The 57,242-nt window shown below is 65.1% G+C and carries 46 protein-coding genes and 2 tRNA genes (2 of these 48 running past the window's edge); 32 read left to right on the top strand and 16 right to left on the bottom strand.

Going from position 1 to position 57,242, the window contains the following annotated elements; all coding sequences use genetic code 11:
* The 3 genes from infB to truB all read left to right on the top strand — a co-directional run.
* Window positions 1-1,683 carry the 3' portion of a translation initiation factor IF-2 gene (gene infB, locus AQ611_RS11440; protein WP_059518521.1) on the top strand. Its footprint begins 1,233 nt before the window's first position, so 1,683 of the gene's 2,916 nt are visible here — the last part of the coding sequence; the start codon falls outside the window, past its left edge; the stop codon is at window positions 1,681-1,683.
* 107 nt (window positions 1,684-1,790) lie between these two features.
* Window positions 1,791-2,159: a 30S ribosome-binding factor RbfA gene (gene rbfA / locus AQ611_RS11435; RefSeq protein WP_059518519.1), complete on the top strand. Its 369-nt coding sequence runs from the start codon at window positions 1,791-1,793 to the stop codon at window positions 2,157-2,159.
* Between the two features lie 24 nt (window positions 2,160-2,183).
* On the top strand, window positions 2,184-3,119 hold the full coding sequence (gene truB, locus AQ611_RS11430; RefSeq protein WP_069234588.1) for a tRNA pseudouridine(55) synthase TruB: 936 nt from the start codon (window positions 2,184-2,186) through the stop codon (window positions 3,117-3,119).
* Between the two features lie 121 nt (window positions 3,120-3,240).
* Here truB and AQ611_RS11425 read toward each other — a convergent pair whose 3' ends face one another.
* The 4 genes from AQ611_RS11425 to AQ611_RS11410 form a co-directional block, all read right to left on the bottom strand.
* Window positions 3,241-4,800 carry a DHA2 family efflux MFS transporter permease subunit gene (locus AQ611_RS11425; RefSeq protein WP_059518515.1) on the bottom strand — a complete coding sequence of 520 codons (1,560 nt, stop codon included), beginning with the start codon at window positions 4,798-4,800 and terminating at the stop codon, window positions 3,241-3,243.
* A 34-nt stretch (window positions 4,801-4,834) separates the two neighbouring features.
* Complete coding sequence (locus AQ611_RS11420) at window positions 4,835-6,076, bottom strand: HlyD/EmrA/EmrK family protein (protein ID WP_069234587.1); 1,242 nt, start codon at window positions 6,074-6,076, stop codon at window positions 4,835-4,837.
* A gap of 68 nt (window positions 6,077-6,144) precedes the next feature.
* On the bottom strand, window positions 6,145-7,656 hold the full coding sequence (locus AQ611_RS11415; RefSeq protein WP_069234586.1) for an efflux transporter outer membrane subunit: 1,512 nt from the start codon (window positions 7,654-7,656) through the stop codon (window positions 6,145-6,147).
* Between the two features lie 87 nt (window positions 7,657-7,743).
* The gene (locus AQ611_RS11410) at window positions 7,744-8,250 is read right to left on the bottom strand and encodes a MarR family winged helix-turn-helix transcriptional regulator (RefSeq protein ID WP_059518508.1); all 507 of its coding nucleotides are present in this window, start codon (window positions 8,248-8,250) and stop codon (window positions 7,744-7,746) included.
* A gap of 279 nt (window positions 8,251-8,529) precedes the next feature.
* Here AQ611_RS11410 and typA point away from each other — a divergent pair, with 279 nt between their 5' ends.
* From typA to AQ611_RS11375, 7 genes are all read left to right on the top strand, one after another.
* On the top strand, window positions 8,530-10,356 hold the full coding sequence (typA, locus tag AQ611_RS11405; protein ID WP_059518506.1) for a translational GTPase TypA: 1,827 nt from the start codon (window positions 8,530-8,532) through the stop codon (window positions 10,354-10,356).
* 388 nt (window positions 10,357-10,744) lie between these two features.
* Window positions 10,745-13,609: a 2-oxoglutarate dehydrogenase E1 component gene (locus AQ611_RS11400; RefSeq protein WP_059518504.1), complete on the top strand. Its 2,865-nt coding sequence runs from the start codon at window positions 10,745-10,747 to the stop codon at window positions 13,607-13,609.
* Window positions 13,610-13,761: 152 nt separating this feature from the next.
* Complete coding sequence (gene odhB / locus AQ611_RS11395; RefSeq protein WP_069234585.1) at window positions 13,762-15,030, top strand: 2-oxoglutarate dehydrogenase complex dihydrolipoyllysine-residue succinyltransferase; 1,269 nt, start codon at window positions 13,762-13,764, stop codon at window positions 15,028-15,030.
* A gap of 93 nt (window positions 15,031-15,123) precedes the next feature.
* Window positions 15,124-16,554, top strand: a complete 1,431-nt coding sequence (lpdA, locus tag AQ611_RS11390) for a dihydrolipoyl dehydrogenase (protein ID WP_059518500.1) — start codon at window positions 15,124-15,126, stop codon at window positions 16,552-16,554.
* A gap of 105 nt (window positions 16,555-16,659) precedes the next feature.
* Window positions 16,660-17,757, top strand: coding sequence for a cell division protein ZapE (gene zapE / locus AQ611_RS11385; protein WP_059518658.1), 1,098 nt, complete (start codon window positions 16,660-16,662; stop codon window positions 17,755-17,757).
* 247 nt (window positions 17,758-18,004) lie between these two features.
* On the top strand, window positions 18,005-18,415 hold the full coding sequence (locus tag AQ611_RS11380) for a transposase (protein ID WP_059518497.1): 411 nt from the start codon (window positions 18,005-18,007) through the stop codon (window positions 18,413-18,415).
* A 423-nt stretch (window positions 18,416-18,838) separates the two neighbouring features.
* Window positions 18,839-19,174, top strand: a complete 336-nt coding sequence (locus AQ611_RS11375; protein WP_102720156.1) for a transposase — start codon at window positions 18,839-18,841, stop codon at window positions 19,172-19,174.
* A 188-nt stretch (window positions 19,175-19,362) separates the two neighbouring features.
* Here AQ611_RS11375 and AQ611_RS11370 read toward each other — a convergent pair whose 3' ends face one another.
* The 4 genes from AQ611_RS11370 to AQ611_RS11355 form a co-directional block, all read right to left on the bottom strand.
* On the bottom strand, window positions 19,363-19,824 hold the full coding sequence (locus tag AQ611_RS11370) for a DUF2147 domain-containing protein (protein ID WP_059518495.1): 462 nt from the start codon (window positions 19,822-19,824) through the stop codon (window positions 19,363-19,365).
* Between the two features lie 187 nt (window positions 19,825-20,011).
* Window positions 20,012-21,667 (bottom strand): ShlB/FhaC/HecB family hemolysin secretion/activation protein, encoded by a 1,656-nt coding sequence (locus tag AQ611_RS11365; protein ID WP_180978153.1) that lies wholly within the window; start codon window positions 21,665-21,667, stop codon window positions 20,012-20,014.
* 174 nt (window positions 21,668-21,841) lie between these two features.
* A complete protein-coding gene (locus AQ611_RS11360; protein WP_069234583.1) occupies window positions 21,842-23,074 on the bottom strand; it encodes a collagen-like triple helix repeat-containing protein in 1,233 nt (410 codons plus the stop codon).
* 56 nt (window positions 23,075-23,130) lie between these two features.
* On the bottom strand, window positions 23,131-24,624 hold the full coding sequence (locus AQ611_RS11355; RefSeq protein ID WP_069234582.1) for a collagen-like triple helix repeat-containing protein: 1,494 nt from the start codon (window positions 24,622-24,624) through the stop codon (window positions 23,131-23,133).
* Window positions 24,625-25,275: 651 nt separating this feature from the next.
* Here AQ611_RS11355 and AQ611_RS11350 point away from each other — a divergent pair.
* The 13 genes from AQ611_RS11350 to AQ611_RS11290 all read left to right on the top strand — a co-directional run bounded on the left by AQ611_RS11350 (window position 25,276) and on the right by AQ611_RS11290 (window position 38,236).
* A complete protein-coding gene (locus tag AQ611_RS11350) occupies window positions 25,276-25,467 on the top strand; it encodes a Flp family type IVb pilin (protein WP_069234581.1) in 192 nt (63 codons plus the stop codon).
* 86 nt (window positions 25,468-25,553) lie between these two features.
* Window positions 25,554-26,036, top strand: coding sequence for an A24 family peptidase (locus AQ611_RS11345; RefSeq protein ID WP_069234580.1), 483 nt, complete (start codon window positions 25,554-25,556; stop codon window positions 26,034-26,036).
* A complete protein-coding gene (locus AQ611_RS11340; RefSeq protein WP_059518483.1) occupies window positions 26,033-26,518 on the top strand; it encodes a TadE/TadG family type IV pilus assembly protein in 486 nt (161 codons plus the stop codon). Before AQ611_RS11345 ends, AQ611_RS11340 begins: the two co-directional genes overlap by 4 nt.
* 100 nt (window positions 26,519-26,618) lie before the next feature.
* Window positions 26,619-27,530 (top strand): Flp pilus assembly protein CpaB, encoded by a 912-nt coding sequence (gene cpaB, locus AQ611_RS11335; RefSeq protein ID WP_069234579.1) that lies wholly within the window; start codon window positions 26,619-26,621, stop codon window positions 27,528-27,530.
* A gap of 61 nt (window positions 27,531-27,591) precedes the next feature.
* On the top strand, window positions 27,592-28,959 hold the full coding sequence (locus tag AQ611_RS11330) for a type II and III secretion system protein family protein (RefSeq protein WP_069234578.1): 1,368 nt from the start codon (window positions 27,592-27,594) through the stop codon (window positions 28,957-28,959).
* 60 nt (window positions 28,960-29,019) lie between these two features.
* A complete protein-coding gene (locus AQ611_RS11325) occupies window positions 29,020-30,258 on the top strand; it encodes a fimbrial protein (protein ID WP_059518477.1) in 1,239 nt (412 codons plus the stop codon).
* 3 nt (window positions 30,259-30,261) lie between these two features.
* Window positions 30,262-31,602: a TadA family conjugal transfer-associated ATPase gene (locus AQ611_RS11320; RefSeq protein ID WP_059518475.1), complete on the top strand. Its 1,341-nt coding sequence runs from the start codon at window positions 30,262-30,264 to the stop codon at window positions 31,600-31,602.
* Window positions 31,595-32,590, top strand: coding sequence for a type II secretion system F family protein (locus tag AQ611_RS11315; protein WP_069234577.1), 996 nt, complete (start codon window positions 31,595-31,597; stop codon window positions 32,588-32,590). Before AQ611_RS11320 ends, AQ611_RS11315 begins: the two co-directional genes overlap by 8 nt.
* 5 nt (window positions 32,591-32,595) lie before the next feature.
* The gene (locus AQ611_RS11310) at window positions 32,596-33,606 is read left to right on the top strand and encodes a type II secretion system F family protein (protein WP_069234576.1); all 1,011 of its coding nucleotides are present in this window, start codon (window positions 32,596-32,598) and stop codon (window positions 33,604-33,606) included.
* Between the two features lie 23 nt (window positions 33,607-33,629).
* Window positions 33,630-34,535, top strand: a complete 906-nt coding sequence (locus AQ611_RS11305; RefSeq protein ID WP_069234575.1) for a tetratricopeptide repeat protein — start codon at window positions 33,630-33,632, stop codon at window positions 34,533-34,535.
* Window positions 34,536-34,556: 21 nt separating this feature from the next.
* Window positions 34,557-34,955 carry a DUF3613 domain-containing protein gene (locus tag AQ611_RS11300; RefSeq protein WP_069234574.1) on the top strand — a complete coding sequence of 133 codons (399 nt, stop codon included), beginning with the start codon at window positions 34,557-34,559 and terminating at the stop codon, window positions 34,953-34,955.
* Window positions 34,956-34,987: 32 nt separating this feature from the next.
* Window positions 34,988-36,829, top strand: coding sequence for a TadG family pilus assembly protein (locus tag AQ611_RS11295; RefSeq protein WP_069234573.1), 1,842 nt, complete (start codon window positions 34,988-34,990; stop codon window positions 36,827-36,829).
* Between the two features lie 18 nt (window positions 36,830-36,847).
* Entirely contained in the window at window positions 36,848-38,236 is a 1,389-nt protein-coding gene (locus AQ611_RS11290; RefSeq protein ID WP_069234572.1) for a sigma 54-interacting transcriptional regulator, read from the top strand.
* Between the two features lie 211 nt (window positions 38,237-38,447).
* Here AQ611_RS11290 and hfq read toward each other — a convergent pair whose 3' ends face one another.
* Window positions 38,448-38,975 (bottom strand): RNA chaperone Hfq, encoded by a 528-nt coding sequence (gene hfq, locus AQ611_RS11285; protein WP_069234571.1) that lies wholly within the window; start codon window positions 38,973-38,975, stop codon window positions 38,448-38,450.
* A 315-nt stretch (window positions 38,976-39,290) separates the two neighbouring features.
* On the opposite strand from hfq, the gene AQ611_RS11280 reads away from it, so the two are divergent.
* Entirely contained in the window at window positions 39,291-39,569 is a 279-nt protein-coding gene (locus AQ611_RS11280) for a PXPV repeat protein (RefSeq protein ID WP_069234570.1), read from the top strand.
* 186 nt (window positions 39,570-39,755) lie between these two features.
* Here AQ611_RS11280 and AQ611_RS11275 read toward each other — a convergent pair whose 3' ends face one another.
* The 4 genes from AQ611_RS11275 to AQ611_RS11260 all read right to left on the bottom strand — a co-directional run bounded on the left by AQ611_RS11275 (window position 39,756) and on the right by AQ611_RS11260 (window position 45,149).
* On the bottom strand, window positions 39,756-40,772 hold the full coding sequence (locus tag AQ611_RS11275) for a DUF1571 domain-containing protein (RefSeq protein WP_231935829.1): 1,017 nt from the start codon (window positions 40,770-40,772) through the stop codon (window positions 39,756-39,758).
* Window positions 40,773-40,910: 138 nt separating this feature from the next.
* Window positions 40,911-42,671 carry an AMP-binding protein gene (locus AQ611_RS11270; protein WP_069235268.1) on the bottom strand — a complete coding sequence of 587 codons (1,761 nt, stop codon included), beginning with the start codon at window positions 42,669-42,671 and terminating at the stop codon, window positions 40,911-40,913.
* A gap of 124 nt (window positions 42,672-42,795) precedes the next feature.
* Window positions 42,796-43,713 carry a TetR/AcrR family transcriptional regulator gene (locus AQ611_RS11265; RefSeq protein ID WP_069234569.1) on the bottom strand — a complete coding sequence of 306 codons (918 nt, stop codon included), beginning with the start codon at window positions 43,711-43,713 and terminating at the stop codon, window positions 42,796-42,798.
* 215 nt (window positions 43,714-43,928) lie between these two features.
* A complete protein-coding gene (locus AQ611_RS11260; RefSeq protein ID WP_069234568.1) occupies window positions 43,929-45,149 on the bottom strand; it encodes an MFS transporter in 1,221 nt (406 codons plus the stop codon).
* Between the two features lie 269 nt (window positions 45,150-45,418).
* Here AQ611_RS11260 and AQ611_RS11255 point away from each other — a divergent pair, with 269 nt between their 5' ends.
* The 3 genes from AQ611_RS11255 to AQ611_RS11245 all read left to right on the top strand — a co-directional run bounded on the left by AQ611_RS11255 (window position 45,419) and on the right by AQ611_RS11245 (window position 48,584).
* Window positions 45,419-46,012, top strand: a complete 594-nt coding sequence (locus AQ611_RS11255) for a GNAT family N-acetyltransferase (RefSeq protein ID WP_083237300.1) — start codon at window positions 45,419-45,421, stop codon at window positions 46,010-46,012.
* A gap of 202 nt (window positions 46,013-46,214) precedes the next feature.
* A complete protein-coding gene (locus tag AQ611_RS11250) occupies window positions 46,215-46,841 on the top strand; it encodes a ParB-like protein (protein ID WP_069234567.1) in 627 nt (208 codons plus the stop codon).
* Window positions 46,842-46,874: 33 nt separating this feature from the next.
* Window positions 46,875-48,584 (top strand): SulP family inorganic anion transporter, encoded by a 1,710-nt coding sequence (locus AQ611_RS11245; RefSeq protein WP_069234566.1) that lies wholly within the window; start codon window positions 46,875-46,877, stop codon window positions 48,582-48,584.
* Between the two features lie 382 nt (window positions 48,585-48,966).
* Here the strand turns inward: AQ611_RS11245 and AQ611_RS11240 are convergent, their stop codons facing one another.
* Entirely contained in the window at window positions 48,967-50,451 is a 1,485-nt protein-coding gene (locus AQ611_RS11240; protein WP_069234565.1) for an alkaline phosphatase family protein, read from the bottom strand.
* A gap of 553 nt (window positions 50,452-51,004) precedes the next feature.
* Window positions 51,005-51,091: transfer RNA gene (locus tag AQ611_RS11230), tRNA-Leu, on the bottom strand.
* Between the two features lie 478 nt (window positions 51,092-51,569).
* Here AQ611_RS11230 and AQ611_RS11225 point away from each other — a divergent pair.
* The gene (locus AQ611_RS11225) at window positions 51,570-52,133 is read left to right on the top strand and encodes a flavodoxin family protein (protein WP_059518446.1); all 564 of its coding nucleotides are present in this window, start codon (window positions 51,570-51,572) and stop codon (window positions 52,131-52,133) included.
* 185 nt (window positions 52,134-52,318) lie between these two features.
* On the opposite strand, the gene AQ611_RS11220 is transcribed toward AQ611_RS11225, so the two are convergent.
* Window positions 52,319-52,405: transfer RNA gene (locus AQ611_RS11220), tRNA-Leu, on the bottom strand.
* A 230-nt stretch (window positions 52,406-52,635) separates the two neighbouring features.
* Between AQ611_RS11220 and rnr the strand changes: the two genes are divergently transcribed.
* The 4 genes from rnr to AQ611_RS11200 form a co-directional block, all read left to right on the top strand.
* Window positions 52,636-55,071: a ribonuclease R gene (gene rnr, locus AQ611_RS11215; RefSeq protein ID WP_069234563.1), complete on the top strand. Its 2,436-nt coding sequence runs from the start codon at window positions 52,636-52,638 to the stop codon at window positions 55,069-55,071.
* 140 nt (window positions 55,072-55,211) lie between these two features.
* Complete coding sequence (rlmB, locus tag AQ611_RS11210; RefSeq protein WP_059518442.1) at window positions 55,212-55,955, top strand: 23S rRNA (guanosine(2251)-2'-O)-methyltransferase RlmB; 744 nt, start codon at window positions 55,212-55,214, stop codon at window positions 55,953-55,955.
* Between the two features lie 166 nt (window positions 55,956-56,121).
* Entirely contained in the window at window positions 56,122-56,817 is a 696-nt protein-coding gene (gene rpiA, locus AQ611_RS11205) for a ribose-5-phosphate isomerase RpiA (RefSeq protein WP_069234562.1), read from the top strand.
* Between the two features lie 334 nt (window positions 56,818-57,151).
* Window positions 57,152-57,242 carry the 5' end (the start) of a FadR/GntR family transcriptional regulator gene (locus AQ611_RS11200; protein ID WP_059518439.1) on the top strand. The gene runs 623 nt beyond the window's last position, so only the first 91 of its 714 coding nucleotides appear in the window; the start codon lies at window positions 57,152-57,154; its stop codon lies beyond the right edge, outside the window.

Here is a 57,242-nt window from a genome sequence, read left to right as displayed (position 1 = left end):
GAAGTCATCAAGGTGATGATGAAGATGGGCCAGATGGTCACGATCAATCAGGTGCTCGACCAGGAAACGGCGATGATCGTCGTCGAGGAGCTGGGCCATCGTGCGGTCGCGGCGAAGCTCGACGACCCGGAAGCGCTTCTCGTCGAAGGCGAGGCCGGCAGCGACGCGGAGCAACTGACGCGTCCGCCGGTGGTGACCGTGATGGGTCACGTCGACCACGGCAAAACGTCGCTGCTCGACTACATCCGCCGCGCGAAAGTCGCAGCGGGCGAAGCGGGCGGCATCACGCAGCACATCGGCGCGTATCACGTCGAAACGCCGCGCGGCGTCGTCACGTTCCTCGACACGCCGGGTCACGAGGCGTTTACGGCGATGCGCGCGCGTGGCGCGAAGGCAACCGACATCGTGGTTCTGGTGGTGGCAGCCGATGACGGCGTGATGCCGCAGACGAAGGAAGCGATCGCGCACGCGAAAGCGGGCGGGGTGCCGATCGTCGTTGCGATCAACAAGATCGACAAGCCGGAGGCGAATCCGGACCGCGTGAAGCAGGAACTCGTCGCGGAAGGTGTCGTGCCGGAAGAGTACGGCGGCGATTCGCCGTTCGTGCCGGTGTCGGCGAAGACGGGCTCGGGTATCGACGATCTGCTCGAAAACGTGCTGCTGCAAGCGGAAGTGCTCGAATTGAAGGCGCCTGTCGAGGCGCCGGCAAAGGGCCTCGTGATCGAAGCGAAGCTCGACAAGGGCAAGGGTCCGGTCGCGACGGTGCTTGTGCAGTCCGGCACGCTGAACCGCGGCGACATCGTGCTTGCGGGCACGGCCTACGGCCGCGTGCGCGCGATGCTCGACGAGAACGGCAAGCCGACGAAGGAAGCCGGCCCGTCGATTCCGGTCGAAATCCAGGGCCTGTCCGAAGTGCCGGGCGCGGGCGAGGAAGTGATCGTGCTGCCGGACGAGCGCAAGGCGCGCGAAATCGCGCTGTTCCGTCAGGGCAAGTTCCGCGACGTGAAGCTCGCGAAGCAGCAGGCAGCGAAGCTTGAAAGCATGCTCGAGCAGATGGGCGAAGGCGAAGTGCAAAACCTGCCGCTCATCATCAAGGCGGACGTGCAGGGCTCGCAGGAAGCGCTGGTGCAATCGCTGCTCAAGCTGTCGACCAACGAAGTGCGCGTGCAGATCGTGCACAGCGCGGTGGGCGGCATCAGCGAAAGCGACGTCAACCTGGCGACCGCATCGAAGGCCGTCATCATCGGCTTCAATACGCGCGCCGATGCGCAGGCACGCAAGCTTGCCGAAGCGAATGGCATCGATATCCGCTACTACAACATCATCTACGACGCCGTGGATGAGGTGAAGGCGGCGATGTCGGGCATGCTCGCGCCGGAGAAGCGCGAGGTCGTGACGGGCATGGTCGAGGTGCGCCAGGTGTTCAAGGTGCCGAAGGTCGGCACGGTCGCCGGCTGTATGGTGACGGACGGCATCGTCAAGCGCTCGTCGTCGGTGCGCGTGCTGCGCAACAACGTCGTGATCTTCACGGGCGAACTCGAATCGCTCAAACGCTTCAAGGATGACGTGAAGGAAGTGAAGCAAGGCTTCGAGTGCGGTATGTCGGTCAAGAACTTCAACGATATCGTCGAAGGCGATCAGTTCGAAGTGTTCGAAGTCACCGAAGTCGCGCGGACGCTGTAAGACGGCGCGCAGGCTCATGGGCGGGGCAGGCGCGGGCCTGTCCCGCCCATTTTCATGGCGGCGTGAGCCGCGCATGGCCGGCTGCCCCAAGCAATGACGGATTCATCATGACGAAAAAACGTACTTCTCCCAATCGCAACGTGCAGATCGCCGATCAGATCCAGCGCGATTTGTCCGAGCTGATCATGCGCGAGGTGAAGGATCCGCGGATCGGGATCGTGACGATTCAGAGCGTCGAACTCACGCCCGATTACGCGCATGCGAAAGTGTTCTTCACGACGCTGACGGGCGACCCCGCCGGCACGCAGGAAGCGCTCAATCACGCGGCGGGCCATCTGCACAATCTGCTTTTCAAGCGCCTGCACATTCATACGGTGCCGACGCTGCATTTCCATTACGACCAGACGATCGAGAAGGCCGTCGCGATGTCGCGCCTGATCGACGAGGCGAACGCGACGCGCGCGAAGGACGATTGAGCGACGATTTCTTGCGCGTTGACCATGACGACTGTTTCACCTCGCCCCCGAATCGCGCGCCGTGCGCTCGACGGCGTGCTGCTGCTCGACAAACCGGTCGGGCTGTCCAGCAACGATGCGCTGATGCGCGCCAAGCGCCTCTATCTGGCCAAGAAGGCAGGCCACACGGGCACGCTCGATCCGCTCGCATCAGGGTTGCTGCCGCTGTGTTTCGGCGAAGCGACGAAGTTCTCGCAGGATTTGCTCGACGCCGACAAGACTTATGAGGCGACGATGCGTCTCGGCGTGCGCACGGCGACGGGCGACGCCGAAGGCGAGGTGCTCGAGACGCGCGACGTGCGTTGTGCGCCGGCCGATGTCGAGGCGGTGCTCGCGCGGTTCGTCGGCGATATCGTGCAGGTTCCGCCGATGTATTCGGCGCTCAAGCGCGACGGCAAGCCGCTTTACGAATATGCGCGGGCCGGCCAGACGGTCGAGCGGGAGGGGCGCGCGGTGTCGATCCGCGCGCTCGACATGCTGTCGTGCACGCTGCCCGACGTGACGTTTCGCGTGACGTGCAGCAAGGGCACCTATGTGCGCACGCTGGCCGAGGATCTCGGCGGCGCGCTCGGCTGCGGCGGGCATCTGACGATGCTGCGCCGCACGGCTGTCGGCGCGTTGACGCTCGAGCATGCGGTGACGCTCGATGCGTTGGCGAACGCGACGCAGCACGAGCGCGATGCGTGGCTGCGGCCGGTCGACGCGCTGCTGTCGACTTTTCCGCGCGTGAAGCTCGATGCGGCGCTCGCCGAGCGCTTTGTGCACGGTCAGCGTTTGCCGCTTGCCGAACTGGCCGCGCGGCCGGACATCGGTGACGGCGCGCGCGTGCGCGTCTACGACGGCGACGATCGCTTGCTCGGCGTCGCGCGCGCGGCTCACGGCGTGCTTGCGCCGCAGCGGCTTGTCGTGACGGGCGAATAGCCGCGCCGCCGGGGCTTTTCGGCCATCCGGCGATTGAATATCGCGATGTGTGCGTGAAACGAAACGCCCGGCTCGAAGGCCGGGCGTTTTCACAAGCAATACACGGCGCGCGCCGCGTCTTTCAGTGCGCCGCCGACGCCGCGGCGCTCGAATCGCCGCCGCCCGCCCGCTCGGGCTTCGTGATCCAGATGAGCCCGATCAGCAGCACGAAAATCGCCGCCGAGATGTAGAAGAGATCGTTGACGCCCAGCTGCGCGGCCTGCTGCGTCGCGAGATTGTTGATGAGCCCGTGCGCCTGCGACGGCGTGAGGCCGAGCCGCCCCATCTGATCGACCGCCTGGTTGAATGCCGGATTGTACGGATTGGCCTGCTCGACGAGCTGCGCGTGGTGGAAATTGTTCCGGTGATCCCACGCGGTCTGGAAGATCGACGTGCCGATGCCGCCGCACATGATCCGCACGAAGTTCGACAGCCCCGATGCGGCCGGAATCCGGTGGCCGGGCAGGCCCGACAGCGTGATCGATACGAGCGGAATGAAGAAGCCCGCCATCGCGATGCCCTGAATGAAGGTCGGCACCATCAGCGACCATTCGTCGACGCCCGTCGTATAGCGCGAGCGCATCCAGAAGCAGAGCGCGAAGAACAGGAACGCCGCCGTCGCGATATAGCGCGGATCGGTGCGCGGCAGGATCTTGCCCGTCAGCGGCGACAGCAGGATCGCGAAGAAGCCGACCGGCGCCATCACGAGGCCGGCGTCGGTCGCGGTGTAGCCGATCTGCGTTTGCAGCCACAGCGGCAGCAGCACCAGATTGCCGAAGTAGAGCCCATAGCCGACCGATAGCGAAATCGTGCCACCCGTGAAATTGCGCATCCGGAACAGCGACAGGTCGACGACCGGGTGCTCGGCCGTCAGCTCCCAGATCACGAAGAACGCGAACGCGATCACGGCGGTCAGCGCGAGCACGATGATCGTCGTCGATGCGAACCAGTCGAGATCCTTGCCTTTGTCGAGCATGATTTGCAGCGAGCCGACCCAGAGAACGAGCAACGCGAGCCCGACGCCGTCGATCGGCGCATGGCGCACCGGCGACTCGCGCTTGCTGTAGATCATCCACGTCACGCCCGCGGCCGCGATACCGACCGGGATGTTCACGTAGAAAATCCACGGCCACGTGTAGTTGTCGGAGATCCAGCCGCCGAGAATCGGCCCGGCCACCGGCGCGACGAGCGTCGTCATCGACCACAGCGCGAGCGCCATCGGCGCTTTCGCGCGCGGGTAGCTCGACAGCAGCAGCGATTGCGACAGCGGAATCATCGGCCCGGCGACCGCGCCTTGCAGCACGCGCGACGCGAGCAGGAACGGCAGCGTCGGCGCGAGCCCGCACATCCACGACGAGATCACGAACAGGATGATCGACGCGAGAAACAGCCGCACCTGGCCGATGCGCTCGGTGAGCCAGCCGGTGAGCGGCACGGAGATCGCGTTCGCGACCGCGAACGACGTGATGACCCACGTGCCTTGGTCAGACGATACGCCGAGATCGCCCGAGATCGTCGGGATCGCGACGTTCGCGATCGACGTGTCGAGCACGTTCATGAACACGGCGAGCGACACCGCGATCGTGCCGAGCACGAGTTGCCCGCCTTTGAGCGGGGGATACGGAGCTTGTGGCTGTGCCATGCTGGGTTATCGGATCAATGTGCGGATCATGCGTTTACATCAGATTCGGCATACGGTTGCCGGCCGTCTTCGCCGCCGCGGCCGGCGCGGGAGCCGCGCTCGCCGCCGCGCCGCCGGCGTTCGCGGCGATGATGCGCGCGATCTCGGCATCCGCCTCGTCGCCATACTTCGCGAACACGTCGGTCTCGTAGACGGTGTTCTGCACGTTGCCGAGCTGGCCGCCGCTTTCGTCCTTGATGTCGACGTCGACTTGCATCGACAGGCCGATGCGCAGCGGATGGTCCTTCAACTGCTTGGGATCGAGCTCGATGCGCACCGGCAGGCGTTGCACGACCTTGATCCAGTTACCCGTCGCGTTCTGCGCGGGCAGCAGCGAGAACGCCGCGCCCGTGCCCGCCGAGAAGCCGACCACCTTGCCTTGGTACTTGACCGACGAGCCGTAGATATCGGCCGTCAGCTCGACCGGTTGGCCGATCCGCATATGCTTCAATTGCACTTCCTTGAAATTCGCGTCCACCCACACCGCATTGAGCGGCACCACCGACATCAGCGGCGTGCCCGGCGACACGCGCTGGCCGACCTGCACCGAGCGCTTCGCGACATAGCCGGTGACGGGCGCGGGCAGCGTGTTGCGCGCGTTGTTCAAATACGCGTCGCGGACCTTCGCGGCGGCGGCGAGCACGTTCGGATGATTGGCGATCGTCGTGTTCGCGGTCAGCGCGCGGTTCGACGCGAGCTGCTGCTGCGCGGCGTCGAGCGACGCTTGAGCGGCTTTCACCGCATCGCGCGCATGCGAAATTTCTTCTTGCGACACGGCACCCGTCTGCGCGATCGCGAGCCGGCGGCGCAGGTCGTCCTGCGCCTTCGACAGATCGGACTGGCGCAGCGCGACTTGCGCGCGATATTGATCGTCGTTGACGAACAGGCCGCGCACCTGGCGCACGGTTTGCGCGAGATTCGCCTCGGCCTGCTGCAGCGCGACTTGCGAATCGGCCGGATCGAGCACGACGAGCGGGGTGCCGGCATTGACTGTCTGCGTGTCGTCCGCCTTCACCGCGATCACGGTGCCGGTCACCTGCGGGGTGATCTGCACCACGTTGCCGTTCACGTATGCGTCGTCGGTCGTTTCGTGGAAGCGCGCGACGAGGAAATAGTAAAGCCCATAGGCAATCGCGGCGATCACGATCACGGCAATGAGCAGCGTCATCATCCGCTTGCGCTTGCCGTTGTTCTGCGGCTGTGTGCTCGCTGCCGCGTTTTGTTGTGGGTCGCTCATGGCGAGTTCTCCGTCCTTGATTTAAAGCGGGTGGTTTTCGAGAGTCGTCGATCTGGAGTCGGCCGGCTTTAGTTCGATGCCTGCTGCGCATCGGCCGGTTTCGCGGCCGGCGCGGGCGCGGCAGACGGCGCGGGCGCGGCGAGCCGCGAACCGGCCGCGTCAAAGCCGCCGCCAAGCGCCTTCACGAGGCCGATTTGCAGATCGCGGCGGCGCATCTTCAGGTTCGTCACCGTCTGTTCGGCGGCGAGCCGGCTGCTGTCCGCGTTCAGCACCTGCAACTGCGGCGACAGGCCCGCCTTGTAGCGGATCACCGCGAGTTCGTATGCACGTGTCGACGCATCGAGCGCGCGCTGCGCGTCGCCCATTTGCGCGTCGATCGCGCGGATCGACGAGACGTGGGTCGCGACGTCGGACAGCGCGTTGACGATCGCCTGGTTGTAGTTGGCGACGCTCAAATCGAAGTCCGCGTAGCGGCCTTTCAACTGCGCGCGCAACGCGCCCGCGTCGAACAGCGGCAGATGGATCGCCGGGCCGATTTGCGCCTGACGGCTCGCGAAATTCAGGAATTTGCCCCAGCCGAACGCATCGAAGCCGAAGCCCGCGGCGAGGTTGATGTCCGGGTAGAACTCGGCCTTCGCTTCCTTGACGTCGTGCAGCGCCGCTTCGACCTGCCAGCGCGCGGCGACGATATCCGGCCGGCGCGACACGAGATCGGCGGGCAGGTTGTCCGGCAGCGCGACCACGTCGCCCGGACTCAGCACGGGCGCCGCGATCTGCAGCCCGCGATCGGGGCCTTTGCCGAGCAGCGCGGCGAGCTGATAGCGCGTGGCGGTGATCTGGCCGTCGAGATCGGACAGCGTTGCCTGGCTCGTCGCGACATTGCCGCGCGCGGTTTGGCGCTCGACATTCGTATCGAGGCCGGCGCCGACGCGATCGTCAGTGATCTTGCCGACCGACTGGCGGTTGCCGATCTCGCGCGAGGCGATGTCGCGCTGCGCATAGAGTTGCGCGAGCTGGTTGTAGGTGCGCGCGACCGAGGTCGCGAGGGTGACGCGCGCCTGCTGCATGTCGGCTTGCGCGGCCTTTTCCTGCGACACGGCTGCATTCAGGCGCGCGCGATTCTTGCCCCACAGATCAAGCTCCCAGGACGCGCTCGCGAGCACGTTGTTTTCGCTGTACCACTGGCCCCCGTAGGGCGGCGGAAACAGGCCGTTGCCGGAGTACAGCTCGCGGGTCCACGAATACTTGAGGTCCGCGCGCGGCAGCAGCGCCGAGCGCGACGATTCGATATACGACGACGCCTGCGCGATGCGCGCCTGCGCTTGCGCGATCGTCGGATTGCCTTCTAGGGCCTCGTCGATCAGCTTCGGCAACTGAGGATCGCCGAACTGGCTCGCCCAGTCGAGCGTCGGCCAGCGGCCGCCCTGCGCGGGTAGGCTTTGCGCGCTTTCGAATTGGGTGGCCGGCGCGATCGTCTTATCGCTCTTGATGCCGAAATAGTTCGCGCACCCCGACAGTACGAGCACGGCAGCCGCGACGGCAATGGCGCTGCGACTGGCGGACAACGGAAGGGTTTTCATCGCGGATTTTCCTGACTCGGAATCGGATTCTGAAGAGATCATGGACACTGCAAGGATTTCCTTACATTTATTTGTCGAAAATGCCTGTTATGACAATGGTTGCATAGTGGTACTGGTGGCGGCCGGACACTCGCCGAAATTCGATAGGATGCGTCGCAGCATACTCTTCAGAAAGCCGACTTCCTCAGGCGTGAAGCCTTCGAGTACCTGATCGAGCACGCTGCGGAAGATGGCCGGCATGCGGCTCGCGAGCGCATGCCCTTCGTCGGTCAGCTCGAGCCGCACGACCCGCCGGTCGTTGCTGCAGCGCACGCGCCGCAGCAGCCCGCGTTTTTCGACGCGATCGAGCAGGCGCGTGACAGCGCTCGCATCGATGCCGAATTCGCGCGCAAGTTCGGCGGCCGTCGAGCAATGGCCAATGGCAAGCTTGAACAGCATGCTCGCCTGGGTGCCGGTGATGCCAAGCTCGGTTTGCGTGCGCTGCGTGATCAGGCTGCTCATCAGTGATTTCACGCGGGACATCAGGTAACCGACGCTATCGTTCATCTGATACTCGAACAGCTCGCGGTCGAACGAAGGAGAAGGGTCCGCCATAAGTTCCCTGAGACTACAATAATTGACTAGGCAGCATTATAGGCCCAGATAATTGCTGCGGCAAATATTAATCGAAGCCGAATTCATCCGCTGACGCGCAAAAATAGCCCTGCTGCAAGTGGGTTCATCGGGCGGCGCGCGGCCGCCGTGCCGCGGCGCGGCCCCGGTGGGGTGGGCGACATGCCGGCGTGCTATAATTTGAGGCTTTCCAAAGATGCAAACGCGCGCGCATCGCCCGATGCGCGCGCGTTTGCGCGTTTCCTTCGTATCCAGGTTTCTATGACCCGCGCCCTTCGCAACATCGCCATCATCGCTCACGTCGACCACGGCAAGACGACGCTCGTCGATCAACTGCTTCGCCAGTCCGGCACCTTCCGCGAGAATCAGCAGATCGCCGAACGGGTGATGGATTCGAACGACATCGAAAAGGAGCGCGGAATCACGATTCTCGCGAAGAACTGCGCGGTCGAATATGAGGGCACGCACATCAATATCGTCGACACGCCGGGGCACGCGGATTTCGGCGGCGAGGTCGAGCGCGTGCTGTCGATGGTCGATTCGGTGTTGCTGCTCGTCGATGCGGTGGAGGGACCGATGCCGCAGACGCGCTTCGTCACGAAAAAGGCGCTGGCGCTCGGCCTGAAGCCGATCGTCGTCATCAACAAGATCGACCGCCCGGGCGCGCGGATCGACTGGGTGATCAACCAGACGTTCGACCTGTTCGACAAGCTCGGCGCGACCGAGGAGCAGCTCGACTTCCCGATCGTTTATGCATCGGGCCTGAACGGTTACGCGTCGCTCGATGCGGCCGCGCGCGATGGCGACATGCGCCCGCTGTTCGAGGCAATCCTCAAGCACGTGCCGGTGCGTCCGGCCGACCCGGATGCGCCGCTGCAACTGCAGATCACGTCGCTCGACTACTCGACATACGTCGGCCGGATCGGCGTCGGCCGCATCACCCGCGGACGCATCAAGCCGGGCCAGCCGGTCGCGATGCGCTTCGGGCCGCAAGGCGAGGTGCTGAACCGCAAGATCAACCAGGTGCTGTCGTTCAAGGGCCTCGAGCGGGTGCAGGTGGAATCGGCCGAGGCGGGCGATATCGTGCTCATCAACGGCATCGAGGACGTCGGCATCGGTGCGACGATCTGCGCGGTGGACGCGCCCGAAGCGCTGCCGATGATCACGGTCGACGAGCCGACGCTGACGATGAACTTTCTCGTCAACTCGTCGCCGCTCGCGGGCCGCGAAGGCAAGTTCGTCACGAGCCGTCAGATCCGCGATCGCCTGATGAAGGAGTTGAATCACAACGTCGCGCTGCGCGTGAAAGATACGGGCGACGAGACGGTGTTCGAAGTGTCGGGCCGCGGCGAGCTGCATCTGACGATCCTGGTCGAGAACATGCGTCGCGAGGGCTATGAGCTTGCGGTGTCGCGTCCGCGCGTCGTGATGCAGGAGATCGACGGCGTCAAGCACGAGCCATACGAACTGCTGACGGTCGATCTCGAGGACGAGCATCAGGGCGGCGTGATGGAGGAACTGGGCCGCCGCAAGGGCGAGATGCTCGATATGGTGTCGGACGGGCGCGGCCGCACGCGCCTTGAGTACCGGATTCCGGCGCGCGGGCTGATCGGTTTTCAGAGCGAATTCTTGACGCTTACGCGCGGCACCGGCCTGATGAGCCACATCTTCGATTCGTATGCGCCCGTCAAGGAAGGCTCGGTCGGCGAGCGCCGCAACGGCGTGCTGATTTCGCAGGACGACGGCGCGGCGGTGGCGTATGCGCTGTGGAAGCTGCAGGATCGCGGCCGCATGTTCGTGAAGCCGGGCGACGCGCTGTACGAAGGCATGATCATCGGCATTCACAGCCGCGACAACGATCTCGTCGTCAATCCGATCAAGGGCAAGCAATTGACGAACGTGCGCGCATCGGGCACCGATGAGGCGGTGCGTCTCGTGCCGCCGATTCAGATGTCGCTCGAATACGCGGTCGAATTCATCGACGACGACGAACTCGTCGAGGTGACGCCGCAGTCGATCCGTCTGCGCAAGCGCCACTTGAAGGAGCACGAGCGCCGCCGCGCGAGCCGCGAAAACGCGGTCGAGTAAGCCGCGCCCGTCGTGGCGGCGCGTGCGTCGCGCGCGCACGCTGCGCGTGACGCCGCATCGCCGCCCGCATGCCGCCAAGCCGCCCGAGGCCGTTGTCTCGGGCGGCTTTTTTGCGCGCTCGGCAAGATCCGTCCGTTCCCCGGAAAAACTCTGTTGCGCACAGCCGACGCAATCTGTGCGAAACCGTGCGAAAGCCCGTCACGACGGGCTTTCGGCCTCTTTGTCTCCCCGCTTGACACAAGGGTTTTGTGATATGCTGCGCGCACGCAAGTTTTAGGTCCTTCCAAGCAAGACTTGATTCGCGCAATCCGCTAAACGGTCAGGCCGTGTCGCGGAAGGTTGAGTAACCCGCTATTTCTCGAGAAGCTCGAAGAAAGGTGAGCGTCAAATGTCAGATGTAATGAAGCAGTTCCAGCTGAACTCGTATTTGTTCGGCGGCAACGCTTCGTATGTTGAAGAACTGTACGAAGCCTATCTGGATAATCCGGCGTCGGTCCCCGACAATTGGCGCGAATATTTCGACGCACTGCAAAACGTCCCCGCGACAGATGGTTCCAACGCGAGCGACGTGGCCCATAACCCGATCGTCGAATCATTCGCGCAGCGCGCGAAGGCCAATGCCTTCATTCCGCGCGAAAGCGGCAGCAATTTGGCTACCGCCCGCAAGCAAGTCCACGTTCAGACGCTCATCAGCGCCTATCGCTTCCTCGGCTCGCAATGGGCCAACCTCGATCCCCTGAAGCGCCGCGAGCGTCCCGCGATTCCCGAGCTGGAACCCGCGTTCTACGATTTCTCCGAAGCCGATCTCGACCAGACGTTCAGCGCGAGCAACCTGTATTTCGGGTTCGAGCAGGCTTCGCTGCGCGATATCGTGAAGGGCCTGCGCGACACGTATTGCGGCACGATCGGCGCTGAGTACATGTATCTCAGCGATCCGGAGCAGAAGCGCTGGTGGCAGGAGCGCCTCGAATCGATCCGCGCGACGCCGAATTTCTCGGCCGACAAGAAGAAACACATCCTGAACCGCTTGACGGCCGCCGAAGGCCTCGAGCGCTATTTGCACACGAAGTACGTCGGCCAGAAGCGCTTCTCGCTCGAAGGCGGCGAGAGCTTCATCGCGTCGATGGACGAGGTGGTGCAGCACGCGGGCTCGAAGGGCGTGCAGGAGATCGTGATCGGGATGGCGCACCGCGGCCGTCTGAACGTGCTCGTGAACACGCTCGGCAAGATGCCGGCTGATCTGTTCGCCGAATTCGAAGGCAAGCACGTCGACGATCTGCCGGCGGGCGACGTGAAGTATCACAAGGGCTTCTCGTCGGACATCGCGACGGAAGGCGGCCCGGTTCACTTGTCGCTCGCGTTCAACCCGTCGCACCTGGAAATCGTCAACCCGGTCGTCGAGGGCTCGGCGAAGGCGCGGATGGACCGTCGCGGCGACGCGGACGGCCTGCAGGTGCTGCCGGTGCAGATTCACGGCGACGCGGCGTTCGCGGGTCAGGGCGTCGTGATGGAGACGCTGAATCTCGCGCAGACGCGCGGCTACGGCACGCACGGCACGCTGCACATCGTCATCAACAATCAGATCGGCTTCACGACGTCGGACCCGCGCGACGCGCGCTCGACGCTGTATTGCACCGACGTCGTCAAGATGATCGAAGCGCCGGTGCTGCACGTGAATGGCGACGATCCGGAGGCCGTCGTGCTCGCGACGCAGATCGCGATCGACTACCGGATGCAGTTCCACAAGGATGTCGTGATCGACATCGTCTGCTTCCGCAAGCTCGGCCACAACGAGCAGGACACGCCGGCCGTCACGCAGCCGCTGATGTACAAGAAGATCGCGCAGCATCCGGGCACGCGCGCGCTGTACGCGGAGAAACTGGTCCAGCAAGGCGTGATCACCGCCGAAGAAGCGGATGGCTATGTGAAGGCGTACCGCAAGGCGATGGACGACGGCCATCACACGGTCGATCCGGTGCTGTCGAACTACAAGAGCAAGTACGCGGTCGACTGGATGCCGTTCCTGAACCGCAAATGGACGGATGCGGCGGACACCGCGGTGCCGCTCGCCGAACTCAAGCGCCTGGGCGAGCGCATTACGACGGTGCCGGAGAATTTCAAGGTTCACCCGCTCGTCGAGCGCGTGATCAACGATCGCCGCAACATGGCGCGCGGCGAGCAGCCGCTCGACTGGGGCATGGGCGAGCATCTCGCGTATGCATCGCTGGTCGCATCGGGCTATGCGGTGCGTCTGACCGGCCAGGATTCCGGCCGCGGCACGTTCACGCACCGTCATGCGGTGCTGCACGACCAAAACCGCGAACGCTGGAACGACGGAACATACGTGCCGCTGCAGAACATCGCCGAAGGCCAGGCGAAGTTCACGGTGATCGACTCGGTGCTGTCCGAGGAAGCTGTGCTCGGCTTCGAATACGGCTACTCGACCGCGGAGCCGAATACGCTCGTCGCATGGGAAGCGCAGTTCGGCGATTTCGCAAACGGCGCGCAGGTGGTGATCGACCAGTTCATCTCGTCGGGCGAAGTGAAGTGGGGCCGCGTGTCGGGGCTCACGATGCTGCTGCCGCACGGCTATGAAGGCCAGGGGCCGGAGCATTCGTCGGCGCGCATCGAGCGCTATCTGCAGCTTTGCGCGGAGCACAACATGCAAGTCGTTCAGCCGACGACGCCCGCGCAGATCTTCCACCTGCTGCGCCGCCAGATGATCCGCCTGTTCCGCAAGCCGCTCATCGTGTTCACGCCGAAGTCGCTGCTGCGTCACAAGGAGGCGGTGTCGGATCTGTCGGAACTCGCGAAGGGTTCGTTCCAGCCGGTGCTGGGCGAAGTCGACGACAGCATCGACGCGAAGAAGGTCAAGCGCGTGATCGTCTGCTCGGGCCGCGTGTATTACGACCTCGTCGCGCATCGTCGCGAAGCGAAAGCGAACGACGTCGCGATCGTGCGTATCGAGCAGCTTTATCCGTTCGCGCACAAGCAGTTCGAGGCTGAACTGAAGAAGTACGAGAACGTGACGGAAGTGGTCTGGGTGCAGGACGAGCCGCAAAATCAGGGCCCGTGGTTCTACATCGAACACCACCTGAAGGAAGGCTTGAAGGAAGGGCAGAAGCTCGCGTACAGCGGCCGCCCGGCTTCCGCCTCTCCGGCTGTCGGCTATTACGCGAAGCACTACGAGCAGCAGAAGGCCCTCGTCGAGGGCGCATTCGGCCGCTTGAAGAGCGCATCGATCGTGAAATAACAGACGTTGCGGCACGCAGGGGCGCGTCGCGCACCCTGCGTGCGCGGCCGGCCGCGTGCGCTCGAACAAACGAACGCGTTCGAGCGCGCCGCCGCCGGGCGGCGTTCGCAAGCGTCTCGTCGTTACCCAGATTAAGCATCCAGGAAAATCACATGGCTATCGTAGAAGTCAAAGTCCCCCAGCTTTCGGAGTCGGTTTCGGAAGCCACCATGCTGCAGTGGAAGAAGAAGCCCGGCGAAGCCGTCGCGCAAGACGAAATTCTGATCGAACTCGAAACCGACAAGGTCGTGCTCGAGGTGCCCGCACCCGCGGCGGGCGTGCTGTCGCAAGTGCTGCAGAACGACGGTGACACGGTTGTCGCCGATCAGGTGATCGCGACGATCGATACCGAGGCGAAGGCCGGCACCGCTGCCGCCGCGGCAGGCACCGCCGACGTTCAGCCCGCCGCGGCGGCGGCTGCGCAGCCGGCTGCCGTTGCGTCGAGCTCGGCGGCCGCATCGCCTGCCGCTGCAAAACTGCTCGCGGAGAAGGGGCTCGACGCGGCCCAGGTCGCGGGCTCGGGCCGCGACGGCCGCATCACGAAGGGCGACGCGCTCGCCGCCGGCGCCGCGCCGGCGAAGGCCGCGCCTGCTGCCGCCGCGCCCGCCGCGCCGGCTGCCGCACGCAAGCCGGCGTTGCCGGACGTGAAGGTGCCGGCGTCGGCGACGACGTGGCTCAACGACCGTCCGGAGCAACGCGTGCCGATGTCGCGCCTGCGCGCGCGGATCGCCGAGCGTCTGCTCGAATCGCAGCAGACCAACGCGATCCTGACGACGTTCAACGAAGTCAACATGCAGCCGGTGATGGATCTGCGCGCGAAGTACAAGGACAAGTTCGAGAAGGAACACGGCGTGAAGCTCGGCTTCATGTCGTTCTTCGTGAAGGCGGCCGTGCATGCGCTGAAGAAGTTCCCGCTCGTGAACGCGTCGATCGACGGCAACGATATCGTCTATCACGGCTACTTCGACATCGGCATCGCCGTCGGCTCGCCGCGCGGCCTCGTCGTGCCGATCCTGCGCAACGCGGATCAACTGAGCCTCGCGGAGATCGAGAAGAAGATCGCCGAGTTCGGCCAGAAGGCGAAGGACGGCAAGCTGTCGATCGAGGAAATGACGGGCGGCACGTTCTCGATCTCGAACGGCGGCGTGTTCGGCTCGATGCTGTCGACGCCGATCATCAACCCGCCGCAGTCGGCAATCCTCGGCGTGCATGCGACGAAGGAGCGTCCGGTCGTCGAGAACGGCCAGATCGTGATCCGTCCGATCAACTACCTCGCGCTGTCGTATGACCACCGGATCATCGACGGCCGCGAAGCGGTGCTGTCGCTGGTCGCGATGAAGGATGCGCTCGAGGACCCGGCGCGCCTGCTGCTCGACCTGTAACGCGCTTTTTCGCATTGAACCGCTGCGGCTGCCCGCGGGCTCCGGACAACGGGAGCGCCGTTCGGCGCGCCGCAGCCAGAACAAAGGATTGTCATGTCGAAGGAATTTGACGTCGTCGTGATCGGCGCCGGCCCTGGCGGCTATATCGCCGCGATCCGCGCCGCTCAATTGGGCAAAACGGTTGCCTGTATCGAAAAATGGAAGAACCCGGCGGGCGCGCTGAAATTGGGCGGCACCTGCCTGAACGTCGGCTGCATTCCGTCGAAGGCGCTGCTCGCGTCGTCGGAGGAGTTCGAGAAAACGTCGCATCATCTTGCCGATCACGGCATTACGGTCGGCGACGTGAAGATCGATGTCGCGAAGATGCTCGCGCGCAAGAATGCGATCGTCGAAAAGATGACGGGCGGCATCGAGTTCCTGTTCAAGAAGAACAAGATCACGTGGCTCAAGGGCCACGGCAAGTTCACGGGCAAGACCGACGCGGGCGTCACGATCGAGGTGAGCGGCGAGGGCGAAACCGAAGCCGTCACCGCAAAGCATGTGATCATCGCGACGGGCTCGAAGGCGCGCCATCTGCCGGGCATCCCGGTCGACAACCGGATCGTCTCGGACAACGAGGGCGCGCTGTCGTTCGAATCGGTGCCGAAGAAGCTCGCGGTGATCGGCGCGGGCGTGATCGGCCTCGAACTCGGCTCGGTGTGGCGGCGCCTGGGCGCCGAGGTGACGGTGCTCGAAGCGCTGCCGGCATTTCTCGGCGCGGCCGACGAGGCGCTCGCGAAGGAGGCGGCGAAGCTCTTCAAGAAGCAGGGCCTCGACATTCATCTCGGCGTGAAAATCGGCGACGTGAAGACGAGCGCGGACGGCGTATCGATCGCGTACACCGATAAGGACGGCAACGCGCAGACGCTCGATGCGGACCGCCTGATCGTGTCGGTCGGTCGCGTGCCAAACACCGACGGGCTCGGCCTCGAGGCGATCGGCCTCACGGCGAACGAGCGCGGCTTCATCGACGTCGACGACCACTGCCGTACCGCGGTGCCGAACGTCTACGCGATCGGCGACGTGGTGCGCGGTCCGATGCTTGCGCACAAGGCGGAAGACGAGGGCGTGCTGGTGGCGGAGGTGATCGACGGCCAGAAGCCGCATATCGACTACAACTGCATTCCGTGGGTGATCTACACGCAGCCGGAAATCGCGTGGGTCGGCAAGACCGAACAGCAATTGAAGGCCGAAGGCCGCGAGATCAAGACGGGCAAGTTCCCGTTCTCGATCAACGGCCGCGCGCTCGGCATGAACGAGCCGGACGGCTTCGTGAAGATGATCGCCGACGCGAAGACCGACGAGTTGCTCGGCGTGCATGTGATTTCGGCGAATGCGTCCGATTTGATTGCCGAGGCGGTGGTCGCGATGGAATTCAAGGCGGCCTCCGAAGACATCGCGCGGATCTGCCATCCGCATCCGTCGTTGTCTGAAGTGATGCGCGAGGCGGCGCTCGCCGTCGACAAGCGCTCGCTGAACAGCTAAGCGCGATACCGCGCGCGGGCGCTCGCGCCCGCGCGGCGGCCTTGTTTCGACGAAGGCGGGCGGGTTTTTCCGCTCGCCTTTGTTTTTGTCTTGCCGGTTTGCATGATGAACGTCACCGAATACTACGAGCACGAGCTGGGAACGCGCGGCTACCAGTCCGATGCCGCGCAGCGCGCAGCGGTCGAACGGCTGCAACAATGCTATGACGAATGGGTCGCATACAAGGCGCGGCGCTCGAATGCATTCAAGAAGCTCATCATTCGCCCCGATCTGCCGCGCGGCGTGTACATGTGGGGCGGCGTCGGGCGCGGTAAGAGTTTTCTGATGGACAGCTTCTATGCGGTCGTGCCGGTGCAGCGCAAGACGCGGCTGCATTTCCACGAGTTCATGCGCGAAGTGCATCGCGAGCTGGAGGAACTGAAAGGGCAGGCCGATCCGCTCGACGAGCTCGCGCGCCGGATCGCGAAGCGCTATCGCCTGATTTGCTTCGATGAGTTCCATGTATCGGACATCGCCGATGCGATGATTCTGTATCGCCTGCTCGACAGGCTGTTCACCAATGGCGTGCAGTTCGTGATGACGTCCAATTATCAGCCCGACGATCTGTATCCGGACGGGCTGCATCGCGACCGGATGCTGCCCGCGATCGCGCTGCTCAAGGACAAGCTCGACGTGCTGAACGTCGACGCGGGCGTCGATTACCGGCAGCGCACGCTCGCGCAGGTGCAGGTGTATCACACCCCGCTCGGCGCCGAGGCGGATCGCGCGCTGCGGCATGCGTATGCGCAGCTTGCAGCCGTGCCCGACGAGAGCCCGATCCTGCATATCGAGAAGCGCGAGCTGAAGGCGCTGCGCCGCGCCGATGGCGTGGTCTGGTTCGATTTCGCGACGCTTTGCGGCGGCCCGCGCTCGCAGAACGACTATTTGGAGCTGGCGAGCCGTTTTCATGCGATCGTATTGTCCGACGTGCCGCAGATGTCGCCGCGGATGGCGTCGGAGGCGCGCCGCTTCACGTGGCTCGTCGACGTGCTGTATGACCACAAGGTCAAGCTGCTGATATCGGCGGCGGTGCCTGCGCAGGCGTTATATGTCGAAGGGCCGATGGTCAACGAATTCAGCCGGACGATTTCACGCATTGTCGAGATGCAATCGAAGGAATATCTCGAAACACCACGTCGTTTGGTTAATACTTCACTAACCTGATTCGATTGTTCTGGTGCGATTAATTGTGGTGCGATGCGGCATTTACATTAAAATGATTGAGCCCAATTAAATTTGATTTATGTAATCTGCCCAACATAAGTGCCTGCGAGGCCGTTCAGGCAAGGATGCGAAACAGTTAATTTCGGTTAATTCGGTATTAACTATTCTTAAATCTTCGGTCGCCTTATATTCAACGCCAACTCGACTCGATATCGTTGTGTCATGTTCTTCCAGAACGGAGAGACTCATGACGCCGTATCACGACATCACCGATGAGGAGTGGCAACGCGTTGCCGCTCTACTGCCCGAGCTGCGTCCGCGCAAGGAGTTGCGTGGACGGCCGCTCGCCGATACGCGCGCGGTGCTCAACGGTGTGCTGTGGGTAATTTACAGCGGCGCGAATTGGTCCGCGATGCCCCGCCGTTTCCCTGCTTATCAGACTTGTCACCGTCGTTTCAAGGCATGGCACGAGTCGGGAGCGCTTAAACGCGTGCTGGCCGAACTGTTCGGCACCGAAAGCGAGGATTTGTGCGAGCAAATGGCGCAGCGTATGCGCACGCATTTGCGCACGAAAACGGCCGATGCAGGTAATGCCGCGCCGTCGTCGCCCAGCGTGCCGCGTCACGAACCCGTACCTGCGCTCGAACAGGCTGCATAAAAAACCGGCGTCGATTTCGGCGCCTTCATTAGGCGGCTTCGGCCACGGTGTGGTCAATCGTGGCTTGGCCGCCGCCGACGACGGCCGATCGGATAACGACGCTTGTCTTGCGCGCAGGCGCAAGGCAGCATTTTCAGCGTTTTCCGACCACGCGAGCGGCGCGACGCGCAGTCTTGCGCTCACTGCCGGCGGACCCAGATCCGCGAACATGCCGTGCCGCGACACGCTGATGCGTGGCATGTCTCCATCCTCCGTCTTCAAGCGATATCCGGGCGGTCCTTAGACCTCGCCGCTTTGCGGGGGAGACGATGTTGTCGCCATCCCGATAGCCGCTTTTTTCCTTCGCCGCTTTGATGATCGTCAAATTTCCGACGATTGGATCTCGATATCGTTGCGTCATATTCGTCCCGAGCGGAGACAGCCATGACGCCGTATCACGACATCTCCGATGAACAGTGGCAGCGCGTCGCCGCCTTGCTGACCGAGTGGCATTCGCGCAAGGAATTGCGCGGCCGGCCGCCCGCCGATACACGCGCGGTCCTCAACGGCGTGCTGTGGGTGATCTACAGCGGCGCGAACTGGTCGGCGATGCCGAGCCGCTTTCCTGCTTATCAGACCTGCCATCGCCGTTTCAAGGCGTGGTACGAGTCCGGCGCGCTCGAGCGCGTGCTGACTGAGCTGTTCGGCGTCGACAGCAAGGACTGGTGCGAGCAAATGGCCCTGCGCATGCGGCATGCGTCCGAGCACGAAGGGCGTTGAAGCGCCCGGCATCGTGGCGCCGGACGTACTGCGTCATCATGCTCGCCGGCTTGATCCGGAGGCTCGAATCGGCTCGGGCTCGATTGGGCGCAGCGAAGCGTTTGACCGCATCGACGGAAAAGCCGGCCTCGCGGCCTCGCGGGCCGGCTGTCTTCTGGCCGCGTGCGGCACGCGGGTTTGGCGCTTGCTTACTGCTGGCGGATCCAGGTCTGCGAGCGGCCGAGCAGCGACACGCCGATATAGCCGCGCACGACGAGCTTCTGGCCGCCGTCTTCGAGCGACATCTTGCACTTGTAGACCTTGCCGTTTTCCGGGTCGAGGATGTTGCCGCCGTCCCAGTGATCGCCTTCCTTCTTCATCGCCTTGATGATCGTCATGCCTTTGATGAGCTGGTCCTTGCGCTCGTCGGTGCACGCAGTACAGCGGCGATCCGGCGTATCGTTCTCGCCGAGCCCCTTGATGACCTTGCCGGACAGCTCGCCGCTCGCGTCCTCGCTGATCTGCACGAGCGCTTTCGGTTTGCCGGTGTGATCGTCGATCGTCTGCCAGACGCCGACGGGATTGCTTGCCTGAGCGAGCGCGCCGCCCGCGCAGAGGGCGAGCGCGCCGGCGATCGTGATCGAGCGCAGGGAGCGGGTCAGTTGGAACATGTCTTCCTCCTTGGGTTACACAATGTCGTTGTCGTCGATTGCCGGTTTGCGGCTAGCACGCCGTGTTGCGTGGCGATGCGCGCGAGCCCTGGTGAGAATACGTGAAACCGGATGTCTCGTTTGATACAAGTGCTTCTAATCGAAGCGGGCCGCGGTTTGTCGGCACGCGCGTGTGCTGCTTTTCACTTCAATAAAGTTGATACGAGAACGATGCGTTCACGCGCGGGCCGCGCGACGCGCTTTCGATCGGCGCATCGCCGACGGGCTTCGCGACAGACAGATCGAGGTTGTAGAAATGGCTGTCGGTCAGCCGCACGCCGAGTCCGACCGACGACAGCTTGCGCGGCACCGGCGTGCCTGAATGCAGGTACACGCGCGCCATGTCGCACGACACATACGGCGTGATGGTCTTCAAATACGCGAAGCCCGGCGAGAACGCGCGATTGATTTCGAACGACGCGCCCCAGCCTGAATCGCCCGACGTTTCGCCCGGCTCGTAGCCGAGCGCGAAGCGCTGCGCGCCGAACGAGATCTGCTCGCTCGTCGGCAGCGAATCGGGGCTGTACTGGCCCGTGAGCTGCACGGTGGTGCCGATCTTGAGCGGCCATTCGTTCGTTTGCACGAAGCTCGCGCCGGTGCGCCAGAACGTCGTCGAAACCGGATTCAGCGCCGAGATGCCCGGCACGTTCGTGATGCCCGATTTCGACGCGCCCAGGATATCGAACGCCTTGGCGACATTGAAGCTGATGCGTTGGACCTGCTTGGGCTGCACGTTGGCGTAATCGAGCTGCATTTGCAGCACGCGCACTTGCGAGCGCGTGCCGATGTAGCGGCCGGACTGCTGGTTCTGATAACGGTCTTCGTTGTGCGATGCGTAGCCGGACAGCGTGCCCAGCAGGCTGCGCTGATTGCTGAGCATCAGCGGATAGGACGCCGATAGACCGAGCTTATCGTTGATGACGGTGCGCTGCACGTCCGGCAGCGCCGTCTGATCGACCGACGGATTGCCGTGATAATGGCTCGCGTCGACGCGCGTGACGAGCCCGTTGCTGCCGATCGGCACGGCGCCGCTGAACGCCACGTAGGTTTGATCGTTCGGGCCTTTCGGGAACAGGGCGGAAAGGCTCAGCTGCTCGCCGAGCGACGTGAGCCCGTTCTCGGTTACCGTGAAGAGCCCTTGCAGACCGGGATTGCTCGTGTTGAGTCCGGCGCTCACGTTGAACGGCTTGCGATCGACGTTCAACTCGAGCGTCGTTGCGCCGTCGGTGTTCTGCGGCGGCGCGACGTTCGCCTTCACGCTCAGGCCCGGCAGCAGCCCGAACGTGTTGACGTAACGCTCGAACGTCGCGCGGTGCAGCGGCCGGTCGTCGGTGATGTGCGCGGCGATCGCGCGAATCTTCGGCTCCATTGCGCCGGGCCTGCCGGTGATTTTCACATTCGACACGTAGCCTTCGACCACCGTCACGCGCACCACGCCGCCTTCGAACGTCTGCGCGGGAATGAACGCGAACGACAGCGCATAGCCGCGATCCTGATACAGCTTCGTCACGCCGTTGGCCGTTTCGATCAATTGGCCGATCGTGATGTCGCGGCCCACGAGCGGTGTGAAGCGTTGCGAGATTTCGGCAAACGGAATCGACTTCACGCCTTCGACCTGGAACGAAGTCGGCGTCAAATGGCGGGCGAGCAACGTTTGTATCTGTTGCTCCTGCGGCGTGACTTGCACGGTGACGCTGGGCCGTTGCGGGGTGTTGATCTGCGGCAAGGCTTCAAGCGGATTGCCGCCCGAGCGCGTTTGCGCGTGCGCGATGCCGGCCGTCGCGGCGAGCGCGAGCGCGAGCATCCAAGATTCTTGTCTGGATTTCATGGTGACTCCTCGTAGGCCGTCCTGCTTCTGATCTTCTAGTGTCGATACGCGGCGCGTCGTGCCCCGTGCGCCGCGTATCGCGGCATGCCGTCGTTCCGGTGGCGCCGGAACGACGCCGCGCGCGTTTGCACCCGCGCGCGGTATTTCGGATTACTTATTGCCGATGCCGCCGATACTTCCGAGCGAACCGAGCTGGCCTGTGACGGGCGCGAGCAGGCCGGTGGAACTGCCGGGTGATGCCGCCGCGCCCGTCAGCGTGCTCGTGACGGTATTGAGCAGGCCGGAGACGGGCGCAAGCGGGTTGCCGCCGCCGCTTGCGCCGCCAATGGCGCCCGTGATGGGCGCGAGCGGGTTGCTCGAGCCGCCGGGCGCCGCGCCGCCGAGCGTGGACAGCGCGCCGTTCAGCGGATTGCTGAGTGGCGCGCTGGCGCTCGAGCCGGTGCCGCTCGCGACGCTCGCCGTGGTGCCGCCGACGATGCTCGTGATGAGGCCGGGAATCGGCGCCGCGCCGTTCGGCGCAGCCGGATTGACGAGGCCGCCCGCATTCGTCACGGTGTTGCCGAGCGCCGATACGAGCTGGCCGGCGTCGCCGGCGAGCGGTTGTGATGACGAGCCGGAAACCTGCTGACCCGCCGAGCTGATCGCGCCGCCGACTTGCTGCAACAGACCCGATACCGGTTGGCCCGCGCCCGTCGTCGTGCCGATCGTCTGCGTGGCTTGGCCGGCCGTGATCAACAGCGGCGTGATGGCCGCGCTGAGCGGCTGCGTGGCTTGCTGGACGGGCCCGGTCGACAGGGCGTTGCCGAGGGTCGTGCCGCCCGCGGTCACGGCGTTGGCTGCCGTCGACAGCGCGCCCGCGATGGGCGCCGTGACGGGCGCGAGCGGCGCGAGCGGGCCCGTGCCGAGCGCTTGCACCGTCTGGCTCGCGCCTTGCAGCGTGCCGCCTGCCGCGCTCACGACGCCGCCGAGCCCGGCTACCGTCGTGCCGACCGGATTCGGCGTGGAGCCGGTCTGCCCCAGGCCGTTGCTGACGGCATCGGCCGCGGCCGTCAGAATGCCGCCAGTGCTGCCGAGCGTCGCGCCGACGCCTTGCGAGACGCCGCCGCCGAGGCCCGGCACGCTGGTCGAGCCGATCGTGTTGCCGAGATCCGTCGTGGTTTTGCCAAGCGTGCTCACCACGCCCGGGGTGCCGGTTGCGGTTTGCGTCGAGCCGGAGCCCGAGCCTGAGGTCGTGGTCGACGGCGTGCCGCCGTTGCTGGCCGACGGCGGCGCGCTCACGCCGCTGCCGCCGCACGCCGCGAGCGCGCACGCGGCGGCCAACGCGGTGAGCGGAGCGCGCCAGACTCGGAGCGCGAACGACGGGGCCAAACGTTGCTGATTCATGATGCTGCTCCTCGTTGTCTTCTTCGATTCCTCGATGCCGGATGGGGGCTTGCTCTTCAATTGCGGTGGCCGCCGCCGAGCAGCCCGCCGATGAGGGACGTGACGGGCGCGAGCGGGTTGCCGGCCGCGCCGGCCGTGCTTGCCGCGCCGCCGCTCGAGCCGGTCAGCGGCGCCGTGAGGCCGGCCACCGGATTCGTCGACGCCGCGCCGGTCGCGCTGGACAGCGCGCCGGTGACGGGCGCGAGCGGATTGCTTGCGCCGGAGCCGCCGGCCGCGCCGCCGATCGCGCCGGTGACGCTCGACACGATCCCCGTGACGGGCGCGAGCGGATTGCCTGCGGCCGCGCCGGTCAACGCGCTGGTGACGGGGGCAAGCGGATTGCCGCCAGCCGCGCCGCCGGCGGCATTCGTCAGCGCGCCCGTGGCGGTCGATACGATGCCGCCGACCGGCGCGAGCGGCGTACCTGCCGTCGCGTTGCCAAGCGCATTGGTCAGGCCGCCCACGGCCGTTGCGACCGGCGCGAGGGGGTTGGTCGGCGCAGAGCCGCCCGTTACCAGGCCGCCCAGCGAGCTGATCGTGGCGCCCGTCGACGACACCGTCGAGCCGAGGCCCGTTGCGACCGGATTGCCGCCGCCCGTTTTGGTGATCAGCGCGCCGGCCTGATTCACTCCGCCGCCGATCACGCCAAGCAGCGTATTGGCGGGCGCGCCGAGGCCCGTCGCGTTGCCGACCGTCTGCGTGGTGCTCGCGACGGCCGTGGTGATCGGCGTGATCGCCGAGCTGACGGCTTGCGTGACTTGCTGAACGGGGCCGGTCGACAGTGCGTTGCCGAGCGTCGCGCCGCCGTTGGTGACCGCGTTGCCGGCCGTGGTCACCAGGCCGCCGACCGGCGACGTGATCGGCGCGAGCGGCGACAGGGGGCCATTGCCGAGACTGGTGACGAGATTGCCGGTTTGCGTGAGCGCGCCGCCCAGTTGACTGACGACGTTGCCGGTGCTCGCGACCGTCGTGCCGATCGGATTGGCGTTCGGCGAACCGAGCTGGCCGAGGCCGCTCGATACGCCGTTGCCCAGCGCGCTGAGCGCGCCGCCCGCGCTTTGGACGACCCCGCCAAGCGATTGCGTCGATTGCGGATTCGCGCCGGGCAGCGGCGTGCCGCCGATGACCGAGCCGACGCCGGAGACGGTCGAGCCCGCATTGCTGATGACGCCGCCCGCGTTGCCGGCGACCGTGCCGATTGCATTGGCGCTTGAAGCCGAGGTGCCGCCCGAGGTCGAGCCGCTGCCGGAGGTCGAGCCGCCGCCCGCGGTGGTCGTCGAACCCGAACCGCCGCTCGCACCGGAGCCGCCGTTCGCGCCGCCCGCGCCGTCCGTGCCCGCACCGCCGCCCGTCGTGGAGATTGCGCCGCCGCCGCTGCCGGCGCCCGAATCGCTGAGGCCTTTGCTAATCGAGCCGGAGCCGCCGCACGCGGTGAGGGAGAGCATGGCTGCGACGGTGGCCGCGATCAAAGTCGTCCGGAGCGTGCCATGAGCAATCGTTTGGGTGTTCATCGTGTCCTCGCATGGGGTTTGTCTGTTGATTGCGTTGCTGCTGCGGTCACATCTCTGCAACAGTCGTGCCATTGCGTCGGACGATGCAACGAACCGGTGCGAGGGCCTACCGGAAAGCCTTACTGGATGAGGAGGGCGGGCAGGGCGGTAAGGGTTTCCGATAGGGGGCCGGATGGCATGCGGTGCTCGCGTTTCGCGGCGTCTCGTAACGTAACGTCGCGCGCTCGGCGTTACGCGCACGGCGTAACAGACAGTAAAGGCGTGGACTAGTGAATCGTCTGTTTTACTGATGATTAGGTATGTATATCTAACCTATCGTAAATCCTGATAGGTAAGGACTACCGATCGGTCGTAAAAATACACATCAGACGGCTATATATATGGCCGGGTAAAGTTGAATAAAAAAGTGGAAGAAATAAAGGTTCGGATATATGATGTTGCGCTCGTGCGTAGATTGAAAGATTTGTACATCGGGGAACGCGAAGCGACGTAAGCCGCCGGATCGTCAACTTGTATCAAATTGTTAACGACTCATGAAAAAAGAGTTATAACAAAACTGTCTGGTCCGGCCGGTTAAAATCGGCCGGCAGGCGAGGCGGGCCGATAGCGTCAAGTGAAGGCCAACGAGAACTCAAGGCACGAGGATCGATTATGAAAGCACTGATCAAGCGCTTCCTGAAGGACGAGGCAGGGGTAACCGCGATCGAATACGGGCTGATCGCGGGGCTGCTGGCGGTGGCTATCGTAGCGGCCGTTGGAGGAGACACTGGGCTGACCGGCAGTCTGAAGGACGCGTTTGCCGGTATCGCCAGGCAGGTCCAAACCAACGCGCCGGCAAGATGAACTGATTCCGTTTCCTTTCGCATTATTACAGCCGTATGGATTGTCGCCGACAATCCATACGACGTTTTCATGCGGCTGGAGCTGAAATGATTCAATTATTCAGTATCGGACTTTTTTTCATCTGGTCTGCGGGCGTTGCGATTGCTGATTGCCGTGATCGCCGTATCCCTAACCAATGGGTGCTCGCCGGGCTTGTGGCCGGTATCGTTTTTACAATAAGCCGACATAATCCATTTGGTACGACATTATCCGGTTCATTGATCGGCGGGTTGGCCGGTTTTGCTTTTCTTTTTCCGTTTTTTATATTGCGCGTGATGGGTGCCGCGGACGTGAAAATCTTCGCGGTGCTCGGCGTATGGTGCGGTTTGCCGGTGCTGCCGTGGCTGTGGATTGCCGCGAGCATCGCCGCGGGCGTGCATGCGCTCGGCGTCGTGCTGTCGAGCCGTCTGCCGGCCGGCGCGCCTGCGCTCGCGCTCGGCGCGCGGCGGGCGACGCCTTACGCCGCGTTCCTCGTCGCGCCCGCCGCCGCGTGGCTCGCGTATCTCGTCCATATCGGAGGCGTGCGTTGAGCGCCAAGCGCACGCCGGCCGCGCAAACGTTCGCAACGCCGCGGCGGCAGCGCGGCGCGACCGCCGTCGAATTCGCGATTCTGTTCCCGCTGTTTTTCATGATTCTTTATGGGCTCGTGACATACGGGATGATCTTCGCCGCGCAGCAGACGCTTACGCTCGCCGCGACGGAAGGCGCCCGCGCCGCGCTCGGCTATCAGGCGGCCAGCACGCCGGCCGCCGCGCTGGCCGCGAGAGCGGATGCCGCATGCACGGCCGCGAAAAATCTGACGGGATGGTTGGCGGCGAAGGGCAGCGAATCGGCATGCGTGTCGATGAGTTGTGCGTATGCGCCGTCGATGGACTGCATCCAGGTGACGGTCACGTATCCCTACGCCGCGAACCCGCTGCTTCCGGCGATCCCGTTGTTCGGCGCGGCGCTCGTTCCGTCGACGCTGTCGAGCCAGGCAACGGTGCAGCTCAACCCCGCCAATCTTCTATGACCTTCGCGATATAAGCCCGACATTGCCGTGCCTTGGCGCTGGCGCGGTTTTTTCAACCCGGTTCTTTCGCTGCCGTTTCGACGACTCGACGACAACAAACATGGCCACTCATCTGACCAAGATCATCGCGGGATTGCTGATCGGGCTCGCGATCCTGCTCGGCATTTACGCGTGGCTGCTCGCGCGGCAGCCGGCGAGCGTCGCGCCGAGCGCCGCGAGCGCGGTCGCGATCCGAACCGTGCCCGTGGTCGTCGCGGCGCGCACGTTGCCGGCCGGCCAGCCGATTCCGGCCGACGCGTTGAAGGTGCAGCAAGTGCAAACGCCGCTCGCGGGCGTGTTCTCGAATCCGGCGCTGGTCGCGGGCCGCGTGCCGGCGGCCGATATCGCGGCGCAGTCGCCCGTGCTCGAAGGCGGGCTGATGTCCGGCCTCGCGGATCAGATCGCGCCCGGCGAGCGGGCGGTCGCGATCAAGGTCGACGAGACCAACGCGGTGGGCAGCCGCCTGCGTCCCGGCAATTTCGTCGACGTGTTCGTCAATCTGAAGCGTGACGGCGGCTTTGGCGCGACCGGCGCGGAAATCGCCAGATCGCAGGCGCGGCTCCTGTTGTCGCGCGTGCGCGTGCTGGCGTTCGGCGATGCGACGCCGGATCGCGACGGCGCGCCGGGGCCGGCAGGCGTCAGCGTGCGCACCGCGGTGCTCGCGGTGCCGACCGCGCAGGTCGACGCATTGACGCTTGCCGAGGCGAGCGGCCGCCTCGTGCTCGCATTGCGCAGTCCGCGCGACGCCGAAGTGGCCGCCCAGACGGTGGCGGCGCGCACGGCGAACGGCGCGGGACCGTCGGATCTCGCGGCGAGCGGGCTGTCGCTCGCCGAGCTGTCGCGCAGCAACGGCGCGGCCGCTGCCGCGGCCGTCCGCCCGGCCGAGCCCGCGCGCGCGCCGGCAGCGCAGCAGCATGCGGGCGGCGGCATCGAAGTGATACGAGGCGGGCGGGTCGAAACGCTCGCCTATTGAAAGAAGCGCATTCGCACAGTGACGGCAGGGAGAAGGCCGGCTCGCACCGGTTTCCGACACGATGAAAAATAGATTGATTGGATGGGGCATCACGATGCTCGTCGCGTGTTTGTCGTTTGCCGCGCACGCCCAGCAGCCTGGCACGATCGAGCTGGCGGCGGGCGGGCAGCGGCAGATCGCGGCCGGGCGCAACTTGCAGCGGGTGGCGATCGGCGATCCGGATGTGGCCGACGTGCTCGTCGTCAAGGGCGGGCGCGGCGGCGTGCTGCTCGTCGCAAAGGCGCCGGGCTCGACCAGCCTGATGGTGTGGGAGCGCGGGCGCGACGAGCCGTCCGTCTATACGGTCAACGTCACGAGCGCGGCGGCGCGCGCGGTGCTGGGCGGCGGCGCGCCGAGCGTGAAGACGTACAACGGCACGACCGTCGTGTCGGGCGAGGCCGCCACGCTCGACGCGCACGAGCGCGCGCTGGCGCTCGGCAGGGGGATGACGGGCAAGGACGGCGGGCTGATCGACACTTCGTCGATCAGCGGCAAGAATGTCGTGCAAGTGGATGTGCGGGTCGTCGAGTTCAGCCGCTCGGTGCTCAAGCAAGCGGGCCTCAATATCTTCAAGCAGAACAACGGTTTCACGTTTGGCGCGTTTTCGCCAAGCGGGCTCACGTCGGGCGGCGTGAGTTCGTCGGTCACGACCTCGACGCTGGCGAACACGGCGGCGGCCACCTCCACGCAGGCGCTGTCGAGCGTGGCGCCGATCGCGTCCGCGTTCAACCTGGTGGTCGGCTCGATGTCGCGCGGCATTTTCGCGGACCTGTCGATCCTGGAGGCGAACAATCTCGCGCGCGTGCTCGCGCAGCCGACGCTGGTGGCCTTGTCCGGGCAGAGCGCGAGCTTTCTCGCGGGCGGCGAGATTCCGGTGCCGGTGCCGCAGGGGCTCGGCACCACGTCGATCGACTGGAAGCCCTACGGCGTCGGCCTCACGCTCACGCCGACCGTGCTGAGCCCGCGCCGGATCGCGCTGAAAGTCGCGCCGGAATCGAGCCAGCTCGATTTCGTGCATTCGATCACGATCAATAGCGTGACGGTGCCGGCGCTGACGACGCGCCGTGCGGACACGACCGTCGAGCTGGGCGACGGCGAGAGTTTCATGATCGGCGGGCTGATCGATCGCGAGACGACGTCGAACGTCAACAAGGTGCCGTTTCTCGGCGATCTGCCGGTGATCGGCACATTCTTCAAGCAGCTTAGCTATCAGCAGAACGACAAGGAGCTGGTGATCATCGTGACGCCGCACCTGGTTGCGCCGATCGCGAAGAACGCGCCGCTGCCCGCTACACCGGGCGAGCTGTCCGAGCAGCGCGACGGGCCGGTGTGGCGCTCGTACCTGGGCGGCGTGCTGTCGCCGGACGCGGGGCCGGGGTTCTCGAAATGAGCGCGCTACCGGGCGGGCGCGCGGGGGCCGCGATGCGGCGTGCAACAGGGGCGCTTCAACATGAATGCGAGAACGCAATCCTTGGCTGAACCTGCCGTGACCGATTATTTCGTCTGCGCGTCGCCCGACCGGGAGCACGTGCGGTGGCTCGCGCAGACCCTCGTGGCGGCGGGCGCGGTCGAGGCAGCATCGCTCGAGCCTGCCGCGCTCGCGCAGCGCATCGCCGGGGTGAATCCGGCGATCGTCTTCGTCGATTTCTCGGGCGGGCACGCGCAGGCGGCGAGCGCCGCGGCAGCCGCGGTGCGCGTCGCGCAGCCGATGCTGCCGATCGTCGCGCTCGGCTCGCTCGCCGAGCCGGAAAGCGCGCTCGCCGCGCTGCGCGCCGGCGTGCGCGATTTCATCGACATTTCCGCCAGCGCCGACGATGCGCTGCGCATCACGCGCGGGCTGCTCGATCACGTGGGCGAGCAGCCGAGCCGTCACGGCAAGCTCGTCGCGCTGCTCGGCGCGCGCGCCGGGATGGGCACGAGCACGCTCGCCGCGAATCTGGCCGTGCTGCTGCAAAAGCGCACGGCCGCGCACGGCAGGCAAACGGCGCTCGTCGATCTCGGGCTGCCGGCGGGCGACGGCGCGCTGTTCCTGAACACGCGCTGCGAGTTCGATTTCGTCGAGGCGGTGCGCAACCTGCGCCGCTTCGACCGCACGTTCGTCAACACCGCGCTCGCGCGTCATGCGAGCGGCGTCGCGCTGACGACGCTGCCGCCCAGCCTCGCCGGGCTGCGCGACGTGTCGTATGCGTCGTGCGTCGGCCTCCTGAACCGGCTGCGCGCGTTTTTCGATCATCAGATTGTCGATCTCGGCGGCTTCTCGAACCGCGATTTCGTCGCGCAGGCCGCAGGCGCCGCCGACGAGACATGGCTCGTGTGCGACCAGGGCGTCGCGTCGGTGGTCTCGGCGGTGGAGCTGCTCGAATCGCTGCGCGATGCGGGCGTGTCCACCGATGCGCTGCGCCTCGTCGTCAATCAGTACGATGCGGCGCTCGGCCTGTCGCCGGCGCAGATCGCCGAGCGGCTCGGCATCGCGCTCACGGCGACGCTGCCGTCGCGGCGCGTGCCGATCGGCCATGCGGCCAACCGCGGCCGGCTGATCGTCGACGACGCCGAGCGCGATCCCTACGTGCGCGCGCTCGAGCCGCTCGTCGAGCGGCTCGCGGGCCGCGCCGGCGCGTCCGCACCGCGTTCCGCGGGCGGCTTTGCCGCGCTGCGCCGCCTCATTCAACCCACCTCCAAGCGCTCGTAACCGATGGGACACGACATTCAATTCGCCGATGGTGCGACGCCGTTCTCGCAGACGCAGCAGTTCCATGACGTCAAGAACGCCGCGCACGAGCATCTGCTCACGCGCATCGAGGAGCTGGGCGCGGAATTCGGCCGCTGGTCCCGGCAGGCGATCAACCAGTTCGTCGATCTCGAAATCGACAGCTTCGTGCGGCTGCGCCGCATCCCGCTCAACGAAAACGAGGTGCGCACGATCGCCGAGGCGCTGACCAAGGAGCTGGCGGGTTTCGGGCCGATCGAGGATCTGCTGGCCGATCCGCATGTCGAGGACATCCTGATCAACGGCTACAACGACGTGTACGTGTCGCGGCACGGCATGCTGACGAAACTGCCGGTGCGTTTTGCCGACAACGCGCATTTGCTGCGGATCGTGCGGCGGATCCTCGCGCCGATCGGGCGGCGTCTGGACGAATCGAATCCGATGGTCGATGCGCGGCTGCCGGACGGCGGGCGCGTGAACGTGGTGATCGAGCCGCTGTCGATCGACGGCCCGGTCGTGTCGATCCGCAAGTTCCGCAAGGACCCGCTCAAGCCCGCGGACCTGCTCGCGAACGCTACGTTCAACGCGGAAATCGGCGCGCTGCTGCAAGCCGCGGTTGATGCGCGCTGCAACATCCTGGTGTCGGGTGGCACGAGTTCGGGCAAGACCTCGCTGCTCAATGCGCTCGCGTTTCATATTCCCGAAGCCGAGCGCGTCGTGACGATCGAGGACACGGCCGAGCTGTCGCTCAATCATCCGCATGTGGTGCGGCTCGAGAGCCGGCCGGGAGGCTTCGACGGCAGCGGCGTGGTGACGATCCGCGATCTGCTGCGCAACACGCTGCGCATGCGGCCGGACCGCATCATCGTCGGCGAAGTGCGCGGCGGCGAAGTGCTCGAGATGATGCAGGCGATGAACACCGGCCACGATGGCTCGATGGGCACGGTTCACGCCAGTTCGCCGCGCGAGTGCCTGTACCGCCTGGAGATGCTCGCCGGCTTCGCGGGCTTTCAGGGCACCGAATCGAGCCTGCGCCGGCAGATCGCGAACGCGATCGATTTCATCGTGCAGATCGGACGGCTGTCGAACGGGCGTCGGCGGATTCTGTCGGTGACCGAGGTCACCGGGCTGTCCGACAACATCATCGCGACGCAGGAACTTTACCGGTACGAACCGCGCGTGAGCGCCGACGGCGAGGAGATCGATCACTGGGAATCGCTCGGCATTCATCCGCATTCGCCCAAGCTCGCGCGCTTCAGGCAGACGCTCGCGAGCGGCGGCTTCGGCGGCGAGCCGTTCGGCCGCGGCGGAGGCTTCAATGTCTAGCGCGGCGCTCTGGGCGCTCGCTGTCGCGCTGTTGTGCGCGGCGGCGGCGCTCGCGCTGTGGCGGCGTGGCCAGACGCATCGGGAGCGCGCGCATGCGGCACGCTTTGTCGACAGCCGGCTTCAGCCGGCGTCGCGGTCCGGCGCGACGCCGCCGGCCGAACCGAGGCGGGCGGCGGGCGCTGGGGGCACTGGGGGCACTGGGGGCGCGGCGGGAGCGAGGCCCGTCGAAGGGTTCGCGCGTTGGCGCGAGCGCGTGGCCGACCAATGGCTCAACGTATCGAGCCGCGCGGGCGTGCCCGAGATCCGCAAGCCGCTGACAGCGTTGGTCGCCGTCATCGCCGTTGCGGGCTTGTGGGCGGGCATGCGGGGCGGCCTGCTCGCGATGGCCGCGGCCTGGATGGCCGGCGCGGCGGGCGTCGCGTTCTGGCTCGTCGCGCGAATCAACCGGCGGCGGCTGCGCATCGTGCGCCAGCTGCCGTCGTTTCTCGACGGCATCGTGCGGCTCGTCACGCTCGGCAACAGCGTGCCGGCTGCGTTCCAGGCGACGCTGCAGACGACCGAGCAGCCGCTGCGCGATTGTCTGGACCACGTGTCGCGGCTGCTGCGCTCGGGCGTCGAGATCGACCGGGCGATGTTCCATGTCGCGCGGCTTTACCAGATCGACGAGTTCGAGCTTGTCGGCTCGGTGCTGAAACTGTCGGTGAAGTACGGCGGCCGGGCGGACGTGATGCTCGACCGGATGGCCGTCTTCATGCGCGATCTCGAGCAGGCCGAGCGGGAGCTTGTCGCGATGTCGGCGGAAACGCGGCTGTCCGCGTGGGTGCTGAGCTTGCTGCCGGTTGCGCTGGGCGGCTTCGTGATTGCGACCAACCCCGGCTACTTCAGCGCGATGTGGTTCGATCCGACGGGGCGCGAGCTGGTCTATCTCGCGTTTTTTCTGCAACTCGCCGGCGGCTATTGGCTGTACCGGCTCGCCCGGCTGAGGTGACGACGATGGAGCCCGCTCGCATTGGAGCAATCGCGCTCATGCTGGGCGCACTCGGCGTGCTGATGCTGGCCGTGCTCGCGGTGCTGCGCGTGCTGCTTGCGCAAAAAAGCGGCCGCACGCTTGCCGATGCGCTCGAGCAGCGCGCCGCCGCGCTCGAGGCGCTGGCGGCGCGCACGGCGGCGCCGAGCGCGGCGGGGCCGCGCGCGTCCGATGTGCAGCAGGCGACGGACGGCGGGCATGCGCGTTTCTCGGCACTGCTCGAGCGGGCCGGCCGGTTCGGAATGCGTCTGCTCGACACGCCGCTCGGCAAGCAGATCGTGGCCGACGAGGATCGATTGCTGCTCGAGCAATGCGGATACGTCGACGCGCGCACGCGCGGCATTTTCCTGAGCGCGCGGATCGGCTGCGCGTTGGGCGTGCCGATCATCGTGATGCTGATCGGCGGCGCCCGGGTCCACAAATATCTGGTTGCGTCGATCGCACTGTCGGCGATCGTCGGCTTCATGCTGCCGAAGCTTTACGTGCAGCGCCGCGCGGCGGCGCGGCGCCAGGCCGTCGTCGACGAGATGCCGCTGCTCGTCGACATGCTCAGGCTGTTGCAGGGCGTTGGGCTGTCGCTCGATCAAAGCATCCAGGTCGTCACCCACGATTTCAAGGGGATGCTGCCCGTGCTGTCGTCGGAGCTTGCGATCGCGCAGCGGCAATTCGTCGCGGGCCGCACGCGCGAGCAGTCGCTGCAGCGGCTGGCAAGCGGCTTCGACAACGAGGATCTGCGCGCGATCGTGCGTTTGCTGATCCAGGTCGACAAGCACGGCGGCGCGGTGCAGGAGCCGCTCAAGCAATTCGGCGACCGCCTGCGCGAAGTGCGCCGCGCGATGCTGCGCGAGCGCATCGGCCGCCTCACCGTGAAGATGACGGGCGTGATGATCGTCACGCTGCTGCCCGCGCTGTTCATCGTGACGGCCGGGCCGGGGATGCTGGCCGTGATGCATGCGCTCGCGGGCGTGCATCGCTAGCGGGCAACGAAGGAAGGAATCACATGGAACGAGCGGGTTTTTCGACGGCGATGGCGGCACTGGCGGCGTGCACGCTGCTGCTCGGTGCATGCGCGTTCAAGGAATCGGGATACGGGATCGGCGCGCAGGCCGAGCGTGCCGCGCTGATGCAGGCCGCGGCCGACAAGAGCGCGCCTCCCGATACGCCCGGTATGTATCTCGGCCTGATTGGCCGGATGCAGGCGCAGGGGCTCTATTACGCATCGCTCGCGCATATCGACGCTTACGAGAAGCAGTATGGCGCATCGCCCGACACGATCCTGCTGCGCGCGGATGCGTTGCGCGCGACCGATCAGCCGGCCGCGAGCGCCGTTGCCTACCGGCAGTTGCTCGACACGCCGCTTGCGTCGCGCGGCCATCGCGGGCTGGGGCTGCTCGCCGGCGCGTCGGGCGATTTCGAGCGCGCGTCGCAAGAGCTTGCGCAGGCGGTGGCGCTCGCGCCCACCGATGCGCCGACGCTGTCCGATCTCGCCTATGCGCGCATGCGCAGCGGCGACGTGACGGGCGCGCGCGTGCCGTTGATGAAGGCGGCGGAACTCGATCAGCACAATTCGAAGATTCTGAGCAATCTCGCGCTTTTTCTGCTTGCGACGGGACAAACGCGTGAAGCGCTTGGGCTGATGGATCAACAGAAGTTGCCGAGCGCCGTGCGCACCGAAATTCGTAGCGATGCGGCGAAGATCGCCGCCGCCGCGCGAGTGCGGCAGCGCAATTTGACGCGGCCGGGCAGCGCGCAGGCGGCAAGCGCGGCAGGTACGGCGGGATCGGCGAATGCGTCGAGCGCGCCGGCCGCGGGCGGATCTGCGGCAGCGGCCAATGATGCTGTGCCCGTGGCGGTGGCCGCGGGGCTGGAGCCGGCGGCGGCGCCCGCGCGCCAGCACTCGCAATAACAGACGTTTTACGGAGTCGATATGACGACGCATGACCCCATCCAGATTCCGGCTGCCGGTTCGTCAAGCGGGCGGCCGGTCCGCGCGGCGTTCGCATTTGCCTTGGCCGGCGCGCTCGCGTGCGTGACCGCTGTGACAGCCGCGCACGCGCAAGTGCAAGTGCCGCAATCCGCCGCGCCTGATGCATCGGAGGTCGGCCACGCGACGCAGGCATGGGCCGAGCTTCAGCGCAGCAACCGCGAGGCCGCCGCGTCGCAGCCGCTGCTGGGCGACGCGGCGTCGCACGCTTACCGGCGTTACATCGATTCGTTCAAGACGAAGATTCCGCCGTTTTATGGCTCGGCCGCAGGGATGGGGCATGGGAGCAGCGGTGGTGGAGGCGCGAATTATCTGTTGACGCCGACATCGGGATCGCAGTGATAGAGCAATGCCGTGACGCAGCGAGGAAACGCATGCCGTTAGCCCATCGTCCATTCGAGCGCTCGCCGCGTGTTCGCCTGCCCGCGCACGCAACGCCGGCGCGCCAGCGCGGCTCGTTTGCCGTCGCCGCGGTGGCATGGTTGCTGGTTGCGATCGCCACGCTCGGCGCGATCGATATTGGCCATGTGTTTTTTGTGCGCCGCGACTTGCAGAAAGTCGCGGATATGGCGGCGATCGCAGCCGCACAACGCATCGTCAACGACGCGTGTACCGAGCCGGCCAAGGCGGCGGCCAGTAACGCGGCGGCCAACGGTTTCGATCCGGCTGCGTCCGGCAACACGCTGGTTGCGCCCGTGTGCGGCCGCTGGGACCCGCAGCGCTTTCCCAGCGTGCAAGGCTATTTCGTCGCGCAGGTCGAGCCTTTGAACGCGGTGCAGGTGACGGTGGAGCAGGACGTGCCGTTTTTCTTCGTCGGCCCCAGGCGCACGCTGTCCGCGACGTCGATCGCGAAAGCCACCAACACCGATCAGTTCACGGTCGGCACGACGCTCGCGAGCCTGCAGGGAGGTCTCGTCAACGGCTTGCTCGGCGCGTTGCTGCATACGAATCTGAGTCTGGCGGTGGGGGCGTATCAGGCGCTCGCGGCCACGCAGATCAAGATCAGCGATTTGGTGGTGGCAGCGAACGTCACGACCGTCGATGCGCTGCTGAATACGCAGATTACGGCCGCTCAGTTCGTGCAACTGATGATCGACGCGCTGACGAGGACGCAGGTCGTCAATGCAAGCCGGCAGATCAGTCTCGACGCGATGCAGTCGATGCTTTCGGCGGGCATCGGCGGCGGCAATCTGATCAATCTCGGCAGCCGGCCGGGCGCGCCCGGCGTGATTTCGCTCGGCCTGTCCGACAAGCAGGCCGCGCTCGACGCGAAGGTCAATCTGTTCGACATGCTGATGGTCGCGGCCGAGGTCGGTCAAGCCGGGCAGCCGGCGATCAATGTGCCGGTTGGCTTGAATCTGGGCATAGTCCACGCGACGCTGAATCTGCAGATCAACACGCCGCCGTCGATCGCGCTCGGCGAGGCCGGAATCGATCCGGCGACGGGCGATTGGCGCACGCAGACAAGCAATGCAATGGTTCGGCTTTATTTGGATATCGCGCTTGATACTGAGCACAATCAAATACCGGCAGGATTGTTGGCGCCGGTCTTGAGTTTGCTGCAGCTTATCTTGGGCAATTTGGTGCAGATCTCGGTGCATGTGCCGATAGTCTTGGAGGTTTCGACGGGCCGGGCGTGGCTGGAACAGACGAATTGCGAATCCACTGCTTCGGCAAGCACGGCAGTCGTTGGCGTGCAGCCCGGGCTGGCGAACCTCTGCATTGGACAATTGCCGTCTGGCGATCCCAATACATCGCTGAACTCCGTCTGCAGCCAACCCACGACGATTTTGTCGTTGGGCGTGTTGCATGGTCGCAAGCTGATCGAACTCAAGACGAAGGGCACTCAATTGCCCGTCGAAACGCCGCAATCCGACGCGGTGAAGCTCACGTTTAATGGCGTCACGGGCGATGCGGACGATTATCAGTCCGCCAATTCAAACGCCGTGGGTTCGCAGCTCGCGAACGCGTTGTCGCAGCTTGCGTCGTCATGGTCTCAGCCGAAGGGGCTTGACATATCGATCCTCGACGCGTCTCTTCCTCTCGAATTCATCCTCAATCCGCTCCTCAATCTACTGACCGGCGTTCTCACGCCGATTCTTGGCGCACTCGACCAGGTGGTCGTCCCGCTGCTGAATCTGCTGGGCGTGCAGGTCGGCGTTGCGACGGTCCATAACGAGGCACTGACCTGCGGCGCCGCGCAAACGGTTTACTGAATTGATTCACATATAACGATGAGAAACGCGAACGCAATCGAAGGACTCGACCTCTACGTGTGGGAGGGCAAGGCCGACATCGTCGAGCGGGTCGCGCGCTGCATGTCGAGCTTCGACGTCGAGGTGATCCGCGCGGACAATGCAACGCTTTCGCCCAAGCGCACGGCGCTGCGCCCGTCGCTTGCGATCATCAGCGTCACGATGATCGAAAACGGCTCGGCGTTCCTGCGCTCGTGGCAGGCGGACATGGGCATGCCGGTGATCTGGGTGGGCTCGGCGCGCGATCACGATCCGTCGCAGTATCCGCCCGAGTACTCGCATATCTTGCCGCTCGATTTCACGGGCGCGGAGTTGCGCGCGATGATTTCGAAGCTCGCGGTGCAGCTTCGCGCGCATGCGGCGCAGACGCTTGCGCCGACGACGCTCATCGCGCATTCGGAATGCATGCAGACGCTGCTGCAGGAAGTCGACACGTTCGCCGATTGCGATACGAACGTGCTGTTGCACGGCGAGACGGGCGTTGGCAAGGAGCGGATCGCGCAGCTTCTGCACGAAAAGCATTCGCGCTATTCGCAAGGCGAGTTCGTTGCCGTCAACTGTGGCGCGATTCCCGACGGCCTGTTCGAATCGCTGTTCTTCGGGCATGCGAAAGGGTCGTTTACGGGCGCGGTCGGCACGCACAAGGGCTATTTCGAGCAGGCGGCGGGCGGCACGCTGTTTCTCGACGAAGTCGCGGACCTGCCGCTTTATCAGCAGGTCAAGCTGCTGCGCGTGCTCGAGGACGGCGCGGTGCTGAGAATCGGCGCGACGGCGCCCGTCAAGGTCGATTTCCGGCTCGTCGCGGCGAGCAATAAAAAGCTGCCGCAGCTCGTGAAGGACGGCCTGTTTCGCGCGGATCTCTATTACCGGCTCGCGGTGATCGAGTTGAACATTCCGTCGCTCGAGGAGCGGGGCGCCGTCGACAAGATCGCGCTCTTCAAGACGTTCGTCGCGTCGGTGGTCGGCGACGCACGGCTTGCCGAGCTTCCGGAGTTGCCTTACTGGCTTGCCGAGTCCGTTGCCGATTCGTATTTTCCCGGCAATGTGCGCGAATTGCGCAACCTCGCGGAGCGCGTCGGCGTGACGGTCAGGCAGACGGGCGGCTGGGACACCGCGCGGCTGCAACGGCTCGTCGCGCATGCGCGCCGGGCGCAGCCGGTGCCGGCCGAGAGCGCGGCGGACGTGTTCGTCGATCGCAGCAAGTGGGATATGGCCGAGCGCAGCCGCGTGATCGCTGCGCTCGATGCGAACGGATGGCGCCGTCAGGATACCGCGCAGCACCTTGGAATCAGCCGCAAGGTGCTGTGGGAGAAGATGCGCAAATATCAGATTTTTGACGAAGAACCCGAAACCCGCGAAAGCGAATGATCGGGCGCTCGCGCCGGCAAACGCGAAATTGCCGAAATGGTGGCGCAAATACGATGCAGTTGGCCGTGGAGGCCGGTTGGCGGCGTGCGATGGCCGGTCATGCGCCGGTGTTTGGTGCGGCGGGCGTGAGACGCGACGCAGGGGCGAGACGCGGCAAAAAGCAAGCCGGCCACGGCTTGCTTTTTTCAGCGCGACGGGGTTCGATCAGCGCTTATTGGCCGTCGGTCGGGCCGAGCGAACGCCGGCGGCGCGTAACGATCACGGGGCTGCTCGTATTGCGCTCCGACGTGGACGGGGTCGTCACACCTTCTTGCGGCTCGCGCGGCGTGCCGTAATCGCGCGGTTCGCGGGGCTCGCGCGGCTCGCGGGAGTAGAAACTGTCGCCGCGCTGCTCGCGATGGCCGCCGTGCGAACCGTAAGGGCCGTGGCCGCCGCCTTCGCGCCCGCCAGGCCGGCCGCCGCCGTGGCTGCCTCCGCCGCCGTGGCCGCCACCCGTGCGCGGGCCACGCGGCCCGCCTGGGCGGGAGCCGCCCGTATCGAGCTGGATCGTCGAGATCGCGCGTTTATAGATGCCTTGCAGGCCGACGGGCGTGCGCAGCATCACCAAGTACTGATCGAACGATTCAATGCATCCCGTCAGGCGAATGCCGTTGACAAGATAAATTTCGACGCGCTTGCGTTCCTTGCGCGCGGCATTGATGAAATCGTTTTGCGGATGGGATTCTGCAGGATTGGCCATTCAAAAGCGGCAGATGCCGGCGTTAAATAAGAGTTATGCGTTTCGCCGCATGCGAGTTTTCACAGCGTGTGGCGGGATTTTACCCTGTTCGAAGGCGACGCGTGCGCGAGCGTTTGTGTCCAACCGTTACCCACTATAGACGGTTCGGCCCGTTTGTGCGATGCGGCCGATCGGCCAACGTGCGTTTCGGCGGCCTCTGACACCATTTCGTTACGTTGCGTTACAGCGCTCGTACATCCGTTGCACCTGTTGACGTCCGGGCTCGCTAGAGTACTGGCATCGAGCCGGCCGACGCCGGCGAACCGAGGTGACAACATGAAAAAAAAGCTGATCATGACGCTGCTGGCGAGCGTCGCGCTGGGCGCGTCGGCGGGCGCGTCGGCGGGCGGCGTGGATCTGTCGATCGGGCTCGGCCTGCCGGCTGCGCCGGTCTACGTCGCGCCGCAACCGGTGTATGTCGCGCCGCAGCCCGCCGTCGTCGCTTATCCGGCATACGGCGGCTACTGGCGCGGCGATGAGGACGATGACGATCACGAGCGCTGGGAGCATTACCGCAAGCACTGGCGTAAGCGGCATCATCACGACGACGATTGAGCCGCAGCCCGAATGCGCCGCGACCGGGTCCGGCTGCGGCGTCAGCCGCCGGCCGACCGGCTGGCATGCCGCGTCGAGCCGCCGGTGTGCGGTATCGGCCGGTAAAAACGCGCGTCGGGCCCGCGCCGTTTGGCGTGCGCGCTTCTGTCATCGATCGGTGGCAGGGTGGACGGCACGATGCGCCGCTCAGAAGTGATAGTCCGAATTTTTGGGATCAAATTCGGAATCGCCTAGTGATTTCGGTGTGATTTTCTCGAATATCACGCGCTCGAATATTCGCCCGTCGTTGTCATACGATTCGACGGTACGAAAATAGGGCTGCCGCAGATCGAGGCCGAGCGTCGCCCGTTTTGCATAAAACAGCGGACGGCCCGGGGTTTCGTAGGTGAGCGCGATGACGCGCACGCCGCCGATCGTTTTCGCCTCGATGCGCGTGGGTTTTTGCACGCCCGCGTCACGATATTTTCGCGCTTCGCTCAGATAAAGATTCGCGATGAATTCGGTGCCGAGATCGCGCACCTGATGGTTCGATTGCGCGCGGGCGAGCGTGCCGTCGAGCGCCGTCCACATCGGCAGCTTGCCGAGCAGCCCGCCGAGGTGCCCGTACATCTCGTCGGCGCGCTTGGTCGAATCGTAGATCACTTCCTGGCCGCCGTGCGCGCCGTCCGGCAACCATTTCGCATAGACGCGCAGCGGCTCGCGCGTCACCTTGACAAGCATGTGATCGGGCTTGTCCGACCATTTGCCGTCGATGCGTTCCTGCCGCAGCATTGTAAATTCGTATGACGGATAGCCGATCGGCCCCGCCGCGATGTAGTCCGGCACTGCTTGCGGATCGAGCGACTGGAACAGCGCGGTGAGCGTCGCGTCGTCGAGTTTCTCGAGCGCACCTTGGCGTGCGGCGGCGCGCAACCCGCGCGCTTGCTGGCTGGCGGGCAGCGTTGCCAATTTCGCCAACTCGGCAGGCAGTGCCGCTGCCGCGCCGGCTTCGGCGGCGGCCGAAGCCGCAGCCGTTTCGTGTGTTTCGTGCGGCTGGGCTTGTGTGGGCCGAGGGCCGTCCGGCGAGCCCAGCCACAGCGCGGCAAACGCCGCGGCGTTCGCGCAGAGCCGCGCAACCTGCGCCACTCGCGCCACCGGCTGCCACGGCGATCGCGGCCGATGCGTCGGCGCGCAGCCGATGCGGTAATCATTGAGTCTCTTCATGAATATCCGGTTCGTTTCGAGCCAAGCCGCTCAGAGTCAGCAGGCAGGCCTTTCGTGCCCCGAACGGCCTATTGCCGGGCGAAGGTGCCGCGGCCAAAGCACGAGCGCGCGCGCACCGTTTCCGCGTGACGGGCGCGCTCATTTGCGATCGGCCGGGCCGTTGGATGCGCGCTTGGCCAATTCCTCGTCGCGCAGCACGCGGCGCAACGTTTTGCCAACGTTGGATTGCGGCAGTTCGTTGCGGAATTCGACGAGCTTCGGCATCTTGTAGCCCGTCAGATTTTTGCGGCAATACGCGAGCACGTCGTCGGCGCTCAGCGACGCGTCGCGCGGCACGACGAATACCTTGATGAGTTCGCCGCGCGACGGGTCGGGAATGCCGATCGCCGCCGCCTCGCGGATGCCGGGATGCGCGGCCAGCACTTCCTCGATCTCGTTCGGATAGACGTTGAAGCCCGATACGAGAATCATGTCCTTCTTGCGATCGATCAGGCGGATGAAGCCCTGTTCGTCCATCACGCCGATGTCGCCCGTGGCGAGCCAGCCGTCGGCGTCGAGCACCTTCGCGGTTTCGTCTGGACGCTGCCAATAGCCGCGCATGACTTGCGGCCCTTGCACGCATAACTCGCCCGGTTCGCCGACGTTTGCCCATGTGCCGTCGTCTTTACGAAAGCGCACGAGCGTCGACGGCGCGGGCAGTCCGATCGTGCCGCTGAACGCGCGTTTTTGCTTGGCGTCGTAAAGGTTCATCGTGACGATCGGTGAGCACTCGGTGAGCCCGTAGCCTTCGACGATCGGGCAGCCGGTCACCGCCTCGAAGCGCTCGGCGACGGCGCGCTGCATGGCCATTCCGCCCGCCATCGCGAGCTTGAGTTTCGAGAAGTCGCGCCGGCGGAATTCCTCGTCGTCGAGAAATGCGTTGTACAGCGTGTTGATGCCGGTGATGCCGGTGAACGTCTCGTGACGCAGGATCTTCATCATCGTCTTCGTATCGCGCGGGTTGGCGATCAGGATGTTGCGCCCGCCCAGGCCGAGGAAGATCAGCGCGTTGACCGTCAGCGAATAGATGTGATACAGCGGCAGCGGCGTGAGCACCGTCTCGATGTCGTCCAGCAGTTGGCCCTCGACCCATGCCTTGGCTTGAAGCAGGTTCGCGATCAGGTTCGAGTGCGTGAGCATCGCGCCTTTCGCGACGCCCGTCGTGCCGCCCGTGTATTGCAAAAATGCGAGATCGTCGCGCTTGATCGCCACGGGCGCGGCGGGATGGCGCGCGCCCGCCGCAAGCGCCGCGCGCAGGCGCACGGCATTCGGCAACTGATAAGCGGGCACCAGCTTTTTGACGTGCTTGAGCACGAAATTGATCAGCCGCCCTTTCGGATTGAGGCCGTCGGCGAGCAGATCGCCGAGCGCGGTTATCACGATGTGCTCGATTTGGGTTTCCGGCATCGCCTCTTGCAGCGTCTTCGCGAAATTCTCGAAGACGACGATGGTTCGCGCGCCACTGTCCTTGAGCTGATGCGCAAGCTCGCGCGCCGTGTAGAGCGGATTGACGTTGACGACGATCGCGCCTGCTTTCAACGCGCCGAATAGCGTGACGGGATACTGAAACGAGTTCGGCAGCATGATCGCGACGCGCTCGCCCGGCTTCACGCCGATGCTTTGCAGATACGACGCGAATGCGTCGGCCTTGCGCGCGAGCGCGGCATAGCTCAGCCGCGCGCCCGCGCTGATGTATGCGATGCGCTGCGCGTAGCGCGTCGTGCATTCGTCGAAGTACTGAACAAGGGAATCGTATTGCGTGATGTCGATTTCATGCGGCACGCCGGCGAGGTACGACGCATACCAGCGGCCGTCCGTATTGGGCGCATGGGTCGACGTGGACGCAACAGAGGCGGTCATCGCTTGTCTCCTGGGTTTTATAGTCATTGCCGCGGGATCGGCGGCGATGCGCGCGGCCGGGGCGGCCGCGCCGGCCGTGTCCGGCGCCGTCGCGCGCACACCCTGCGCGCCGCTCGTCGCGGCGTCAGCTTGCCTGAATCTCGTGCGCGTCGGCGTCGTGGGCAACCGGCTCGACGAACGGCGTGGCCGCGGCGGCCGAGGCCGGTTCGTCGGCGCATGCGTGTGCGGGCGCCGATGTCGATGCCGGCGGCGCTTCGGTCAACGGCGCGACGATCATCGACTCGCGACTGGCCGGCGGCGGCTCGGTGGCCGCTTGCGCGGCGCTGAGCCGGCTGTTCGACGAGAGGCTCGAGAGCACCAATTCGAAGACGGCGAACTCTTCTTTGCCCGGCATCGGCGCTTTCAGCACCGCGACGATCAACGACGCCAGCCGCGCGATCATTTGCACGTCGTTCAGCGTGCGGCCTTGCGTGAATTCGTCGATCAGACTTTCGGTTTCCGTTCCCGCGAGCGCGCCGGCGAGTGCGCCGATCGCGTAATGCAGCCGCCAGCCAAGCTCGGCGCGCGGCAGATTCGGCAGCGTGCGCTGGAACGCATCGAAGAAGCGGCCGGCGACGGGCGCGTAGTGAGCGGTCAGAAAGTTGCGAACGAACGCCGACGAATCGGTGTACGCGCGGCCGATGAGCCTCAACAGCGCGCGGCCGCCGCGTTGCGGATCGCGCGACGCATGCAGCGCGGGAATGAACATCGCGCCCAGTATGTGCTCGCACGTGACATTCGCGCCGAGTTGCTCATCGAAGCGATCGAGAATGAGCAGCCGCTCGTCGTTCAGCTGATCCAGCCGCCGCGACAGCATCGCGTGGATCAATGCTTCCTTGCTGCCGAAGTGATAGTTGACTGCCGCTAGATTCACTGCCGCACGCGACGTGATTTGCCGCATCGACATTGCTTCGTAGCCATGCTCGATGAAAAGATCTTCGGCTGCATCGAGGATGCGCGCCTTCGTCCCGCCGGATTGCCGGCTGGTTTGTCGAACTGCCATGTTCCGCCTCCCTTGCCGGTTTCCCGGTACGCGAACAAGCGATTCAAATCTGTAATTGAAACAACCGTTTGCCGATAAGATAAGAAGCAGGGCGGGGAGGCGGCAAGCACTCTTTGTCGATAAAGTCCTCTAGAGTCCGGTGCGCTGCCGCACGGATCATACGCGGCGCGTCGCGCCGATGGCGTCTGCGCGATGATGCGCCGCCGCGCAAACGGCTATCTGGCCGCCGGTGTCGCGGCGGTGGCCTGCGTCATGTCGATACCGCGCCGTTCCCGGCTGAACAGGATCAGCACGGCGATCACCACGGAAACCGTACCGGCGACGGCGGCGAGCGCGAGGCCGTAGTTGTTGCCGTGATCGACGGCGAACTGTGCCTGCATCGTCGCGTTGCCGGATGCGAGCAGATTGCCGAACTGGTAGACGAAGCCGGGGAACGTCGCGCGAATTTCGTCCGGGGAAATTTCGTTCAGATGGACCGGGATCACGCCCCACGCGCCCTGCACCGAGATTTGCATCAGGAACGCGCCGGCTGCAAGCAGCAGCGGGCCGCTGGAAAACGCCCATAACGGCAACACGGGCAGCGCGATCAGCGCGGTGATGCAGATCGTGCGGCGGCGGCCGATTTTTTCGGATAACGATCCAAATGTCAGGCCGCCGACGATCGCGCCCACATTCAGCACGATCAGAATCCACGAAACGGTGTGCGGATCGAAATGATGCTGCTCGCGCAGGAACGTCGGATACAGATCCTGCGTGCCGTGCGAGAAGAAGTTGAACGCGGTCATCAGCACGATCGCGTAGACCGACAGCTTCCAGTTCTGCTTGAGCGTGGCGACGAGCCCTGCGCGGGGGCGTTTTTCCATCTGCCGCCAAGCCGGCGATTCGGGCACTTTCGCGCGAACGTAGAGCACCAGGAACGCGGGCAGCACGCCGACCATGAACATCCCGCGCCAGCCGATGTACTGATAGAAGAGGCCGAAGACGACCGACGCAAGCAGATAGCCGCTCGGATAGCCGGCTTGCAGCAGCCCCGAGACGAAGCCGCGCGCGTGCGTCGGGACCGTTTCCATCGTCAGCGCCGAGCCGACGCCCCATTCGCCGCCCATCGCGATGCCGAACAGCGTGCGCATCACGAGCAGCGCGGCCAGGCTCGGCGCGAAGCCGGAGGCCAGTTCGAGCAGCGAGTAGCACGCGATGTTGATCATCAGCGTCGGGCGGCGGCCGAAGCGGTCCGCGAGCCGGCCGAAGATCAGCGCGCCGACCGGGCGCGCGGCCAGCGTCAGCGTGACGGCGAACGCGACGGCGGGAATTTTCGTGTTGAATTCGGCGGCGATATCCTTCAACACGAAGACCATCAGAAAGAAGTCGAATGCGTCGAGGGTCCAGCCGAGATAGGCGGCGATCGTGACGTTGCGTTGCTCCCGGGTCCAGCTCATGGCGACAGTCTCCTCGCGAGATCGAAGCGCCGTGGCTCGCTTGCACCGCCCGGCTGGCGCCGTGCACGGACGGTCAACCGGAGTGTACGCTGCTCGTCGCACGCTTGAGCGCTGGCTCGGAGCCGATCCGGATTAATCCCTAGGCAGCGGCCCGTGGCGAACTCCGCCGGCGCAGCCTGGGCGTTCCGTGACGGCGCGACGCGGCGATGCTAACGTGTTTGCGTCGCCATGCTTCCAGATGCTTACATTGACAAACAGACCTGCCATCCATGGAACCTCGCTTGCCGCTGCCGACGCTTGAAACCGAACGCCTGTGGCTGCGTCCGCGCGCGCTGACCGATCTCGACGCATGTATCGCGATGGATCGCGATCCGGACGTCACCCGCTATATCGCCGGGCCTTGGAGCGATCCTGTCGAGCATCGCCGCTTCGTCGAGCATCGGATCACGCGTGCGTATCCGCCGGGGCTCGGCTATTGGTCGATCTTCGAGAAAGCGCGGCCCGCGCAGTTCGTCGGCTGGGTGTTGCTGATTCCGGATGATTCGGCGCTCGGGCGCGACGTCGAGATCGGCTGGCGGCTCGTGCGCGCCGCTTGGGGGCGCGGGATCGCCGGCGAGGCCGCGCGGCGCGTCGTCGCGCATGCATTCGGGACAGTGCGGCTGCCGAGGATCGTCGCGGACATCGCCGCCGAAAACCACGCGTCGCTGAACGTGGCGCGCAAGCTGGGGATGCGGCGCGTGAGCATCGTGCGCGAGCCGGCGTATGCCGGCGGCGCGGCGCCCGGGCTGGCCGCGACGACGCGCGAAGTCTCGTATGTCCGCCATCGGCTCGAGCGCGCCGATCTCGCCGTGAACGACCGCTGAAGCGGCTTTTGCCGCTCGGCCTGCAGGCCCGCGCGTCGCGTTCGATCATGCGGCCGCGGCGCACCGGCCGGCTGCACGCATGAGCGAATCCGGCGCGTGCTCGACGAGCGATGCGCGGATTCGCGGATCCCGTGCAATGCCGTATTAACGCGCGCGCTGATCCCATGTATCGTTGCCGAAACCGTTTTCGGGAGCGAAGGTCATGACGATCGGCAAGGACACCCCACTGATTCCGGCGAAGCTCGACGCGCTGCGGCCCACGCAGCTTACGGTCGGCTATCGCGAGGTCAAGGCCAAGCGCAAGCATTGGAAGTCGCTCGGCAAGAAGGCGCGCAAGGCCGCGATCGATTCGCACTGGTTTCCGGCCGTGCTCGGGCCGGGCGGCGAATATTTCATCGTCGATCACCATCACCTCGGCCTCGCGCTGATCGAGGAAGGCGTAAGCGAGGTCAAGGCGATGCTGCTGAAGGATTTGTCGTGGCTCGACGAGACGATCTTCTGGCGGATGATGGAGCACAACCAGTGGGTCCATCCGTTCGGCGCGAACGGCGCGCGTCATGACTATTCGAAGCTGCCCAAATCGCTCGTCGGCCTGAAGGACGATCCTTTCCGAAGCCTTGCAGGGGAGTTGCGCACGGCGGGCGGTTACGCGAAGGACGCGACGCCGTTCAGCGAATTCCTATGGGCCGACTTTCTGCGCCTGAAGATTCCGGCTGCGCAGATCCGCAGGGATTTCGCGAAGGCGCTCGAATTGGCGCTCGGCTATGCGCACACGCAGGAAGCGCGTTATTTGCCCGGCTGGTCCGGCGTGGTTGCGACGGCACGTTGACGCGCGGCGCTTTTCGATAGGCGAGACAACAACATGGACAGCCATTCGAGCCGCCCCGACACGGCACCGCGGCAAGCCGAGCATTTCGCCGCGCTCGCCGCGCCGTCCGCGCCGCGCGGCGAGCGCACTGCGCGTGACGCGCTCGCCGGGCTGTCGATCGCGGGTTTGCTGATTCCCGAAGCAGTTGCATATGCGGGGCTCGCGAGCCTGCCGCCGCAGACGGGGTTGATCGCGCTGCTGGTCGGGCTCGTCGTGTATGCGCTCGTCGGCAGCAGCCGCTTCGCGATCGTGTCGGCGACGTCGTCGTCGGCCGTCGTGCTTGCGGCAACCGTGGTTTCCGGCGCGGGGCCGCACGCCGCGCCGCTGCTGATGGCCGCCGCGCTCGTCGCGACTACGGGCGTGATCTTCATCGCCGCGGGCGCGGCCCGCCTGGGCGGGATGTCGGACTTCATCGCACGGCCGGTGCTGCGCGGCTTTACGTTCGGCCTTGCGCTCACGATCGTCATCAAGCAATTGCCGAAGATTCTCGAGTTGCACGTCGCGCATAGCGATACGCTGCGCGTCGCCATCGATCTGCTCTCCGGGTTGCCGCATTGCAACCCTTATAGCGCGGCGCTCGGCGCGGCGGCGCTCGCGATTCTGTTCGTGCTCGGGCGGCGTTCGCGCGTGCCGGCGACGCTCGTGGTGATCGTGCTCGGCATCGCGGCCGGTTACTGGATCGACTGGCACCGCTACGGGATCGCGGTGGTCGGGACGATCGATCTGCAGAACTTCGCATTCGGATTGCCGCCGTTGAGCCGCACCGCATGGATGCAGACAGCCGAGCTGGGTGTCGCGCTGATGTTGATTCTGTACGCGGAATCGTATGGCGCGATCCGCAATTTCGCGCTGAAGCATGGCGATGCCGTGTCGCCGAACCGCGATCTCGTCGCGCTCGGCTGCGCGAACCTCGTATCGGGGCTGCTGCACGGGATGCCCGTTGGCGCAGGCTATTCGGCGACGTCGGCGAACGAGGCAGCGGGGGCGCAATCGAAAATGGCGAGCCTGATTGCGGCGGCCGTGATCGCGCTGATCGTCTGGCTGCTGCTGCCGCAGCTCGCGCGGATTCCGGAGCCGGTGCTTGCCGCGATCGTGATCTTCGCCGTCAGTCATTCGCTGCATCCGGACGTGTTCCGGCCGTATTGGATCTGGCGCCGCGACCGGCTCGTCGTGATCGCCGCGCTCGGCGCCGTGATCGTGCTCGGCGTGTTGCACGGGCTGCTTGCCGCGATCGGCGTGAGCCTGCTGTTGACGCTCAAGCAATTGTCCGAACCGAAGGTGAGCGTGCTCGGGCGGTTGCGCGACAGCCACGATTTCGTCGACGCGTCGATCCATCGGGATGCGAAACCGGTGCCCGGCGTGCTGATCGTGCGGCCGGAGGCGCAACTCTTCTTTGCGAACGCCGAGCGCGTGCTGAATATGGTGCGGCAGCTTGCGCGCGGCGCTCAGCCGAGCGTGCAGACCGTGATGCTGAGCCTGGAGGAGTCGCCCGATGTCGATGGCACGACGATCGAGGCGCTGAAGACTTTTGCCGCCGAATGCGAGATGCGCGGCTGGCGGCTCGTGTGCGTGCGCCTGAAACCGAACGTGTTGCAGGTGTTGCAGCGCGCGGCGGATTCGGCATTGCGCGCGGATGCGTTATCGGAGCTGAGTGTCGACGAAAGCCTGCAACTGTTGGCGGCCAAGCACGGCGCGTCTGCTTGACCGGTGCGCGGTGTGTGGCATGCAGCGTTCGCGCGGCCGGGGTCGAAGGGGGGCGGCGGCTCACGCAATGGATCGGCGGTGGCCGGATCGATGCTCAGGACCGCGAAAGAACTGACGCTCGACAGGCAGCGCAGTCGCGCGGCCACGGCGGTGCAGGCGAGCAACGCGTCGATCGGACGAGCAGGCGGGCGGCGCGCGGAAGATTCGCGGAAGATTCGCGGTTCCGCGCGCGCAGCGGCTGACAGCCGGCCCGCATGCGCTGGCATTGCCGCAATCCGTTTCCCGGCGCGGCTTGCCCGTACACACGCCCGCTTGGCGGCGCGTGCGTCGGCCAGACCGTCCGCCGCCGCTTGCCGCCCGGCGAGCCATCGCCTGGCAGCGGTCAGCGTTTTTTTCCGCGCGTGGCTTGCCGCGACCGCTCCTGCCGTCGCTGTTGCAGCCGCTGGCGGTGCTGGCTCCAGGCCGCGCCGCGATTGCGAATGAAGTCGGATAGCTCGGCACTCGACGTGAGCGGCGGGTCGGCTTGCTCGTAATGGCCTTTTTCGTTGCGCAGCGGCAGCGCCGCGATGCGCGCCGCTTGCAGTTTGTCGAGCTTCGACGGCAGCGATGCGTTCGGATGATGCAGCGACGCTACCGGCACGCTCACGCCTTGCAGCGGATCGTCGTCGGCCGCGCGCGGTTTCGCGAGCGTCAAGACGTCGCCGAGCGACGGCGCGGCTTTATCGCGCGCCGTCAGCGGCGCGGTTCCCCAGCGCTCGCTGACCGTCTTCAATACCGACGTGTGATCGATCGTGCCAGCCGCACTCCGAAACACCGTGCCGGCCTTGATGAGCGGCGACACCAGCACCGCCGGCACGCGCACGCCGAAGCGGGTGAAATCGAAGCCGAACTCGCCGATCGTGCCGTCGCCGGGCGGGGTCGCGCCCGATGGCGGCGGGACGTGGTCGTAATTGCCGCCGTGCTCGTCGTAAGTGATGATGAGAAGCGTGCTCGCCCACGCGGAGCTGTTGCGCAACGTGTAGTAGACGTCGTGAATGAGCTGCTCGCCCGCGGCGACGTCGTAGTTCGGATGCTGGCTGTTGCCGGTCGCGTCCCAACTCGGCTCGAGAAAGGTGAACGCCGGCAGCGTGCCGGCCGATGCGCGCGACTGGAAGTCGCGAAAGTGGCCGAAATGCGAGTCGTCCGCGTTTTGCGTATCGGGGAAGTCGTGGCGCGTGAGCGGATCGCGGTTATAGCCGAAGATCGCCCAGTCGACGTTCTTGTCCGACAGCCGTCCGAAGATGCTCGGGCACGTGAAGATTTTCACGTGATCGTCGAGGTGGCCTTGCGAGGTGCCGGCGAGCGCGAACGCGCGATTGGGCATCGTCATCGTCGGCACGGAGGCGAACCATCGGTCGCATACCGCATAGCCCTTGGCGAGCCCGGACAGCACGGGCAGCAGTTGCGGCGTATACATCCCCATGATCTGCGACGGCGTCGTGCCGGGCAGCGAATCCTTGTAGTGCTTGGCTTGGTCGGAGGCGATCGCTGATTTGAAGTTGATGACGAAGCCTTGATTGGTCGGTGTATCGCCCGGCGCCGGATCGTCGTGGGAAAAGAGCTGATAGTTGGTGTTCTGGAAGCCTTCGCCGGGGTCCGCGCCGGGCATCAAATACGGATGAGGATCGGTTGCCTGGATTCGATAGACGCTCACCGGATGGCCGAGATCATCGGGATTCGATTCGTTGCCCGTCAGGCCGTCGAAAGGCTGGCCGGTGGGCGATTGGTTGCCGCTGTCGGTATACAGGAAGCCAAGCATGTGATCGAACGATCGGTTCTCCAGCATCAGATAGACGATGTGGTCGATTTTCTTGAGTTGATTGGCCACGGGAACTCCAGTCGGAATGCGCTCGCCAGGTACGCGGCGTTCGGGATGGGGGCTTCCCGGCAGCGTCGCCGGGCCTCGGATGTTGGATGTCGCTATGCTGACTTTATATGCGGGCGCGGTGCAACATCAAATAAACATTGGGCGCGCGGCTTGCGATTCGATGACAAAACGCCATCGGTTCGGTTCGAGCTTTGATGGGGGGGCGGACTTTAGCAGCCGGGCATTTCAAGCCCGCGAAGCGACGGGCGAGGCTCCGAATCGATCGACGTTTCTGTCAACGTCGATCGCGGCTGTCGTGCGACGATGGCGAGTCGCGGGCCGGGGCCGTTGCCTGCGGCGAGGCGGTGGCTGCATCGTCGGCGCCGGATTCCGAAGCCGCCGATCGTCCATCGGGTGGCGGCCGATGGACCGCACGTGAAGAGCGTGCGCATACGAACGCAAAAATCGTCGACGCCAATGGAATCGAATAATCGTCCGCACAAACAAAAAACCCCGTCAGACCAAGATCTTACGGGGTTCTTCGAACTACTGCGGCTTATGCCGGACTATCTGATGGTGCCCAGGAGAGGACTCGAACCTCCACGGTGTTGCCACCGCTAGGACCTGAACCTAGTGCGTCTACCAATTCCGCCACCTGGGCACGTTTCGCTTGCTGCATCGCGAAAGACCGTGATTATAGCGTGATTGAAGGCTCTGTCAACTATTTCTGCGCGATTTGTCCGACGGTGAAAAAAGGCGACGCAGTGCGTGCCGGATTCGTCGTGCGCGAGACGGTTGGCTGATCTCGATTGAAGCATTGCCTCCGGGAAAGAACGAGCGAATTTCCTACGAGCCAGTTCAAGTTCGCCGTCAGCAGAATTATTGTCGACGTGTGCGAAGTGCCGCGCTACGTTGACACGCGAACGCAGGCAAGCGGACGTCACGGACCGATGCACGTTGCCGCTGTTGTATTGGCGGTTGACGCCTCGCTCGGCGAGCGTGGGCGCGTCGTGTCGCTGGCCGCAGTCGCGGCGAGGGGTAATGCATGTGACGTGTTCGAACGATATTATTGGATGGGCGATTTTCTGTTACCATCAAAGTAACTTTTAGCAGTCCATCGCAACTGAAGAGGGGTTTTCATGTCTGAAATCGCAGTGGTGTTCCATAGTGGCTATGGCCACGCTGCCGTCATCGCGGAAGCGGTCGCTCGTGGAGTCGAAAAAATCGACGGTGCATCGGTCAAGCTGATTTCTGTCGAGGCGATTGATGAACACTGGGAGTACCTGGAGCGCGATGCCAAAGCGATCATCTTCGGCTCGCCGACCTACATGGGCAGCGCTTCCGCGCAGTTCAAGGGTTTCATGGACGCGTCGTCCAAGTATTGGGGCAAATGGCGCGACAAGCTGGCGGCCGGCTTCACGGTGTCCGCGTCGCAAAGCGGCGATAAGCTCGCGACGCTGCAGCAGCTTGCCGTCTTCGCGGCTCAGCACCAAATGCTGTGGGTCAGCCTCGGTTTGATGCCCGGCAACAACAGCAGCACGGGATCGGTCAACGATCTGAACCGGCTCGGTTCATTCCTGGGCGCCATGGCGCAGGCGAATGCCGACCAAGGCGGCGAAGCGATTCTCGAAAGCGATCGAAAGACGGCTGAATTGCTAGGCGAGCGTGTCGCGAGCGCGGCGAAGCGCTGGAACGGCGTCTGAAGCCGGGGCCGGGCAGCGTGCCGTCCCGATGATGTGCCGGCTGCCCGGATTCGAGGTGCGATCGAGGCCCGCGTATGCGGGCGTGTTCGCCGGATGTCACGAATCCGTCAATCAGCCCGCTTGGGTTTTCGCAACGGAAACCGAAAATGAAAAAGCCGGCTGAAAGCCGGCTTTTTCAAAACAACTGGTGCCCAGGAGAGGACTCGAACCTCCACGGTGTTGCCACCGCTAGGACCTGAACCTAGTGCGTCTACCAATTCCGCCACCTGGGCAGGTGTGTGCTGCAAAGACCGCTATTATAAGGTGCGGAGCGAGGCTGTCAACACTTTTTCGGCACTCGGATCGATCCGGCCGAATGCTGCTCAATACGCGGCACGCGGCCCGTTTGGTGCGGCAGCGGGTGTTAGAATGGGGCGGCATGAACGAGCGGGACGCCCGTCCAACGTCTGTCTGCCGCCCGTCACGCAAGCCAAACGCACCGAGAACAATCATCGACAAGCCCTTGAGCAAGTATCCGTATCCCATCCCGAGCCGCGAAGAGATTCTCGGCGTGCTGCGCACGAGCGACGCGCCGCTCGCCGCGAACGACATTGCCGAAGCGCTGTCGATCAAGCGTCAGGAGCGCGAAGGATTCTTCCGGCGGGTCGCCGCGATGGAGCGCGACGGCCAGATCCGGCTCGACAAGCGCGGTCATTATCAGCTGACGCATCCGTCGAACTTTGTTGCGGGGCGCGTGCAGGGCCATCGCGACGGTTACGGTTTCGTGATTCGTGACGACGGCCAGGACGATCTGTTTCTGCCGAACGCGGAGATGCAAAAGGTCATGCACAACGATCGCGTGCTTGCGCGGATCGTCGGCTATGACCGGCGGGGGCGTCCGGAAGGGCATGTCGTCGAGGTGACGGAGCGCGCGAACAAGCGCGTGATCGGGCGCATGCTGAACGAGAACGGCACGCTCATCGTCGCGCCGGAGGACAAGCGCATCGGCCACGATATCCTGGTCGCGCAGAATGCGAAGAAGGCGAAGGTCGGGCAAGTGGTCGTCGTCGAGCTGACCGATTTTCCGAGCCGGCATTCGCAGCCGCTCGGCCGCGTGGTCGAAGTGCTTGGGGACATCGACGATCCCGGCATGGAAATCGAGATCGCGGTGCGCAAGTACGGCGTGCCTTACGAATTCGGCGGCGCCGCGCTCGACGAGGCCGCCGCGTTGCCTGACAAGGTGAGACCGGCCGATCTGCGCTATCGCGTCGATCTGCGCGACGTGCCGCTCGTCACGATCGACGGCGAGGATGCGCGCGATTTCGATGACGCGGTATATTGCGAGCCCATTGCGCTCGGGCGCGGCGGAGGCTTTCGCCTGATCGTCGCGATCGCGGACGTGTCGCATTACGTGCAGCCGGGCAGCGCGCTCGATGCCGACGCGCTCGAGCGCAGCACGTCGGTGTACTTCCCGCGGCGCGTGATTCCGATGCTGCCCGAGAAGCTGTCGAACGGGCTCTGCTCGCTGAATCCGCAGGTCGACCGCTGCGTGCTCGCATGCGACATCGTCATCAACGCGCGCGGCGATATCAAGGCCTATCAGTTCTATCCGGCCGTGATCCACTCGGCCGCGCGCCTGACGTATACCGAGGTGGCCGCGGTGCTCGCGAACACCAAGGGGCCCGAGGCGGCGCGCCGCGCGGAGCTGCTGCCGCATTTGCAGAATCTGTATGGCGTCTACAAGGCGCTGTTCGTCGCGCGGCAAAAGCGAGGCGCGATCGATTTCGACACGACGGAAACCTATATCGTCTGCAATGCGCAAGGCAAGATCGAGCAGATTCTGCCGCGCCAGCGCAACGACGCGCACCGTCTGATCGAGGAGTGCATGCTTGCCGCGAATGTCTGCGCGGCCGATTTTCTGAAGCGCAATAAGCATCCGGGTCTGTATCGCGTGCATGCGGGGCCGACGCCGGAAAAGCTCGAGAACCTGCGCGCGTTCCTGCGCGACATGGGCCTCACGCTCGGCGGCGGCGACACGCCGCACGCCAGCGATTATGCGGCGCTGATGGCGCACATCCGCGACCGTCCCGATGCGCAGATGTTGCAGCCGATGTTGCTGCGCTCGATGCAGCAGGCCGTCTATAGCCCCGACAACATCGGCCATTTCGGGCTGGCATACGATGCATACGCGCATTTCACGAGCCCGATTCGCCGCTATCCCGATCTGCTCACGCACCGCGCGATCTATGCGATTCTCGCGGGAAAGAAGTATGTGCCGAAATCGCCGGATGGCGTCGAGTTGAACACCGCGTTGTCGCCGCGCGCCCGGGCGATGCAGCGCGAGGATGACGAATCGCGCGGCCGCGCGCGTTCGAACGCGGCGATCTGGGAGGAGCTCGGGCTGCACTGCTCGGCGAACGAGCGCCGCGCGGACGAGGCGTCGCGCGACGTCGAGGCGTGGCTCAAATGCTATTTCATGCGCGACAAGCTCGGCGAGGAGTATGGCGGGATGGTGAACGGCGTGACGTCGTTCGGCATTTTCGTGCAGCTCGATACGCTGTTTATCGAAGGCTTGGTGCATGTGACGGAGCTCGGCGCCGATTATTTCCAGTACGACGAAGTGAAGAACGAGTTGCGCGGCGAGCGCACCGGTATTCGCTATCGGCTGTCCGATCGGGTGCGGGTGCAGGTGAGCCGCGTCGATCTCGACGCGCGCAAGATCGATTTCCGGCTCGTGCGCGATACGCCGATCAAAGCCCCGCGTGCGGCGGTGTCCTCCGGCGGCGCCGAGCCGGGCGGTCCGCGTGTGCGCGCGTTGCCGCCCGCGGAAGCGCCCGTGCGCCGCAAGAAGGCGGCGGCTGCGCCGAGCGCCGCAGTGAAGGAGGCGCGCGCCGCGCGCAAGAAGGGGGCAGCGGCGAAGCCCGCCGCGAAAAAAGCGCGTTCGCGCAAGAAGTACTGAATGCACGTGTCGCCCATCGCCGGCGACGCTTGCCGATCGAGACGCCGCGCGCCCGGCCGGGTGCGCGGCGCTTTTCTTTTCCCATATGGCCACGCGCCGGGCGCGGCCATGCGTTTTTTTGATGGAAGGTTGTTCGAGCCATGTCACGTTTGAAGGTTCTCTACGGTTTTCATGCGGTGACCGCGCGCATGCGGCACGACGCGTCGACGGTTGCTGAGGTGTTCTACGATGCGACGCGCCGCGATCGCCGGATGCAGGATTTTCTGCACGCCGCGAAGGAAGCGGGCGTGCGCGTCATTGCCGCGGATGAGACGCGTCTTTGGGGGCTCGCGCATACCGAACGGCACCAGGGCGTTGTCGCGCGCGTCGAGGATCTGCCGCTTGCGCAGAATCTCGCGGAGCTGCTGGACGGCATCGGCGGGCCGGCGTTGCTGCTCGTGCTCGACGGCGTGACCGATCCGCACAACCTGGGCGCGTGCCTGCGCGTGGCCGATGCGGCGGGCGCGCATGCGATCATCGCGCCGCGAGACCGTGCGGTCGGCCTCAATGCGACGGCCGCGAAAGTCGCGAGCGGCGCGGCCGATACGGTGCCATACATCACGGTGACGAATCTCGCGCGGGCGTTGCGCGAGCTGAAGGATGCGGGTGTATGGGTGATCGGCACGTCGGACGATGCGACGGCGAGCTTATACGATACGAAGCTCGACGGCCCCGTCGCGCTCGTGATGGGAGCGGAGGGCGAGGGGATGCGGCGCCTGACGCGCGACACGTGCGACGAAGTGATGTTCATCCCGATGGCGGGCAGCGTCGAGAGCTTGAACGTGTCGGTTGCGAGCGGCGTTTGCCTGTATGAGGCGGTGCGGCAGCGAGGTTTGAAAAAGTAGCGCGGCGTGCACGGGGTGCCAACGGCGCCCGTTCGAGCGGGATGGTTCGGGGTGCGAAAGACGTTGCGCCGCTTGCTTGGGCGGCGCGCACATGGCAAAAAACGGGCGGCGGCGCCGACTGCCGGTAAACTTGCGCCTTTTGCACCTTTGACGATTTGACGCTGCCATGACCCAAGACGAACTCAAACGCCTCGTTGGCGAGGCCGCCGCCCGTTACGTGATCGACAACGTGCCGCAAGGCGCGGTGCTCGGCGTGGGCACGGGCTCAACCGCCAACTGCTTCATCGATGCGCTCGCCGCCTTCAAGGATCGCTATCGCGGTGCAGTGTCGAGTTCGGTTGCGACGACCCAGCGCTTGAAATCGCACGGCATCCGGGTCTTCGATCTGAACGAAGTCGATGCGCTGCAGGTGTATGTCGACGGCGCCGACGAAATCGACGCGTCAGGCGCGATGATCAAGGGCGGCGGCGGCGCGCTGACGCGCGAGAAGATCGTGGCTTCGGTTGCCGAAACGTTCGTTTGCATCGCCGATGCGAGCAAGCGGGTGCCGGTGCTCGGCCGGTTCCCGCTGCCGGTCGAGGTCGTGCCGATGGCCCGCACCGCGGTCGGCCGGCGCCTCGCGGCCCTCGGCGGCGTGCCCGTGTTGCGCGTGAAGCCGGACGGCACACCCTACGTGACCGACAACGGCAACGAGATCCTGGATGTCAAAGGGCTGTCGATCGACGATCCGCGCGGGCTCGAGTCAACGATCAACGCTTGGCCGGGAGTCGTGACGGTGGGATTGTTCGCGGCGCGCGGCGCGGATTTGTGCCTGCTCGGCACCGAGCACGGCGTCGAGACGATCGCCTATGCGCGGCATTAATTCAGTTATTCAGCAATTCATGTGAAATGTAAGCTTAATCGAATTGCGCTTCATTCAATTGAAAAAATGCAACGCAATTCTTTCGCCAACCATTCGGACTCAAGCCGGGCGGGCTTGGAAAGCGTGCCCGGCGGGGTTTTTGAGAAAACGAATATTTCTGGATATAGTAAGAGGGATTACCCTGTCAGGTGTTTACCAGATAGCGGAAATACGGCGAACTCAGCAACGTATCGATCATAAGAAAAAAAGAGCAGAAGTTGAGAGTCGTTTCGATCAAGGGCCGGCGAGACTGCGAGGGCATTGTGCCAATACAGGTAATGTTCGGGGAGGTCTCATGGAGCAGGGAAAAGACCGGTCACTGGTCAGCAAAGTGATGGATGGGCTTGTCGCGGGAATCGTCGAGGACAAGTATGGCGGCATATTGC

Source organism: Burkholderia singularis (genome assembly GCF_001718875.1).
In the GTDB taxonomy this organism is placed as follows: Bacteria; Pseudomonadota; Gammaproteobacteria; order Burkholderiales; family Burkholderiaceae; genus Burkholderia; species Burkholderia singularis.
The sequence above is the reverse complement of the archived record's forward strand: the minus strand, read 5'-3'. Positions and strand labels throughout refer to the sequence as shown.

Excerpts from the sequence above, each read along its gene's own strand:
- AQ611_RS11325 (WP_059518477.1), top strand. The coding sequence starts at position 29,020 with ATGAATGCGAGAACGCAATCCTTGGCTGAACCTGCCGTGACCGATTAT.
- cpaB (WP_069234579.1), top strand. The coding sequence starts at position 26,619 with ATGGCCACTCATCTGACCAAGATCATCGCGGGATTGCTGATCGGGCTC.
- AQ611_RS11365 (WP_180978153.1), bottom strand. The coding sequence starts at position 21,667 with ATGCTCGCGCTCGCGCTCGCCGCGACGGCCGGCATCGCGCACGCGCAA.
- AQ611_RS11270 (WP_069235268.1), bottom strand. The coding sequence starts at position 42,671 with ATGACCGCCTCTGTTGCGTCCACGTCGACCCATGCGCCCAATACGGAC.
- AQ611_RS11260 (WP_069234568.1), bottom strand. The coding sequence starts at position 45,149 with ATGAGCTGGACCCGGGAGCAACGCAACGTCACGATCGCCGCCTATCTC.
- AQ611_RS11320 (WP_059518475.1), top strand. The coding sequence starts at position 30,262 with ATGGGACACGACATTCAATTCGCCGATGGTGCGACGCCGTTCTCGCAG.
- rpiA (WP_069234562.1), top strand. The coding sequence starts at position 56,122 with ATGACCCAAGACGAACTCAAACGCCTCGTTGGCGAGGCCGCCGCCCGT.
- AQ611_RS11250 (WP_069234567.1), top strand. The coding sequence starts at position 46,215 with ATGACGATCGGCAAGGACACCCCACTGATTCCGGCGAAGCTCGACGCG.
- AQ611_RS11375 (WP_102720156.1), top strand. The coding sequence starts at position 18,839 with ATGACGCCGTATCACGACATCTCCGATGAACAGTGGCAGCGCGTCGCC.
- AQ611_RS11415 (WP_069234586.1), bottom strand. The coding sequence starts at position 7,656 with ATGAAAACCCTTCCGTTGTCCGCCAGTCGCAGCGCCATTGCCGTCGCG.
- AQ611_RS11370 (WP_059518495.1), bottom strand. The coding sequence starts at position 19,824 with ATGTTCCAACTGACCCGCTCCCTGCGCTCGATCACGATCGCCGGCGCG.
- AQ611_RS11400 (WP_059518504.1), top strand. The coding sequence starts at position 10,745 with ATGTCAGATGTAATGAAGCAGTTCCAGCTGAACTCGTATTTGTTCGGC.
- odhB (WP_069234585.1), top strand. The coding sequence starts at position 13,762 with ATGGCTATCGTAGAAGTCAAAGTCCCCCAGCTTTCGGAGTCGGTTTCG.
- AQ611_RS11275 (WP_231935829.1), bottom strand. The coding sequence starts at position 40,772 with ATGAAGAGACTCAATGATTACCGCATCGGCTGCGCGCCGACGCATCGG.
- AQ611_RS11315 (WP_069234577.1), top strand. The coding sequence starts at position 31,595 with ATGTCTAGCGCGGCGCTCTGGGCGCTCGCTGTCGCGCTGTTGTGCGCG.
- AQ611_RS11380 (WP_059518497.1), top strand. The coding sequence starts at position 18,005 with ATGACGCCGTATCACGACATCACCGATGAGGAGTGGCAACGCGTTGCC.
- AQ611_RS11360 (WP_069234583.1), bottom strand. The coding sequence starts at position 23,074 with ATGAATCAGCAACGTTTGGCCCCGTCGTTCGCGCTCCGAGTCTGGCGC.
- AQ611_RS11410 (WP_059518508.1), bottom strand. The coding sequence starts at position 8,250 with ATGGCGGACCCTTCTCCTTCGTTCGACCGCGAGCTGTTCGAGTATCAG.
- AQ611_RS11425 (WP_059518515.1), bottom strand. The coding sequence starts at position 4,800 with ATGGCACAGCCACAAGCTCCGTATCCCCCGCTCAAAGGCGGGCAACTC.
- AQ611_RS11225 (WP_059518446.1), top strand. The coding sequence starts at position 51,570 with ATGTCTGAAATCGCAGTGGTGTTCCATAGTGGCTATGGCCACGCTGCC.
- AQ611_RS11290 (WP_069234572.1), top strand. The coding sequence starts at position 36,848 with ATGAGAAACGCGAACGCAATCGAAGGACTCGACCTCTACGTGTGGGAG.
- AQ611_RS11245 (WP_069234566.1), top strand. The coding sequence starts at position 46,875 with ATGGACAGCCATTCGAGCCGCCCCGACACGGCACCGCGGCAAGCCGAG.
- AQ611_RS11265 (WP_069234569.1), bottom strand. The coding sequence starts at position 43,713 with ATGGCAGTTCGACAAACCAGCCGGCAATCCGGCGGGACGAAGGCGCGC.
- AQ611_RS11345 (WP_069234580.1), top strand. The coding sequence starts at position 25,554 with ATGATTCAATTATTCAGTATCGGACTTTTTTTCATCTGGTCTGCGGGC.
- AQ611_RS11350 (WP_069234581.1), top strand. The coding sequence starts at position 25,276 with ATGAAAGCACTGATCAAGCGCTTCCTGAAGGACGAGGCAGGGGTAACC.
- AQ611_RS11355 (WP_069234582.1), bottom strand. The coding sequence starts at position 24,624 with ATGAACACCCAAACGATTGCTCATGGCACGCTCCGGACGACTTTGATC.
- AQ611_RS11330 (WP_069234578.1), top strand. The coding sequence starts at position 27,592 with ATGAAAAATAGATTGATTGGATGGGGCATCACGATGCTCGTCGCGTGT.
- lpdA (WP_059518500.1), top strand. The coding sequence starts at position 15,124 with ATGTCGAAGGAATTTGACGTCGTCGTGATCGGCGCCGGCCCTGGCGGC.
- AQ611_RS11295 (WP_069234573.1), top strand. The coding sequence starts at position 34,988 with ATGCCGTTAGCCCATCGTCCATTCGAGCGCTCGCCGCGTGTTCGCCTG.
- AQ611_RS11420 (WP_069234587.1), bottom strand. The coding sequence starts at position 6,076 with ATGAGCGACCCACAACAAAACGCGGCAGCGAGCACACAGCCGCAGAAC.
- AQ611_RS11300 (WP_069234574.1), top strand. The coding sequence starts at position 34,557 with ATGACGACGCATGACCCCATCCAGATTCCGGCTGCCGGTTCGTCAAGC.
- truB (WP_069234588.1), top strand. The coding sequence starts at position 2,184 with ATGACGACTGTTTCACCTCGCCCCCGAATCGCGCGCCGTGCGCTCGAC.
- rlmB (WP_059518442.1), top strand. The coding sequence starts at position 55,212 with ATGTCACGTTTGAAGGTTCTCTACGGTTTTCATGCGGTGACCGCGCGC.
- zapE (WP_059518658.1), top strand. The coding sequence starts at position 16,660 with ATGAACGTCACCGAATACTACGAGCACGAGCTGGGAACGCGCGGCTAC.
- AQ611_RS11280 (WP_069234570.1), top strand. The coding sequence starts at position 39,291 with ATGAAAAAAAAGCTGATCATGACGCTGCTGGCGAGCGTCGCGCTGGGC.
- AQ611_RS11255 (WP_083237300.1), top strand. The coding sequence starts at position 45,419 with ATGGAACCTCGCTTGCCGCTGCCGACGCTTGAAACCGAACGCCTGTGG.
- AQ611_RS11310 (WP_069234576.1), top strand. The coding sequence starts at position 32,596 with ATGGAGCCCGCTCGCATTGGAGCAATCGCGCTCATGCTGGGCGCACTC.
- typA (WP_059518506.1), top strand. The coding sequence starts at position 8,530 with ATGACCCGCGCCCTTCGCAACATCGCCATCATCGCTCACGTCGACCAC.
- rbfA (WP_059518519.1), top strand. The coding sequence starts at position 1,791 with ATGACGAAAAAACGTACTTCTCCCAATCGCAACGTGCAGATCGCCGAT.
- AQ611_RS11305 (WP_069234575.1), top strand. The coding sequence starts at position 33,630 with ATGGAACGAGCGGGTTTTTCGACGGCGATGGCGGCACTGGCGGCGTGC.
- hfq (WP_069234571.1), bottom strand. The coding sequence starts at position 38,975 with ATGGCCAATCCTGCAGAATCCCATCCGCAAAACGATTTCATCAATGCC.